The sequence below is a fragment of the Nocardia sp. NPDC004260 genome (assembly GCF_053603155.1).
In genome coordinates, this window is the sequence record NZ_JBSGEZ010000025.1 from 1 (window position 1) to 57,671 (window position 57,671).

A 57,671-nucleotide genomic window follows, 5' to 3' on the forward strand; every position below is an offset into this window, starting at 1 on the left:
ATTCGCCGACCCGGCACCACTGAAACCACCACGAACGAACCCACCGGCAACGCACCGTCAGCGATAGCCGACGAGAGTTCCCGGACGCTCACTTACACAACAATTCGCTGATTTTTGCCTTCCATACGCAATGAATCGTCATCTCTAGCGCAATGCTAGGCGACTTACCGTCATGACAGCTGAAAGTTCACGCTCACTGCCGGGAGTTCCGTTGACGTCTGTAGCCACCCTCCCCCTCGAGTCCACCGCCCGCCGTTCGTCGCCGCGCCGGTTCGTGATGTGCCGTCCCGACCACTTCGACGTCACCTACTCCATCAATCCCTGGATGAATCCCGCCGAGCCCGTCGACCGCTCGCTGGCCATCGCGCAATGGGAAAGGTTGCGTGCCACGTACGCCGAACACGGGCACACCGTGGAGGTGGTGCCCGGTGTCGCGGGCCTGCCCGACATGGTGTTCGCCGCCAACGGCGGGTTGATCGTCGGCGACCGCGCCATGTCGGCTCGCTTCACGCACCCCGAGCGTGCCCCGGAAGGCCCGGCCTACCACGCCTGGTTCGCTCGCTCCGGCGTGGCGAACCTGGTGGCCGCCGCGGAATGCAACGAAGGCGAAGGCGACTTCCTCCTGGTCGGCGACCGGCTCCTCGCGGGAACGGGATTCCGCAGCTCACCTGCCGCGCACGAGGAGGTGTCGCGCCACTTCGGTCTGCCCGTGGTGTCGCTGGAACTGGTCGATCCGCGCTTCTACCACTTGGACACGGTGCTGCTTCCGCTGGACGCCGCGACCATCGCCTACTACCCGCCCGCCTTCAGCCCGGCGGCGTGCGCGGTGCTGGCGGAGCTCTACCCCGACGCGATCGTGGCCACCGACGCAGACGCGGCGGTGCTCGGGTTGAACGGGGTCTGCGACGGCGCGAACGTCTTCCTCAGCAGCGCGGCCACCGACCTGAGTGAAGCCCTGCGTGCCCGTGGCTACCATCCGGTGGGGATCGAGATGTCCGAGCTGCTCAAAGCCGGTGGCTCCGTCAAATGCTGCACCCTCGAGATCCATGGCGGGTGACCTGCCGGGATCTCAGGGAACCCGGGGCGGCCGGTCGACGCGATAACCCTCGCTCGTGGCGACGATGTCGGTGACGACTCCCTGGGGACGGCCGCAGCGGCGATCGCAGCCGGACCAGTGCTGGCGGCCGGCCACCGCGACCTCCGCGGCGGACATCGTCCGCGGGAGGTCGAGCGGATCGGCGGGCCCCGGCAGCACCCGGCCCGCGCCGACGGCGTCCGCCGCGTCGGCTCGGACGTCGGTGTGCGACTTCGCGCAGCCCGGCTGCCCGGCGCAGGCGCTGACCAGCAGCCAGGGTGAGTCGGCGTCGAAGATCAAGCCCATCGGCGCGAGCACGCGCACCACCTGCTCGGCGGTCCACTCCGCAAGGTCGGTGACCACCAGGCTGCGCCACGGCGTGAGGAAGACCGGTCGTTCGACCGCGGCGAGGAATTCGGCGGTGCGGGCGGGCAGGGAGCCGAGGCGCACACCCATGCCGAGGGCGACCGATCCGTCGTCCTGCTCCAGCCAGCCGATCGGACTACTCGGTGCGACGGGGAATTCGAGTTTCGCGGCGCTCGGTGCCGAGCCGAGGCGATCGATGACGCGTTCGGCGCCGTGTGCGATCTCGTGCAGCCGCCACCGGCCTGGGTCCGCGCCGCGCAGATCCAGGAATTCGTGCGCGGCGGCGAGCATGACGTCCACAGTGTCGGCGGCGTACAGCCGCAGGCCGCTGTCACCGCCCGCCAGCAGCAGCGCGAACTCGTCTGCCCCGACCGCGTGCACGCCGATGTCGGGGCCGAGGCCGCTGACGTCGCCGCGTCCGTCGTCGAGGGTGAACAGCACCCGGCCGGGCAGGTCGGCCAGCCGCGGCGCCGCGAGCAGACCGGTGTCCAGCGCGCGAACCAGCGGGTGCACGTCCGCCAGGCCGCCGATCCGGCCGGACAGCGGCGAGGCGATGATGTTGCGCACCCGTTCGTGCGTGGTGCTCGGCAGGAGACCCGCGGCCACGAGCCGGTCGGTCAACGCTCCGGCATCGCTCACCCGGCGCAATTGGACGTTGCCGCGCGAGGTGAGCTCGATGTTGCCGTCCGCCAGGTCGTGCGCGGTCTCCGCCAGTGCCTGTAGCTGTGCGGGCTCCAGGCGACCGCCGGGCACGCGAATCCGGGCCAACGGCCCGTCGGCCGCTTCGTGCAGCCGCAGGACGCCCGGGCAGGAATCAGGAGCACGTCGTGTCATAGCGACTCCAGCCTACGGACGCGGCTGCCGGGCGGAACGGCCGGTCAGTGCCCGATCGAACGCACCCAGTCGACAACGGCGTCCCGGTATTCGGCGGTGTTGCGCGCCAGATTGACCGAATGCCCGCTGCCGGGCAGCACGAACGTGCGCAGTCGCGCCGCCGGGCCGAAGAACGGCGCTTCGGTGGCGCGCAATGTCTCGGCATCCGCGCAGACGGCATACGCAGGGCCGCACGAGAGCCGGTCCCGACTGCCGTTGACGACGAGAACCGGGACATCGATGAAGTTGCTCATCGGCGGAAGGGTGGAGGTCAGGCCGTCGGGATACTCGGTCGGCGAGAAGACCTCCTTGGTAGCTTCGTCCACCGCGAGAACTCCGGGGTCGGCCGTCTCGGGAGCGAAGAAATTGGCCGCGCGGGTGCCGGGTCGCGTCGCCAGATAGCCCGCGTCGTAACCGCGCCCGGCGAATTGCGGATCCTCGGCGGCCTGGTGGTAGGTGGAGATGACGCCGAGAACCTCGGACACGTTGAGCGCGTGGGAGTAACCGGTGAGCAGGACACCGTCGACGTCCTGGTAGGTGGTCGCCTCCAGGACGTCGATGCCCGAGCTGAGGGAATGACCTCCGGTGATGACCTTGCCGAACGGGGGCGCGCCCGCCAGTCCGGCGCGCAGGGACCGCACGATGTCGTGCAGGGCACGGGCGGAGACCGTCGCCGTCACCTGTGTGCTCGGTGGGCGGGTGCTCGCACCGTTGCCGAGCCGGTCGACCGCCAGCGTCGCGATGCCCGCGGCGTTCATCGCCCGCCGGAAGCTGTAGGTCTCCGGAGCGTAGGGGAAATCCCAGTACGTGGCGTTGTAGTTGGAACCCGCGATCAGCACCATGACGGTGTCGGTGGCGCGCGCCGTAGGGGTGCACAAGGATCCGGCCATCTCGCCGAGCGGAACGGGGATGGAGACAGCTGTGCAACGACCCGGCGCGGTGTCCTCGGCGTGGACAGTGCTCGGTGTCAGGCATAGAAGTATGGCCGCCGCGGACACGGCGATCGACCGTAGCGAGGTTCGCACGCGACGCAGGCTATGCGTGAACTTCGCCGCGCGCAATACCCGCGGACGCCGGATCCGGTCACGGGTGGCGTCCGTAAAACGTTTTCCAGCAGGTGATTTCGGTGTGCGACCCACTTGTTGCCGCGGACGCCCACGGGCTCCGGATATTCGTGAACGCCGTCGATCGCGAGTGCTGTCCATGGCCGTAAGCCGCCAGTCCCGGCGGATCGTGCCGCTGGTTGCCCGGCGAACGGCGATACCGCGCACAATGTTCCGTGGCTATCGCATAGTTGATGCCGCACGCGTGTACTCGGCCGCGCCCGATAACGCTTCGGGAGAGCGGATGTCCGGGACGACGTGATGGACAAGGAGCGCGGGAACGTGGGTGCGAAGGGACAAGGGGCGGGTACGCGGACGGTGCACTTCGTCGGAAGTTTTCCGGCCGAAAGCACGGACGTCGCGATGCGGGCCATGCTGGACAGTGCGGGGACGCGATTGCGTACCCTGCCGACGGGGGAGACCCGGCGCTACGAGTTCTACATCCAGCCGATCATCGAAGACCTGGTCGACCAAGGGGTCCTGGCGGTGAAGAAGCAGGGGACGTGGGGCTCGAGCAGGCAGCGGGCGATCCACCGCGTCGCGCGGGGCGCCGAATTGCCCAGCGAAGCCATGGATCTCGGCTATCTCGGCGAGGCCGAGGAGGCGCTGCCGATCTTTCGCGCGCTGCGCGCCGAGCACGACCTGCCCGGTCTCGCACTCCAGATCGGCATGCCGACCGATTTCACGCTGACGTTCATCGCGATGGGGGCCGCCGGTGTGCGGCGGCACCGCCGCGCCTTCCTCGACGCCACCGTGCGGGACATCACGGCCATTCGCGAGCTCGCAGGCGACGACGTCGTCGTGCAGCTGGAAGCCACCGCGGAACTGGTACTCATGGCCAAGTCACAGCCGTTGCACCGGCTGACCGATCGGGCGCTTGGACTGGGGGAGGGGATCGCGGCCCTGGCCGCGGCCGCCCCCGAAGGCACCCGTTTCGGGGTGCACCTGTGCCTCGGCAGCTTGCGCAACAAGGCACGAGGCCGGTTGCGCGATGCCCGGCCGCTGGTCGATCTGGCCAATTCCGTCGTCGGCCATTGGCCGCGGGGGCGCGTCCTGGAATACGTGCACGGTCCGCTCGCGGCGGGCGACGTACCTCCATCGGAGAAGGCGGAATTCTATGCGCCTTTGGCGAAATTGGCCCTCGACGCCGGTACGAATTTCTACGCGGGGTTCGTGCACGACGCTCCTACCGAGGCACAGCAGACGGAGACATTGCGGATCATCGAGAACGCGCTGGGCCGTCCGATCGACGGCCTCGCTTGCGCCTGTGGTCTGGGTCGCCGTCCCCGCCCGGTGGCGGATGAGCTGATGGCGCGAGCGGAGTCGCTAGCGGCGGGCGGGACGAGCGGCGGGTGAGTCCGTGCGCGCGTGCGTGCTCGACAGCGCGTGAAACAACGTTCCCCCCAATGTCATTCGATACGCGGGTGCATCTCCGGGGTCGAGAACCGAGGCGACGGCCCGCGACTGCTTTGTTAGGATCATGATCGGGGCGATCGGGAGGTACGGTGTCCGGCATGGAGCGAGCACCGCGGGGCGTCGATCCGAACCTGCCGAATTCCGCGCGGGTATACGACTATCTCCTGGGCGGCAAAGACAATTACGAGGTGGACCGGGCGGTCGCGCACCGCATGCTGTCCATCGCCCCGGATACCCGAACCTTGGCCTGGTTCAGTCGCCAGTTCCTGGTGCGTGCGGTCCAGTCGGCCGCCGAGGCGGGGATCCGGCAGTACATCGATCTGGGCGCGGGTATCCCGACGTCACCGAACGTGCACGAGGTCGCCCACAAGACCGACCCGTCGGCGCGGGTGGTGTACGTCGATTTCGACCCGGTCGTCCACGCGCACTGCAATGCCCTGCTGGCGCACGCGGAGGGGGTGGCGGCGATGCTGGGTGACGTTCGCCGTCCGGACGACATCATCGACCGGCTGCGCAGCGGTGGTTCGATCGACTTCGACGAGCCGGTCGCGATCACGCTCGTCGGCGTCCTGCATTTCGTGATGGACGACGAAGGCCCGGCCGAGATCGTCGCTCGGCTGCGGGAAATCATGGCCCCGGGAAGCTATCTGGCGTTCACGCACGGCTCCGACGACAGCAATTCGGACTTCATCGACCAGTCGTCGTCGGATACCGCCAAATCCTCGGCCCAGGTGGTCTATCGGTCTGCGGCCGTGGTCGAGTCGTTCTTCGAGGGGTTCGAGATACTCGAGCCCGGTGTGGTTCCCCTGCAGCAGTGGCTCGGCGACGACCTGCCGGAAACCGGGCTGGTGCTGCTGGGCGGGGTGGTCCGCAAGGCATAGGACGCGCCCGACCGACTAGGGTCGGCGTATGTCCGAAATTTCCGCTCTCGCCGACCGGCTCGCCATCGTCGATGTGATCACCAAGATGTTCGTGTACACCGACCAGAAGCGCTGGGAAGACTTGTCGGCGGAGGTGTTCACGCCGACAGTTGATTTCGACGGCGGTTTCGGCGGGCCGGTCGGGGAGCGTGCCACCGCCGATATCATCGCGGATTGGCGCACCGGGCTCGCCGACCTCGACGGGGTACACCACCAGTCGGGCAACCATCTCATCGATCTGGACGGCGACGCGACGCGCGTGCACGCGGACGCCATCGCGGTGCACGTCAAGAATGCCGCGACCGAGGGCAAGACCCGTACCTTCGTCGGCAGCTACTCCCTCGGCGTCGAGCGCACATCGCGGGGGTGGCGGGTCAACCGGTTCCACTACCACCTCAAGGTGATCGACGGGAACGCCGACCTGGTCTAGGTCCGGCGCGAATCCCGCACGGCTGTCGTGTGATCGGTCGTGCAGGTGTCACCGGCGCGCGGTGGTCACGGTGTTGTCGTCGGTTGCGTCTCCGGTCGAGTCGGCGCCGGTCTCACCGTCGCGCGTGAGCGCCCCGGCGCCCACACCCCGATCAGGGCCGCGGCGACGAAGGTGACAATGCCCAGCGCCAGCGCGGACTGCTTGGCGCCGTGCACGAAGGCCGATTCGGCGAAGTCGGCCAGGGGCGCGGCTTGCGGGCCGATCCGCTCGGTGACCTGCAACGCCGCGGCCAGCGAGTCGCCGACCGGTTCGCGAATCTGTTCGGGCAACCGCGGCAGGGCGGGTGCGATCCGGTGGCTGTACCCGGCGGCCAGGATGCTGCCGGCGATGGCGATGCCGACCGCCGCGCCCACTTCGCGCGCCGCGTCGTTCACCGCGGCGGCGACGCTGTGTTTCTCCACCGGCGTGCCCGCGATGATCGCGGCCGTCGCGGGCGCGGTGCACAAGCCGGTGCCGGTGCTCATGATCAGCAACGGCCAGAGCAGGTCGACGTAAGTGGTGTCGACCTCGACGCGGGAGAGCGCGACGAGCGCTATCCCGATGATCACCAGCCCGCCCGCGATCGGAAGCCGCAACCCGACCCGTTCGGCGAGGCGGGGTGCCACCGCCGAGACCGCCATCATCGGCACCATCATCGGCGCCATCGCCAGCGCCGACACGATCGGCCGGTACCCGAGGATCAACTGCAGGAACTGGACCATCAGCAGGAAGGTCCCGAAGCATACGCAGAACTGCAAGGTCACCGACGCGGCGCCGGAGCCGAACCCTCGATCGGCGAACAGACGTAGATCCAGCAGTGGGTGTGCCACCCGTTTCTCGATCAGGCCGAACGCCACGGCCGCCGGCACCGCGACGACGGCGGCGCCGATCACCACCGGGTCCACCCATCCGCGCTCGGGCACCGTGATCGCCGCCACCACAAGTGATCCGACGGCCGCGGCCGAGGTGACCGCCCCCCACACGTCCAGCCCGGGACGATCCCGGTCGACCGACTCCGGCAGCGTGGAACCGGCGATCATCAGCACCAGTCCCGCTATGGCCATGGCGAGAAAGATGGACACCCACGACCACTGCTCCAGCAACAGGCCCGAGCCGAGGATGCCGAGCACCGCGCCCGCACCGGCGACACCCGCCCACAGCCCGACGGCATTGCCCCGGCGTGACTGCGGAAATCCGGCGGTGATCAGGGACAGCGTCGAGGGCATGACGAGAGCGGCGCCCACCCCGGCCGCCGTCCGGCCCGCGATCAACCAGCCGGGCGTGTGCAGCAGCGCCGGGGCCGCCGAGGCCGCCGCGAAGACGAGCAGACCGATGATCAGCACGGCGCGCCGCCCGAAGCGGTCGCCGAGCGCGCCCGCGGGGAGAACCAGGCAGGCCAGCGCCAGGGTGTACCCGTCGACGACCCAGGTGAGCTGCTGCTGACTGGCGCCCGTCGCGGCGGCGATCTCCGGCAACGCGGTATACAGCGCCGCCATCGACGCGATCACCAACGCCACGGTGAGACAGGAGATCGTCAATATCCATCGCTGAGCGGCTGACAAACGTGTCGTGGTGGACTCCACGGCGCCTCCCCGGGCTGAACAAAACTGTCAGTATCGCTACGCTACTATCAGTATCATAAGTGGGTCGGGTGGCGATAGGCGCGGCGGAGAGAGGAATGTTCGACCCATGACCGGTGCCGCCGACCCTCGTGACGACGACGTCGACCCGCGCAAGGCGCGCTCCCGCGCCAGACTGCTCGACGCCGCCACCGCGCTGTTGCGAACCGGTGGGCTGGAAGCGGTTACCGTCGAAGCCGTCACCACCATGTCGAAGGTCGCGCGCACCACGCTGTACCGGCACTTCGACAACGCCATGCAGTTGCGCGCCGCCACGCTCGAGCGCCTGCTCCCGCCGGTGATCGAGGCGCCGCCCGCCGGTCCGCTGCGGCAACGGCTGATCGAATTGCTCAGCAGGCAGGCGGCGGTCGTCAACGAGGCCCCGTTGCAGATATCCACGCTGGCATGGCTGGCCACCGGCGAGCGCGGCGAATCCGGGGCGGGTCCGGACTTCAGCTCGCTGCGCAGGCGGCTCATCGAGCAGTACCGCAAGCCGTTCGACCAGCTCTTCGGCGATCCGGATGTGCGCGCCCAACTCGGTGATCCGGACGTGACGTTCGCGCTGACCCAGCTCGTCGGCCCGATCGTCTTCGCCAGGCTGGTCGGGCTCGAACCGATCGGCACCGCCGACTGCGCACGACTCGTGGACGACTTCTTGGCGGCCAGGGCGAGCGACCGCGACCGTCGCGGCTGATCGAGCGGGGCGCGTGGACGAGGACGATCCGGACGGCAGGTAGCATCGGCGTGCTCGGCGGACGACGAGGAAACCGGTGAAAGTCCGGTGCGGTCGCGCCACTGTGGAAAGCCAGACCCTCCCCGGCGAGCAGCGAACCCCCGATGGGCGCGTCACCCGAGGAAGGCTGCCACCCGTGATTGTGCTGTTGTCCACGTCCGACACCGATCTGCTCAGTGCCCGCGCCAGCGGAGCCGACTATCGGTGGGGAAATCCGGCTCGCCTGCTGGTCGACGACCTGCCCGGCCTGCTCGACGGCGCCGATCTGGTGGTCGTGCGCGTTCTCGGCGGCAAGCGGGCCTGGGAAGACGGGCTGGAGGCGCTGTGCGCCAGCGGGATTCCACTCGTCGCCCTCGGCGGCGAGATCGCCCCGGACGCCGAATTGATGGAATGCTCCACCGTCCCGGGCGGCGTCGCGGCCGACGCGCACAACTACCTGGCCGCCGGTGGCCCGGAGAATCTGCGCCAGTTGCACAATTTCCTGTCCGACACCGTGCTGCTGACCGGCCATGGCTTCGAGCCGCCGATCCAGTTGCCCAGTTGGGGCGAATTGGACCGGGTCGCCGCCGAGCATCCCGATGGGCCGACCGTGGCGGTGATCTACTACCGCGCCCAGCATCTGGCGGGCAACACCGCCTACGTCGACGCCCTGTGTACCGCGATCGAACAGGCGGGCGCGCGGGCGCTGCCGCTGTACTGCGCGTCGCTGCGCACCGCCGAACCCGCGTTGCTCGAAACGTTGCGCCGCGCCGACGCGCTGGTGGTGACGGTCCTGGCCGCGGGCGGCACCAAGCCGGCCACCGCATCCGCGGGTGGCGAGGACGAGGCATGGGATGTCGGCGCGCTCGCCGACCTGGATGTGCCCATCCTGCAAGGGCTGTGCCTGACCACGGGCCGGGCCCAGTGGGAGGCCAACGACGACGGGCTGTCACCGCTGGACGTCGCCACCCAGGTGGCGGTGCCGGAATTCGACGGGCGGATCATCACGGTCCCGTTCTCGTTCAAGGAATTCGACGCCGACGGCCTGTCCACCTACGTCCCCGACGCCGAGCGCGCCGCCCGTGTCGCGGGCATCGCGACGCGCTACGCGCGGCTGCGTCACATCCCCGCCGAACGCAAGCGCGTCGCCGTCATGCTGTCGGCCTACCCGACCAAGCACGCCCGCATCGGTAATGCCGTCGGTCTGGACACCCCGGCAAGCGCGATCCGCCTGCTCACCGAAATGCGCGCCGCGGGTTACGATCTGGGCGCACCCGGCGAGATTCCCGGCCTGGACGAACAGGACGGGGACGCGCTCATCCACGCCCTGATCGCCGCCGGAGGTCAGGATCCCGACTGGCTGACCGCCGAACAGCTGGAGGGGAACCCGATCCGCATCGGCGCGGCGACCTACACCGCCTGGTTCGACACCCTGCCCGGCGACCTGCGCGAGGCCGTCGTCGAAGCGTGGGGCCCGCCGCCGGGCGAACTCTACGTCGACCGCTCCGCCGACCCGGCCGGTGAGATCGTCATCGCCGCACTGCGTTTCGGCAATGTCGTGCTCATGGTGCAGCCGCCCCGCGGTTTCGGCGAGAACCCCGTCGCCATCTACCACGACCCGGATCTGCCACCCAGCCACCACTATCTGGCGGCCTACCGGTGGCTCAGCGCGCCCGAGGGTTTCGGCGCCGACGCGATGGTGCACCTGGGCAAGCACGGGAACCTGGAGTGGCTGCCCGGCAAGACGCTGGGTATGTCGGCTTCCTGCGGCACCGACGCCGCTCTCGGTGATCTGCCGCTGATCTATCCGTTCCTGGTGAACGATCCCGGTGAGGGCACCCAGGCCAAACGACGCGCGCACGCTACCCTGGTGGACCATCTGATCCCGCCGATGGCTCGCGCCGAAACCTACGGCGACATCTCGCGACTGGAGCAGCTGCTCGACGAGCACGCCAACATCTCGGCCCTGGACCCGGCCAAGCTGCCCGCGATCCGTCAGCAGATCTGGACGCTGATGCGCGCCGCGAAAATGGACCACGACCTCGGCCTCACCGAGCGTCCGGACGAGGAATCCTTCGACGACATGCTGCTGCACGTCGACGGCTGGCTGTGTGAGATCAAGGACGTGCAGATCCGCGACGGCCTGCACGTTCTCGGCTCCGCTCCGGCCGGGGAGAGCGAACTCGACCTGGTGCTGGCCATGCTCCGTGCGCGTCAGCTGTGGGGTGGCGAGCGCACCGTGCCCGGCCTGCGCGAAGCCCTCGGCCTCGACGAGTCGGGAGGTGAGGCGCGTGAGCGCGTGGATGCCGTGGAGGCTCGCGCCCGAGCGCTGGTCGCGGCGTTGCAGGCGGCGGACTGGTCGCCGGAGGCGGTCGACGGTATCGCCGACGACCCGCAGGTGCGCCTGGTGCTGCGGTTCGCGGCCACGGAGGTGGTGCCGCGCCTGCGGCAGACCGGCGTGGAGATCGACCGCGTCCTGCACGCGCTCGACGGTGGGTTCATCCCGGCAGGCCCAAGTGGGTCGCCGTTGCGCGGCCTGATCAACGTCCTGCCGACCGGACGCAATTTCTACTCGGTCGATCCCAAGGCCGTGCCGTCCCGGCTGGCCTGGGAGACCGGGCAGGCCATGGCGGAATCCCTGCTGGAGCGTTACCACGCCGACCACGGTGAATTCCCGCGGTCGGTGGGTCTGTCGATCTGGGGTACCTCCGCGATGCGCACCTCCGGCGACGACATCGCCGAAGTGCTCGCGCTGCTGGGCGTGCGGCCGGTCTGGGACGAGGCCAGCCGCCGCGTCCGCACGCTCGAGGTGATCTCGCTCGCGGAACTCGGCCGCCCCCGAATCGATGTCACGGTGCGCATCAGCGGCTTCTTCCGCGACGCCTTCCCGCACGTGCTCGCCCTGCTGGACGACGCGATTCGCCTGGTCGCCGCTCTGGATGAGCCGCACGAGGACAACTACGTCCGCGCGCACGCCCAGGCCGATCTCGCCGAGCACGGCGACCAGCGGCGCGCCACCACCCGCATCTTCGGTTCCAAGCCCGGCACCTACGGGGCGGGCCTGTTGCAGCTGATCGATGCGAAGAGCTGGCGCACCGACGACGACCTCGCCGAGGTCTACACCACCTGGGGTGGCTACGCCTATGGGCGCGATCTCGACGGCGCGCCCGCCGCGGAGGACATGCGCGGCGCGTATCGCCGGATAGCCGTGGCGGCCAAGAACACCGACACCCGCGAGCACGACATCGCCGACTCCGACGACTACTTCCAGTTCCACGGCGGCATGGTGGCCACGGTGCGTGCGCTGACCGGCAAGAACCCGGAGGCCTACATCGGCGACAGCACACGTCCGGACGCGGTGCGCACCCGGACGTTGTCGGAGGAGACGGCACGGGTGTTCCGGGCCCGGGTGGTGAACCCCCGTTGGCTCGAAGCCATGCGCAGGCACGGCTATAAGGGCGCGTTCGAAATGGCCGCGACCGTCGACTATTTGTTCGGCTACGACGCCACGACCAACGTGGTGGCCGATTGGATGTACGAAAAGCTGACGGACAGCTACGTTTTCGACGAGGCGAACCGAAAGTTCATGGAGCAGTCCAATCCATGGGCGCTGCATGGGATCGCCGAGCGGTTGCTGGAGGCGGCCGAGCGGAAACTGTGGGAACGTCCCGAACAGGACACGCTCGATCGGCTGCGGCAGGTATATCTGGAGACCGAAGGGGAGCTGGAGTAGCTACGCCCATCCCATTTTCCGGATTCGTCACGAAATACGCTGTCGTGCAGGGCATCTTGGGTATGCCAACTGTCCGAAGCAGTGATGTGGAACGTCTATAATCGCTGATGTTCCATGGCTGTACCCAGGTAACGACAGATCGAATCTGCTGAGGATGGGAAAGCTCATGAAGTTCAGGAAATTGGTAGCGACCACGCTGCTGACCATTGCCACCACCGGCGTCACGGCAGCTACCGCCTACGGGCAGGCCGAAATCTACGATCCCGCGCTCGCCGACGACGCCGTGGCCTCCTCCGTCGTCGTCGCGCCGGACCGGTCGAGCGCGACGCTGACGCTCGCCTCCGGCACGTTCGCGGTCACACCGGAGGTGATCACCGTGCTCGCGCCGAACGGCGACGTAGTGGCGACGGTGCCGACCACTCTGCGATCCGCGATGGGGCAGCAGGTCGCGGTTGCTCCGGAAATCAACGCGGACGCAACGACTTTGACCCTGACGCCGGTCGGCGCCGCCATTCCGGAGCCGGGTGCGCCGCAGTTCGTCGGTGACGCCGGGAGTGCCCTGGGCGGCGTGCTGATCGGCTGCGCCATCGGCGCCGTGGTCGGTCTGATCTTCCTCATCATCGGCGTGTTCCCCGGCTGCGTGCTCGGCGGCCTCATCGGCGGTGTCGCGGGCGCGCTCCGGTAGTCGCGTCTGCGTGAGTGGTGCGATCGGCCGCTCCCGGTCTCCGTCCGGTGGCGCGGCTGATCGTGCCTAGCCCGCTTGGGTCATGCACGGCTCGACGGTGAAGTCGAGTCCGAAATTGTTCAAAGTCACCGGCAGTGGAGCGTCCGGATTCGGGCGCGGGGTGGACCGCAGCCGGAAATCGGCCGAGCTCAGCAGGTGTGCGAGCAGCGTGCTGGTCACGAACAGCACCAGGTTGCGGCCGGGGCAGTCGGCGGGGCCCGCGCTGAACGGCACGAGTTGGGGGTACTGCTCCGCGCGGCCGTCCAGCCAGATCTCCGGGACGAACTGGTCGGCGAAGGGCAGCAGTTCGGCATCCCGGTGGAACGCAGGGACCGCGATCATCAGCGCGGCGCCCGCGGCGATGGTGAAGCGCTCGTCGCCGTCGCGCCACTCGGTATCGGCGGTGATGTCGCGCAGCAGCATGGGTGTGGTCGGCCACAGCCGCACCGACTCGAGGACGCAGGCGCGCAGATAACCGCGCAGGTCGACGCGTTCCGGATCGACGGCGTCGGCGAGTGCGCGGGCCTGGTGCTCGGGGTGAGTGCTCAGCACCGCCAGTGCCCGGCTCAGCGCGATGCCCGCCGCGTCGAAGGCGAACAACCAGTGCGGTATCTGCCCGACCGGATCGGTGGCGCCGCCCGCGGGCACCGTGGCCAACGCTCCGGCGAGACTGTCCGGCGAAGCGGACTCCACGTGGCGGTACAGCCGATTGGTGAACTGGTCGCGCTGCCTGCGATGCGCAGGCGCGAGGAACGACCAGTTGCCCGCCGAGCGCAGCCGGGAGAGCTCGTCGGTGAGCACGGTGTCGTCGCGTCCTCGCTCGCCGAGCACGATCCGCCGCACCAGCCGCCACCAGCGCGTGGTGAACTGCCGCGCGTCCAGGTGGCCGCGGTGCAGGGCGGACAGGATCAACTCGCGCCCCTCCTCCGCGATCGCCTCGGCGAACGGACCGGACAGGCGATGTAACGGCTCGGCGGAGTCCAGCGCGGCCTCGTTCACGGCGCGGCGCTGGTCGCGGATCGGTCCCTCCGAGAGCAGGACGCCGTGCGGCTGGAACTGGCGCAACGCGGCGCGCTTCTCCCGATTCGCCGGACTGAACGGCGTCGGCGCGTCGGCCAGCACCCGTCCCACGTCATGCGGATCGAGAACGACCACGATCCGGCGACCCGGCACCACCAGCTCGACCGGGCCGTCGCCGAACTCGCGCCGCAACTGCCGCACGCGCTCGATCGCCCTGGCATCGGCTCCGGTGCGTTCCAGTAGGCCCAGCACCGGCCTGCGCCGTGCGATGACACCCGAGGCGACCGAGGCGAATCCGAGATCCGCCAACGCCGCCACCGCGGGCACTCCCACCAATCGGTGTTCGCGGGTTTCTGCCATACGGCCTCCTCCCGGTGCGCTCAGGTCGACACGGTGCCGACGACCGGTCACATACCCGGCGACACGGGGTCGAAACCGTGTCGCGGGCTGAGCGGCACCGATGCGGTGCCGGGAAGCTCAGTTCGGCGCCTGGGTCTCGTTCACCGCGAGCGCGTCCTCGACCGAGTTGAACACCGTGAGCAACCGGTCCAGCGCGGTCACCTCGATCGGCCTGCGCGCGGCGTCGCTGGGGACGACGCGCAAGCCACCGGAGCCGGTGGCTTCCGAGGCCGCCAGCAGGACGCTCAGCCCGGCGGAGCCGAGGAACCCGACGTTGGTCATGTCCACCACGACGGCGGCGGGCGCGTCGCGCAGCGCCTCGTCGAGAGCCGACTGCAAGCGCGGCGCGGATGCCATGTCTATCTCGCCGTGCACGGTGACGACCACCGTGTCCTCCGCCGACCGCACCTCGACCTCCAGCGCCCGGGGCGCGCTTTCGGAACTCACAATCCACCTCCCGTGCCGGCGACGCGTCCTCGGCAGTACGCCACGTCGACCTCCGCTCCGGTTCACGTCTCTTGCGCACGGGTTCTCGGCGCAGAGAGCGACCACTCCGCGGCCAACTTACCCCATCCCGTCGCGCGCTAATCACACTGTGCGCCCGATCGTGCTTCCGACCAGGCGGTATCATGCGGCCGGACGAACTCGTTGCGCCGGTCCGACAGCTCCCCGACGGTCGCTCGGGTGAGCCGTGACGCAAGAGCCGACCGAAGGGGGCCGATCCCCATCAGCGGTGCGACGAAGCATGCCGTCGTGCACGGTCGAGGCGGACGATCGACCTCGGTGACGGGTGCGGCTGCACGATAACGCCCGGGTGCAGACGCACACCGAATTGCCGCCGTGACTCGAGAACCTCGAGTCACGGCGGCAGTCATTTCGAGCTGCGGCGATGCGCCGCGTTATTCCGGCCAAGTGCCGGTGAGCGATTCGTAGCCTTTCGCGCCCGCGCGGTCGATCGCGGCCTTGACCAGGCCGAAAACCGCGCCCTGCAATGCCGCGGCGAAAAGCACCTCGCGCCAGGAATGCTCCCGCGCGGTCGACGTCGGGGCCTGCCGCTCACCGGTGATCTGCTTCCACACCTTGGTGAACACGGCGTTCGCCGCGAGGCCGCCGAGCACGCTGATCAGCATGCCGAGTGGTTTGTAGAGCGTCTTCATCGCCGCCTCCGCACGATCTGCCAGACCAGGGCCGCGGCGAGCACCGCCGCGCCGAGGGCCGCGGGAATCGGATGGGCGCGCAGTGCGCCACCGGCCTGCCTGCCGCGTTCGGCCACCGGCTCCGGTGTGGCCGCCGCCACTCGGTGGGCGAGGTCCGCCGCGCCCGTCCTGGCCTGCTGGGCCTTGTCCGCGACGGTGAGCGCCGCCTCGGACGCCGCGTGCTGAGTCGCCTCGACGGCGTCGTGCGCCTTCTCCTTGCTGCGCGCGGGCACATCGAGTTTGTGGCCGAGCTCTTCCACCGTCCGGCCGAGATCCGCCCTGGCCTGGTCGCGGTCGCGCCGCAGGGCCGCGACGTCGTCGGTGGGCCGGTCGGCCCCGGGTCGGCTGTCACTCATCCCCGCCTCCTGTCCTTGATCACCTCGATGTCCTCGCGAACGCCCTCGACCGCTTCCTGCGGGATCGGCGGATTCGCCTCTTCGACGCTCTTCTTCCCGGCCAGACCGAGCCCCGCCGCGACCACCAGCAGCGCGCCCGCGACGATCAGCGCGGACGCCCAGCCCGGCAGCACCTCGGTGAGGCCGAGCACCGCCGCGGCGACCAACGCCGCCCCGCCGTAGAACGCCAGTAGCGCCGCCACGCCCGCCAGGCCCGCTCCGAGGCCGAACCGCTTGCCCTTCTCCCGCATCTCGACGCGAGCGAGCTGGAGTTCGTCGCGGATGAGCCGGGACACCTGAGTGGTGGCGTCCTCGACCAGTTCGCTGACCGACCGCGCGTTCGCGGGCGGGCGAACCTGTGTCGTCTCGGTCATGAGACCTCCTTCGGCATGTCACACCTCCTGCCCGGCGACTACCCGCGCGTCCGGATTCCAATCGGACGCCACGGCCGGTCCGGCGGGGTTAGTGGTGTGCGACGCGCGGAGCGGCCGACGCGAGACCGTAGCTCGCGATGGAACCGAAGTCGTAGCGGTGCAAGCCGATTCGCTACGAGGTCAGCTGAGCTGCTCGTGGTACGCGACCTCGATGAGCCGGTCCGCGACGAAGAGCAAGGCCGCGACGTTGAGAGCAATCTCCTCGCGTCGGCCGAAGAAGCGCGAACGGGCGGCCGGATCCCAGCCGAGCGCCGCGGTGACGTGTTCGAGCGGGACACCACGCTCGTCGCGGAGCTCGGTGCGCATCGGTGTTCTCCTCCGCGTCGGAAAGCGGGCACGGGCGCGGCGGCCTCCGACGCGTCCGCCGACATTCCGGGCCGAAACCATCGAAACGACTTCGGCGGACGAGGGAGGTACCCGTTTTCGGTTCGAATATGGCGAGAATCCAATCCGCGAGACGGTGCGCCGCGAAGTCAAGGCATGCGGGTTGGCACGAGGCAGGTGCGCCGAGACCGCAGTGCGGGTCCATCCACGCATGGTCGTACGCCTGCGGAGTCCGCGGTCCGTTCGCGCGTCGAGGTCGCGGCGAGACCGCGATCGGCGCACCCGGGCCTGCCGGTCGTGCCGGTGGAAGGTGACCGGCGATGACGGGCGCCGAGCCGTGCCGCGCTGATCTGCTCGATCTGGCGTACCCGTACGCGATGGACGCGGTGGCCGAGATCGAGCGCAGGCGCATCGAAAACCGGGTGGCGACGGCGGAATCCGGCACCGCCGCGGCGTTCGCCGGCGCGGTGCGGCGTATCCGGGAGACGTTGGCGGCACTCAGCGCGACCGCCGCGGTGAATCCGCCACCCACCCTCGAGTCGAAGATCCTGCGGGCGATCGACGATTCGAGTCCGAGCGCGGACCGGCGCGGCCGGCCACGCAGCGCATAGTCACCGTCGTGCTCAGCTGAGCGGCGCTCCGGTCGCCGGTGTCGCGCGGGAACTTCCCGGCTGGTCGCAGCCTTCCAGGGTCGCGCGCGCCACCTCCTCGACGACGTCGTCGATCTCCCCGCGCGCCCGCAGCGCCGCGATCTGTCGGTGCGCGCCGTTGCCGCGCGCGAGCAGGCGGCCGAACGCCTCGTCGACGAATCGGCGGTCGCCCGCGTCCTCCAGCGCGGGCGCGGCGTAGTCGATCAGCCGGCACAGCAGGTCGCGCACGGGCGCCACCGTGCCGTCACGAGGGTCGACGCCGTCTCCGGCCAGCCCCGAACGCGCTGCCTTCCAGTACGCCGCCCGCAACATCTCCGCGGGCACCTGCGGCGCGAGCTGCCCCGCCGCCAGCGATCTCTCCGCCATCACGACGACGGCGCGCACCAGCGCGGCCAAGAGCGCGGTCTCCTCGACGGTGGCCGGAATGTCGCTGACCCGGATCTCGACGGTCGGGAACGAGACCGAGGGACGGACGTCCCAATAGACCATCTGCTTGTCCAGGATGCTGCCGCTGTTGAGCATCATCGCGACCATCGTTTCGTAGTGCCGCGCGGATTCGAAGTACGGAGGTGGTCCGGCGCTGGGCCAGCGCCGCCACAGGATGCTGCGCCAGCTGGCGAAGCCGGTCTCGGTGCCGCGGTAGATGGCGGAGTTGGCGGTCATCGCGAGCAGTTGCGGCAGCCACGGCCGCAGGTGGTTGCTGACCTGGATCGCGGTTTCGACGTCGGGTATGCCGATGTGCACGTGACAGCCCGACAGCCCCTGCTCATGGGCTAGCATGCCGAAGTTCTCTTCGATGCGCTGGTAGCGCGGGGTCTCGGTGACCGGGAACTCGTGCGGGACGGTGGGCGGGATGCCGACCGCGAGCAAGCGGGCGTCGTTGCGCTCGGCGCAGGCGGCGATGCCGCGGCGCAGGTCGCGCAACTGCTTGTGCAGTGCGCCGATATCGGTGTGGACCGCGGTGCTGGTCTCCACCTGACAACGGGTGAGTTCGAGTTGCAGGTCGATGCCGAGTTCCTCGGCGGTACGCGCCACCTCGACATTGCGTGCCAGCGGTTCGCCGGTGCGCGGGTCGACGAGCAGGAACTCCTCTTCCACCCCGATGGTCAGCCGCCCATCGTCCATATGGTGGCAATACCCAGGGCCCGGCGCGCTAGTCAACCGAACGCGTGCGGTTCGCCGAGCGGTCGCCGTCCGCACTCCACGCCGCTCGGAACGGCCGGATGTCAGTACCGCGGCCGCAGCCTGTGCGAGCCGCGGTGGCCGTGACGACCGGCGTCACGTCGCTCGACGATGCCGACGGCTCCGCGCCTCCCATGGGCGGTGCTGCGGGAACAGCGCTGGGCGGGTAGGGCTCGATAATCTCGCTCCCATGCGGATCGTCGTCCTCGGCTCGGGCATCTCGGGTCTGTCCACCGCGGCCGAACTGCTTCGAGCCCGGCACGAGGTCATCGTCGTCAGCGCCGAGCCGATCACGGCGACGACGTCCTTCCTGGCCGCGGCGGTCTGGTTTCCGACCGCCGCCGGCCCCGCTGATCGTGTGCTGGCCTGGAGCGAGACGACTTTCGAGCACTTGGCGGCGCTGGCCGCCGCCGGTGCGCCGGGCGTGCGGATGTGCGCGTCCATGGCGCTGTATGGCGACGAGCCGGCCATGCCCGCGTGGTCGCGGTCGGTGCGCTCGTTCCGGCCGGCCGATCGGGGAGACCTGCCGCCCGGCTACGGATTCGGGTTCCGTTTCGAAGTTCCTTTGGTGGAGATGCCGACCTACTTGCCGTTCTTGAGCGCGCAGGTGGACGCGGCAGGCGCGCGTCGCGTGCTGCGTGCGGTGCGGAGCCTCGATGATCTCGCGGACCTGTCGCCGGACGTCGTGGTGAACTGCGCCGGGCTGCGGGCCGCCGAGTTGGTGGGCGACCCGGAGGCGTATCCGATCCGCGGCCAGATCGTGCGGGTCGCGAACCCCGGGCTGTCGGTGTCGGTCCGCGACGAAGCCCATCCGCTCGGTCGCGCCTACGTCCATCCGCGCGCGAACGATTGCGTCCTGGGCGGTTCGCTGGACACCGGCGAGTGGGACACCGCGCCCGACCCCGACCTCACCCGATCGATCCTGCGGCGTTGCCGCGACCTGGTCCCCGGGCTCGACGGCAGCGAGGTGCTGGACGCCGTGGTGGGACTGCGCCCCGGTCGCCGGGAAGTCCGCGTGGAACTCGACACCGCCGTGCTACCCGGCACGCCCGTCGTCCACAACTACGGCCACGGCGGCTCCGGCATCACCATCGGCCACGGCTGCGCGCTGGAGAGCGCCGCGCTCGTAGCGGCGCTGTGAGCGGCGACCGGTGCGTCGGTCGCGCTCAGTTGGCGTAACTGCGCGCCACCACCGAGTTCAGCGTCTCCAGGAATTCGCTGAGCACGCCGGGCTCGACCCGGTCGCGTGCGGTGCGCCGTCCCGGGGAATCCGTGGCGGGTGCGGCGAGGCCCGCGTCGACGCTGTCGCGCAGGACGGCGTGCACCGCTTCGATCGGGATGCCCGCCTGGGCGCATCGGGTCGCCGCGTGCTCGAACCGGCCCAGCGCGAGACTGCCCGCCGCCTCGGCCGCGTCGACCAGGACGAGGGCCAGTTCCAAGCCCATTCTGATCAGCGCGTCGGGACCGCCGCGATGGGCGCCACGAGTGAATCTCGCGGACACTTCGGTGATGTCCCGATCTTCTTCGTGCGGGCCGATGTTCATGGCCCTCCCTCCGCGCGGCGACCCTGCTGCCACCGACGTTACGACGGGGATCGAAAGAATTCGACCGCGCGATTACGACTTGTGAGGCTTCACAGACGCGCGTCGCCCGGTTCGGGTGGTGTCCCCAACCGAGGGCTCGGACCTCGGCACGCCGACCCGGTCAAGTTACCGTGGAGTACTTTCCGCGATCGGGGAGGGAAGGAGTCACATGTCCATCACCGATTCGGCAGGCCCGGATCTGACCCTGTCGGGCCGCCCGGCCAGTTCTTCACTGCGGGACGTGCGGAATCTGTCGCGCAAGATGGTCGGCCATTTCATCGAGACCGTCGCGCACTGCCGGACGCTCCCCGGTGAGGCGCTCAACGGCGACATCACCAACATCACCCGCCTGTGCCTGGAACTGGCCGTCAGCATGCTCGACGGCAGTGACATCCCGGAGAAGACCCTCCTGCTGCGCAACGCCGCGGCGGGCTGGGCGCGAGAAGGCATTCCGATCGACACCATCCACCACGCCGTGCACGAGGGATTCAAGCTCGGCTTCGACCTGATCGTGGCGAACGCGACCGCCGCGGACTTCGACAGTCTCAAGGAGATCAGCCGCCGCCTGCTGGAGATCCTGGACACCATCACCTCGACGGTCTCGCGGGCCTACGTGACCGAGTTGCGCGCCGTGGTCGGCGAGCACCACACGGCCGCGCACACCCTCGCTTCGGCCCTGCTCGGCGGGCACCCCACCTTCACCATGGCCCGCGAATGCGGAATCCAGATCGCCGACTCCTATTCCGTTGTCGCCCTGGCGATTCCGCCGCACCCGGAGGAACGCAACCCGCATCTCGACGGTGCGGTGGTCGCGCGGCGGAAGCTGCGCCGAGTGCAATCCGAACTCGCCACCCGCTGCGGTGAATCGGTGTTGTCGCTGCTCAGCGTCGACGGCGGCACCATCCTGCTACCGTCCGCGTCGCCGGAGGACAAGGCGCTGGACGAACTGGTGGACAGCCTCGGCCGTGCCGCGCAGGTGCCGATCGTCGCGACGGTGATCGCCGCGACCCCGGTCGAGGTGCCGACGGCCGCCGACCGCGCGCACGAGTTGCTGGACATGGTGCAACGGCTGCGCTGGACCCGCGGGCTGTTCCGCTTCGACGACCTCGCGCTCGAATATCAGCTCACCCGGCCCGGACCCGGACTGGAAACCCTGCGCACACTGCTCGACCCACTCGACGAGCACCCCGAACTACTCGAGACGCTCAAACGTCATATCGGCACGAATCTCAATCGCCAGCGCACGGCGCGCTCGCTGCACATCCACACCAACACCGTGGACTACCGGCTCAAGCGCATCGGTCAGCTCACCGGTTTCGACCCCGCCCAGGCGTCCGGGGTGTGGTACCTGCGTGCGGCGTTGGTCGCCCGGAGCTACCGGGACTCCGAGGACGAATCGCCGATCGGTGCGTGGGCGGGGGCGGCCGCGGTCTCCTCATAAGTTCGGCGCACCACTTCGTCATCGCCGAGCAGGGCATGGACCGTCTCGGGGGTCCAGCGCCGGTCGGCGCCGGGCCGAGTGGCGAGATAACCCGCGGTCGCGCGGGCGGACCAGCCGTGTGCCGCGCGCAGGCCCGCGGCCAGATACCGCAGGTAGGCGGCAGCGGGCGGATTGCCCCGGACGTCGCGACAACGCCAGGGCGCGGTGAAGGTGAGCACCGGGTACCCGGCGTGCGTTCCCGCGCAGACCAACGTTTCGTAGCGTCCCGGGCCGAGAGTCATCGTCCCCTGCGCGATCGCCTCGCTGAGGTCCATGTCCGCCCCCGGGGCGCGATACATCTCTTGCGCCACGATGTCGGAGAACTGTGCGGCGGTGAGCAAGTGGGCGTGCACGGCCATCTCGCCCGGGCAGTCGGGGTCGTAGAAAGCGCGGCCGCCGGTCCAGGTCAACGATTCGGTGGCGAAATACAGCACGCCCCGGAGCGAGAGGGGCGTCGAGCGGATCGGGTCGGCGTTGTCGCGGCAGCCGGGCAGGGTGAGTGTTCCGCCTGCGGGCTTGCCACCGCGAAGATAGGTCCGCAGCCTGGCCAGACTCATATTCGAGCCGTACGCGGCGTACCAGACCGGATCCGTGCGCGGGGGCGGCTCGGACCGACTCACGTCCGGTCGCGCGCTGGGCGCTGTCGCTGTCGCGCCGTCGGGATGGCGGGCCGTCATGGCACCCATTCTCGACTGTTCGCGACGTGGCGCCCACCTGACATTTCCGGCCGAAGGACGCGGTCGGCCGCCGGCGCATCGTCATTCCTTGCCCGCCGGCCGGGTGGGTCCCCGTGTGCGCGGACCGAGTGCTTCACCGGTTGCGCGAGCCCACGCCGCCCGCGGCGCACCGAGCCAGCGCTTCCGCGGGCCCGGACGGAGGAGCTTGCCGACGCCAGATGACACGGAATTCCCGGGTGAGCACGACGGAGTCGGCCGTCGGCACCTCCACTAGGGCCGCGCTGTCCAGATCGGGCGCTGCGATCAACCGGCTCAGCACCGCGGGTGCGACTCCGGCCCGCGCCGACGCGACGATCGCCGCCGCCGAGCCCAGTTCGGCGGCCGGGCGGGCAGGCTGGCACTCCGCGCCCAGGATTTCCCATACCGTGTCGCGGGTGCCGGATCCAGGCTCGCGCCACAGCAGGGGAGTGGTCGCCAGTTCGCGCAATGTCACCGGCCGTCGGCGGTGTGCCCACCGGTGGCCGGGCGCGACCACGACAACCAGATCGTCGGCGCCGAGCACTCGGCTGCCGAGGCCGGGCGGCGGGTGCGGTCCCTCCACGAAACCGATGTCCGCCCTGGCGTCGCGGACCAGTTCCTCGACATGCCGGGTGTTGTCGACTTCGAGGGATACCGCCACCTCCGGATAGGACTGGCGGAAAGCGTCGAGCCACTGCGGAATGCGATGGTCGGCGATGGTCTTCGACGCGGCGATCCGCAGGCGTGGCACCTGAGCGGCGTGCAGCGCGGCCACACCCGCGCCGAAGGCCCGCGCCGCGTCGAGCACGGCTTGCGCGTGCTCCACGACCGAGCGCCCCGCGTCGGTGAGCGTCGACCCGGTCGGCCCGCGATCCAGCAGCCGTAGCCGTAGCCGTCGTTCCAGGGCGCTGATCCGCATGCTCGCGGCGGGCTGGCTGATGCCGTGCCTGCGCGCGGCAGCGCCGAGGCTGCCCGACTCCGCAACGGAGACCAGCAGGTCGAGCACCTCCAGATCAGGTGTTCCTGGCGGCAGCGTCATGGGCAGATTATGAGCCTGCTGCGATGGCGCGGCATTCCCCGCCCCATCAGCGCGGCTTATGAGGTGCTGTCGTCCCGACGGCTACCCGGACAGATCGTTTGCCGCGATCGTTGTCGAAATGAGGCATCTTCGCCGGCACGGGCCCGGCCTCCTGGTGGCAGCGGTGCTCGCCACCGCCGCGACTTTCCTGGGTGCGGTGTGGCCCGTCCTCGGCGTGCCCGTGCTCGCGCTGGCCGGTGGCGCGATATTCGGTGTTTTCGCACGCCGCACCGGGGACGAGCGATTCACTCCCGGGCTGGCCTCGGCGCAGCGACGATTGCTCGGCGCCGCCATCGTCCTGCTCGGTCTCGGGTTGCCCGCCGGCGCGGTGGTCGGCGTGGGCCGCGGCACGATTGTCGTGCTGATCGGCACATTGCTCGTCGGCGCCATGGCCGCCCTGGTCGTCGGCAGGCTGCTGGCCCTGGACCGGGAGTCGGCCATCCTGGTGGCGGTGGGCACCACCATCTGCGGGGCCTCCGCCATCGCCGCCGCCACGGCGGTCATCAAGCCCGACCGCGAGCGGGTCGCCTACGCTCTCGGCACCATCTTCGTCTTCAATGTCGTCGCGGTGCTGGTCTATCCGCCGCTGGGCCACGTGCTCGGCATGTCCGAGCAGGCATTCGGCTTGTGGGCGGGCACCGCCATCAACGACACGTCCTCGGTGCTCGCCGCCGGTGTGGCCTTCGGCTCCGCCGCCGCGCATTTCGCCGTCATCGTCAAGCTGGTGCGCAGCCTGGCGATCATCCCGCTGTGCGTCGGATTGCACTTCGGAGCCCGGCGCGATTCCGGCGTCACGCCACTGTGGCGCACCATTCCGCTGTTCGTGGTGCTGTTCCTCGCCGCGTCGGCTCTCGCCGCCACCGGCGTGATCCGGCCCTCGTGGACAACCGCCCTGAGCCACGTCAGCGCCTGGCTGATCGCCGCCGTCCTGGCCGCCGTCGGCACCACCCTCACGCCGCAGCGCCTACGCACCGCAGGCCATCGCCCCCTGCTCTTCGGCGGCATCCTCTCCATCGTCCTCGGAATCTCCAGCCTCGCGCTGCAATTCGCCACCGGCTGGTGGTGAGCAACAGACGAATTGCGGCGGCGGCTCGGCGGACACGGTTGCCGCCACCTACGCCCATACACGTAATCGCGAACCGTCCTGCGGTCGGATGTCGCCGCCGTCGCGCGGGCCTACCGTTGCCCTATGACGTGGAACGAGATGAGCCAGAGCAAATACGTGCGGCTGACCACCTTCAAGAAGGACGGGACGCCGGTCGGCACCCCCGTGTGGGTGGCTCCGGATGGCGACCGGATCGTCGTGTGGACCAATCCCGAGACCTGGAAGGTCAAGCGGATCCGCCGCAATCCGGACGTCACGCTGCAGGTCTGCGACGGGCGCGGCCGGCCGACGGCGGAGGAGGTCCTGCCGGGCAGCGCGCGCATTCTCGACGCGGACGGCACGCAGCGCGTGCGCGACGTGGTCGCGGACAAGTACGGAATCATCGGCAAACTCGCCATTCGCGGGCACAAGCTGCTGCGCGGCGCGAACGCGTCCGTCGGGATCGCGATCGCTCCGAAGGCGGCAGGCGATCCGTCCTAGGCGGACTCGGCGAGACCGGCTGATCGCCAGATGTCCGCGAGATCGTCGAGCGGGATCGAGAGCGCCTGTGCCAATGCCACCACGGTGCCGAAAGCCGGCGAGGGCAACCGTCCGGTCTCGATCTTGCGCAGCGTCTCCGGTGAGATCCCGGCGGCGTGGGCGACGGCGGTGAGTTCGCGATTCGCGCGGGCCGCGCGCAGGGCGGCGCCCAAGCGGCGACCCGACTCGATCTGCGCGGGGGTCAACGGGAGGCGGACCATGCGCTCAGGCTACGGACGGCAGGGTGAGGTCGCAAGACGGATTGGTATTAAAATACCGGCGCGGCTAGGGTGGTATTAAAATACCGGCGCACTGGAGGAATGATGGTCGAGTTGAAGAGCCCCGCGGAGATCGAGCGGATGCGAGTGGCGGGGCGCTTCGTCGCAGACGTGCTCGCCGAGTTGCGCGACCGGGCGCGGGTAGGGGTGAACCTGCTCGACCTGGAAGCCCACGTCCGGGAACGCATCCGCGCGCGCGGCGCCCAGTCCTGCTATTGGGACTACGCGCCCTCGTTCGGGCGAGGGCCGTTTCGCAATACCGTCTGCCTGTCGGTCAACGACGCTGTGCTGCACGGACTTCCGTTCGACTACGCCTTACGGGACGGCGACGTGCTGACCATGGACCTCGCGGTCGGCATCGAAGGCTGGGTCGCGGACGCGGCGACCACGGTCGTGGTCGGCTCGGCCGCGGACGAGGACGTTCGGCTGGTGCGGGCGACGGAAGAGGCGCTGGCCGCGGCGATCGCGGTCGCGGTGCCGGGCAACCACATCGGCGACATCTCCGCCGCCATCGCCGAGGTGGCGCGGGCGTACGGCTATCCGGTGAACACCGAATTCGGCGGTCACGGCCTCGGCCGCACCATGCACGAGGACCCGCACGTGCCCAACGACGGCCGCCCGGGGCGCGGCTATCGGTTGCGCCCCGGACTCACCATCGCGATCGAACCGTGGTTCGCGCGCACCACCGACCGCATCGTCACCGATCCCGACGGCTGGACCATCCGTTCGGCGGACGGCTCCCGAACCGCGCACTCCGAGCACACCATCGCGATCACGCCGGACGGGCCGCAGGTGCTGACCGCGGCGTGACGGTCTAACTCTCCGACAGCCAGACGGACAGGTCGTCGGACGCGCGTAACTCGTCGGCGATGACCGCCCGTTCTTCGGCCGACAGTTCCATCGCGCGCAACTCCGTCCGGAATCCATCGGCTCCGCCGGGGTCGCCGGCCGCGATGGCGAGTTCGGCGAGTGCCGCCAGTGCCCGTGCCACGTCGAGCCGGGGCGCCGCGCCGCGGAACCGGCCGAGACCGACCTCGAGCACACGGAACGCGGCCTTGTCGTCGGTCTTGAAGTCGCGCAGGATGCGGGCGTTGTCCAGCACTCTGGCCAGCCCGTCCAACTCCTTCGATCCGCCGTACTCCACCTCAGGGGGTTCGTCGCGCTGGATGTAGATCACCTGGTTGCCGGCCGGATCGATGACGGTGAACCGGGATTGCCCAGGCCGGAAGCGGGTGATCCGGGGCAGGCCCTTGGCGGGGATCTTGCCGTAGCGGCTGCGCAGCGCCGCGGAGAAGGCTCGATGCCTGCTCGCGATGTCGTCGACCATCACGAGGCAACCGGCGCGCTCGGCGGGGATGTCGCCGTTCTTCGGCGCGGGCACGAAGTGCAGGGCGCAACCGTGGTCCTCCACCGCGCCGTAGACGTAGGGGCGGGTCTGCTCGTGGGTCACCGTGTAGCCCAGCGTCCGGTAGAAGTCGAGCGTGTCGGTCAGGTCGCCGGTCCACAGTTGCGGTACCGCCGTGTCGGCCATGAAAACTCCCATTTACCTGCGGTAGTCAATTTTGACTAGGCGAGCGTAGCGGTGGTTTTCGCTGGAAGTCAAACTTGACTACCATGCGATCTCGGAGCGGAAGGAGTTCGCGATGTCGGTGGTGCGCCTGCTCGTGCTGGGGGTGATGCGCCTGCGTCAGCCCGTGCACGGCTACGCGGTGCGCCAGGAGCTGCTGTCCTGGCGGGCCGAAACCTGGACGAACGTCAAGCCCGGCTCGATCTATCACGCCCTCAAGCAGCTCACCCGCGAGGGCAAGCTGAGCGCGTTCGGCACCCAGACCAGCGACCAGGGCCCTGGGCGCACGCTGTTCGAGCTGACCGAGGCGGGAGAGGCCGAGTTCCGCGGGCTCATGGACGAGGCGCTGGTCAGCATCGACATGGAGGAACTGGGCGCTGCCATCGCCTTCATGGACGCGCTGCCCAGGGCGCACGTCATCGCGAAATTGCGGGAACAGCGCCGCCGCAGCGAGGAAGTGCGCGCCGACCTGCTCGCCATGATCCCGGACTTCCCCGGGCGGTACGAAGCGCCGCACGCGACCGATCTGCTGGAGCTGTGGAGCGGCGTGTTCGCGAACCTGTCGAAGTGGACCGACGGAATGCTCGCGCGTCTGGAAGCGGGGGAGTACCGACTGCCGGAGTGAATATCCGGCACGAACCCGCGCCTTTCCCGCGTCGCTCACCGCACCGGGATGCGGGATACGCTGCCCGCATGACGAATTCGCTGGACGCCGTCGCCAAGGCCGACTACGTGCTGCTGACCACCTTCCGCAAGGACGGATCGCCCGTCGGCACCGCGGTGTGGGCGGTGTCCGAGAACGGCAAACTGTACGTTTGGACCGTGACCGACAGCTGGAAGGTCAAGCGCTTGCGCCGCAATCCGGCGGTCAGCGTGCAACCGTGCAGCGCGACCGGCAAACCGCACGGCGCGGTGATCGAAGGAACCGGACGGATCCTCGATGCCGACGGCACGGAGCGGGTCCGCAAGCTGCTGCGGCGCAAGTACTGGCTCACCGGTCCCCTCGTCATCCTCGGCAGTAACCTGCGGCGCGGCAAGTCCGGAACCATCGGCATCGAGATCGACCTCGCGGCCTGACCCGCCGCGCTCAGGTCGCCTGGCTGACCGACGACATGTGGAAGTCCGGAATCCGCAAGGGCGGCATCGCGGTCCGGGTGAACCAGTCCTTCCATTCCCGCGGCAGCGTGAGCTCGGTGGCGCCCGCCTCGCTCACCCGCCGGAGCACATCCAGCGGGCTCTCGTTGAACCGGAAGTTGTTCACCGCGGCGGTGACCTCGCCGTTCTCCACGAGATACACCCCGTCCCTGGTGAGACCGGTGAGCAGCAGCGTCGCCGGATCGACCTCACGGATGTACCACAGGGTGGTCAGCAGCAAGCCGCGCTCGGTGCGCGCGATCATGTCATCGATCGTGGCGTCGGAACCGCCGGTGAGCAGCAGGTTGTCGCCGGGAACCGTGGCGGGTGCGTCGAACTCGGCGGCGGTGGCGCGCGGATAGATCAGCGCGGAGATCACGCCGTCGCGCAGCCAGTCGACGCGCTCCGCGGTCAGGCCGTTGTCGAACACCGACATCGATTCCGAGGACGCGGTCGCCGCCACGAACGGCTGGTACTCCAGTCCGGGCGCGTGCGGATCGGAGTAGAGCGTGAGCGGAATATCGCTCAGTCGCTCGCCGACCCGGGTCCCGCCCGCTCGCGCGAACGCCGTGTGTCCTTCCTGCGCGCCCCTGCCCTCCATCGACCAGGCCAGGTAGATCATCAGGTCGGCCACGGTGGAGGGCGGCAGCAGCGTCTCGTAGCGGCCCGCGGGCAGCTCGACCTTGCGTTTGGCCCAGTCCAGGCGGCGGGAAAGGTCCGCGAGCAAACCGGATACGTCGACGTCGGTGAAGTCCGCGGTACCCACCCCGACCCACGCGCTGGCCAGATCCGCGCCCTCGCCGCGTTTGCCGTTGATCTCCACCGAACCGGTGGGTTGCACGAAGCGGCGCCGGATGCCGGTCGAGGTGCCCAGCCAGGTGGTGTGCATCTGGTGATGGGCGAAGCCGTAGAGACGGTCGGCGCTGTCGAATCCGGCGGACAGGCCCTCGGCCAGATCGGTGAACACCTCGATGCCGGTGCCGGTCGCCGGGGCGGCCCAGTCGTGGTCGACGGTGTCGGGCTCCAGCAGCGGCATCGCGTCACGCGCGGGTTCGGCGCCGCGCGCGGCCTCCTCGCTGGCGCGCACGACGGCCTCGATGTCGTCGGGGTCGACGCTGGACGAGGCGATGGTGCCGACGCGGGCCAGCGTGGGCCCCTCGCGGAACACCGAGATGACCGCCCATTTGCGCGACACCGACGACCCGTTGGTGGTCATGGAGTTGCCCGCCCAGCGCAGTGACGCCTCGTGCTCGTCACGGACGATCACCATCGCCTCGTCGGCGCGCGACAGCGCCAGCGCGCGCTCCACGGTCACGCCGGCGGGGAACAGATCGTCGCTCACTGGCCTGCCTCCGTCCGGGTGTTGAGAATGTTGACACCGCGCACCAGGACCGACGGGCAGCCGTGGCTGACCGCGGCGACCTGGCCCGGCTGCGCTTTCCCGCAGTTGAACGCGCCACCGAGCCGCCAGGTCGACGGGCCGCCGACCGCTTCCATCGCGCCCCAGAAGTCGGTGGTGGTGGCCTGGTAGGCCACATCGCGCACCTGGCCGTCGAGCTTGCCGCCGCGGATGCGGAAGAACCGCTGGCCGGTGAACTGGAAGTTGTAGCGCTGCATGTCGATCGACCAGGACCGGTCGCCGACGATGTAGAGGCCGTCGTCCACCCGGGAGATGAGTTCCTCGGTGCTGGTGTCGCGGTCGGGATCCGGTTGCAGTGACACGTTGGCCATGCGCTGGATCGGAACGTGATGCGCCGAATCCGCGTACGAGCAGCCGTTGGACCGCTCCAGGCCGAGGCGCGGCGCGAACACCCGGTCCAGTTGATAGCCGACCAGGATGCCGTCGCGGACCAGATCCCAGCGCTGCCCGGCGACGCCCTCGTCGTCGTAGCCGACCGTGGCCAGCCCGTGCGACTCGGTGCGGTCGCCGGTCACGTGCATGATCGGCGTGCCGTAACGCAGTGACCCGAGCTGGTCCGGAGTGGCGAAAGAGGTTCCCGCGTAAGCGGACTCGTAGCCGATGGCGCGGTCGTACTCGGTGGCGTGGCCGATGGATTCGTGGATGGTCAGCCACAGGTTGGTCGGATCGATGACGAGGTCGGTCGGCCCGGCCTGCACGCTGGGCGCCTTCACCTTCTCGGCCAGCCACTCCGGAATCCGGGCCAGTTCGCCGTCCCAGTCCCACACGCCGTCGGCCCCGGTGACGTACTCCCATCCGCGGCCGACCGGTGCGGCCAGCGTGCGCATCGTCTCGAACACACCTGCCGACGCGTCCACAGTGATCGCTTCGAGGCTCGGGTGCAGCCGCACCCGTTGCTGGACGATCGAGGAGCCCGCGGTGTCGGCGTAGAAGGTCTGCTCCTTGACCTGCAACACGCTCGCGGTGACGTGATCCACCCCGTCGGCGTGCGACAGGCGCTCCGAATAGTCCTGCAGCAGGGCGACCTTCTCGCCGGTCGGGACGGCGAACGGGTCGACGTCGTAGGCCGAAACCCAGCGCGCGTCGGCGTAACGCGGCTCGTCGGCCAGCTCGACGCGTTCGCGGTTGAGTGCCCGCAGCGTGGTCGCGACCGTGACGGCGGTGCGCGCCACTTCGGCGGCGGTACCGGGCGTGAGCGCGGCGTGCGACGCGAAACCCCATGTGCCGTCCACGATCACCCGCACGGCGAAGCCGAGTTCGGTGCTGTCGGTGACGGCCTCCACGCGCCCGTCGCGCAACCGGATCGATTGGGTCACCAGGCGGTGCACCCGCAGGTCGGCGTGCTCGGCGCCGGCCGCCGTTGCCGCGGCCAGTGCGGCGTCGGCGAGCGCGGCCAGTGGCAGGCCGAGGAACTCGGCGTCCACGTCTCTGGAAGTCGCGATGCTCACCCGCACCAACCTAGTCGGTATCGCCACGCGTGCGCGGTGATCACACGCCGTGCGACAGCGCATCGTGTGCCGATTCGCGCGCGATGCGTAGTGGCGCCGGGTGAACGGCGCGCGCGACACTCGGGCTTTGCCGCGTGTTGCTCGCTGGATGCCGTACTGTGCCCGCGTGCCGCCATCCGCCCTCCGTGACCGTAAACGCGAACGTACCCGCCGAGCCATTCTGGAAGCCGCAGCCGAGTTGTTCGAGACGAGCGGCTACGAGGAGACCACGGTGGCCGACATCGCCGCGGCTGCGGACGTCGGCACGCGCACGTTCTTCAACTATTTCGCGAGCAAGGAAGAGCTGCTCTTCCCGGAATCCGACGAGCGGGTGCGCGCCGCGGTGGCGGCGATCGCCAGCAGGCGTCCGGGCGAACGGCCGGTAGAGGTCGTACTGCGCGGGCTGCGCGCGGCGGGTGACAACCCCGGCGAGCACCTCGTCGACGACCTCCATGCCCGGATCGGGGCGCTGCGCGCCCAGGTGTCGCGGACGGTGCCCGCGGTGAGCGGCCGCGCCGCGCACGCCCAGCTGGTCACCCAACGCGAGATCGCCAGGCAGTTGCACAAGGCGTTCCCCGCCGAACTCGACGAGGTCGGCGCCGCCGCGTTGGTCGGCGCGGTCGTCGGTGCGGTGTCGGGTGCGTTGACGGTGCTGTTCCAGCGACCGGTGGCGGGCGTCGAGGACGGCGAGCGCCTGCAGCGCGAGATCCACGAGACCACCTCGCGGGTGCTGCAACCGTGGCTGGCCACCCAGCACCCCCAACCGGTGGGCTGATCAGCCGAACTGCTGCCAGCCCAAGCGGATCACCATCCCGATCACCACCACCAGCAGCACGACGCGGACGAACTCGGCGCCCTTCCGCAGCGCCATGCGCGCGCCGACCACGGCACCGAGGACATTCGCGACGGCCATCCCCGCGCCGAGTGCCCAGAGGATGTGCCCGGTCGCCCCGAAGAAGAGCAGAGCGCCGACGTTGGAGCCGCAGTTGATCACCTTCGCCATGGCGGCGGCCCGCACGAACTCGGTCCCGAGCAGGGTCGCGAAGGTGATGATCAGGAACGTTCCGGTGCCGGGCCCGAGCAAGCCGTCATAGAAGCCGATCAACCCGGCCGCCAATGCCACCGTGAGGACGACCTTCCGCCTGGTGGGTGGATGCGTGGCCAGGGTGACGCCGATAGACGGACGCAGCGTGACGACCACCGCGACGCCGACCAGCACCACCATGACGATCGGAATGAACAGTTCCCGGTCGATCAGCGAGACCGCGGACGCGCCCAGCGCCGCCGCCCCCGCGGCGATCACCGCCGCGGGCAGCAGCACCCGCCAGCGCATCGGCACCTTGCGAGCGAAGGTCAGCACCGAGGCGCTGGTCCCGGCGACCGCGGCGAGCTTGTTGGTGCCCAACGCGGTCTGCGGCGCGATGCCGGGAGCGACGACGAACAATGTCGGCAGCACGATCAACCCGCCGCCACCCACCACCGCGTCCACCCAGCCCGCCGCCGTCGCCGCTGTCAACAAAACCGCCCAGTCTCCGATCTCCACCCGGTCAGACAACCAGACCGGGGATCCGGACCCCGCGGGGTGTCCGCCGGGGCCACCTACCCTGATCCCGTGCGTCGTTTCAGTCTGTGGCTCCGGGGCAAGCCCGTCGTGGCCGACTCGGTGCTGGCGGCGATCTTCGTGCTGCTCGAGATCATCGGGGTGGGGAACGCGCACAACAAGCTCGCCTACCTGGCCATCGGGGTGCTGCTTCCGCTGCCGATCGCCCTGCGGCGGGTGTATCCCCGGGCCATGGCGGCGGCGACCTTGGCGTTGTCGCTGACCGAGTCGCTGGTCGGCTTCCTGGCCCACGACGACGCGGACCACATCGCGCAGCTGTCCCACGGCATCATGCTGTACACGCTGGTCGCATACGTCGGCAGGCGGGACGGACTGTGGTACGGGCTCGGCCTGGTGGTGGATGTCGTGCTCTCGATCGTCGCGATCGGCAAGCCGTCCGGGTCCGACAGCGTGTTCACCGCCATGTTCTACGCCTTGTGCTGGACGCTCGCGGAATTCATCGGCGCGCGGCACGCCTACGACGCCGAGGTGGCGGCCCGGCTCGCGGTCGCCGACTACGACAAGGAGCGTCGCGCGCACGACGCCGTCGCGGCCGAACGCACCCGCATCGCGCGGGAATTGCACGATGTGGTCGCCCACGCGGTGAGTGTGATCATCGTGCAGGCCGACGGGGCGAAGTACGCGCTGCGCCGCCACCCGGACGCGGCCGAGCAGGCGCTCGCCACTATCGCGAGCACCGGCCGGGAGGCGCTGCGCGAACTACGCAGAACCGTGGCGCTGCTGCGCACGGAGCACGCGCCCGACCAGTTGCCCCAGCACGGCACCGCGGGCATCGCCAAGGTCGTGGAGATGATGCGCGGCACGGGTCTGGCCGTCGAGCTGGAATTGACCGGCGAACTCGACGACATCGCGCCGGAGGTCAGTCTCGGCGTGCACCGCATCGTGCAGGAATCGCTGACCAACACGCTGCGGCATGCCGGGCCGCATCCGAAGGCGTGGGTGCGGGTGCGCCGCACCGATGCCGACGTGCTGATCGATGTCACGGACACCGGTGGGGCGTCGCCGCCGGAACCGGGCGCGCGCATCCAGGGCAGCGGTCTCGGCCTGGTGGGGATGCGTGAACGCGTCGCCGTGCTCGGCGGCAGCCTGGACGCGGGCCGCCACGCGGACGGAGCCTGGCGGGTGCACGCCAGCATCCCGCTGCGTTCCGACCCGGCGGACTGAACGATGCCATCCGCTCGTCGCGTGAAAAATTTTGGGCGGCAGTCGAATTCGGCACATATCGACCAGTGGTCGAGACCGGCGCCGCAGCTGCCGCCCGGCGCGGCGAAGCGGCCACGTTACATTGGGGAACGTGCCGATCACCGTGCTCGTCGTCGATGACCAGGAACTCATGCGGATGGGATTGAAGATGGTGCTCGGCGCGCACCCGGACATCGAAGTGATCGGCGAGGCGGCCAACGGCGCGGCCGCGGTCACCACAGCGGCGGAACTGCGTCCCGACGTGGTGCTGATGGACGTGCGGATGCCCGTGGTGGACGGTGTCGTCGCCACGACCCGCATCGTCGAGGCCGGGCACGGCAGCCGGGTGCTCGTCATGACGACCTTCGATCTCGACGAGCACGCGCTCGGCGCGCTGCGGGCGGGGGCGAGCGGATTCCTGTTGAAGGACACCCCGCCGGAGGATCTCGTCTCGGCCATCCGCAGCGTCGCCGCCGGTGACGCCGTGGTGTCGCCGAAGGTCACCAAACGTCTGCTGGACCGGCTCATCGCGGAGAACCCGGCGCGCACCCGCGACCCGGGCGTGCTCGACGTGCTCACCCCCCGCGAACGTGAAGTGCTCGAGCAGATCGCGGCCGGCCGCTCCAACGCGGAGATCGCCGAGCAGTTGTACCTCTCGGAGGCCACGGTCAAGACACACGTGGGCCGGGTGCTGACCAAACTCGGTCTGCGCGACCGGGTTCAGGCGGTCGTGCTCGCCTACGAGACCGGGCTGGTGCGGCCGGGTGGATGACGGCCGGGCTCTCAGCGACCTATCAGGCGAATCAGGGAGAAAAAACCGGGCGCGAGACGTTGACCGGGTAGATCGTCCGAAAGGATCGCCATGCCCGCCTTGTTGTTCGTGCTGTACGTCGTCGTGGAAATCGCCGCGCTGGTCACGGTCGGTCAGCTGATCGGCGCGTTGCCGACCATTCTGCTGCTGATCGCCGGATCGGGGGCGGGCATGCTGCTGGTCGGTTCGCAGGGGCGGCGGGTGTTCGAGCAGTTCCGCCGGGCTGCGCGCGGGGAAGTGGCGCCGGGGACCGCCGTGGCGGACGGCGCCCTGGTCGCGGCGGGCGGTGTGCTGATGTTCGTACCCGGCCTGGTCACCTCGCTGTTCGGTCTGCTCCTGCTGCTGCCGCCCACGCGGTTGCTGGCGCGTCCGGTGCTGGCGGCCTTCGCCGCACGGCGCTTCGGCAAGCTGGTCGCGACCGCGCCTTACCGTGGGGTGGTCGTCGACGGTGGTGACGTGGTGGACGGCGCCGTCGTGGGGCAGTGGTACGACGACGGTCAGGGCAACGCGCGCCGCGCGATCCCCTCGTCCTGAGTGAACTCGCCGCACCCGGTTCCGTGTCGCGCCGCGAAGGGCTATCGTGACGCGATGACCACCGAGCAACTCACCGTGACGGTGAGCGAAGAGCTGGCCGCCGCGGTGAAACGTGCGGCCGCCGCTGCGGGACAGTCGATTTCCGGATTCACGGCCGCGGCGCTGCGGCTGGAGCTGATCGCCGTGGAGGCGGGCTGCCTGCCCGCGGCGGCCGGGAGAACCGGCGGTACGCCGCCGGAATACGCGGAGGTGATGGCGTTGCTCGCGCAACCGGAGGATCTGGACCGCCACTCCGTGCTGAACGCCTGACCGAAACCGTCGCATCGGGCATGGGGCAGACTGGTGCCTCGTGAGTACCCAGTTGCTGATCGGCGGCCGTTTCTACAGCGCCAGTTCACCCGACGCCACGGCGATGGCGGTGACCGACGGAACTGTCGTCTGGCTGGGCGCCGAGCAACCCGGACGGGCGCTGCATCCGGATGCCGAGATCGTCGACCTCCACGGCGCCTTCGTCGCGCCCGCGTTCGTCGATCCGCATGTGCACGTCACCGCGCTGGGCCTGAAGCTGACCGGGCTCGACCTGTCGGCCGCCCGGTCGCTCGAGCACTGCCTGCGGCTGCTGCGGGAGTTCGCCGCGGCGCACCCCGACGGCGCGGTACTGGGTGACGGCTGGGACGAGACCACTTGGCCGGAGGGACGGCCGCCCACCGTCGAGGAGATCGACGCGGCGGCGGGTGCGGGCAGGCAGGTCTATCTCTCCCGCGTGGACGCGCACTCCGCGGTGGCGTCCTCGGCGCTGCTGAACGCGCTGCCCGGGCTGGCGGCGACCGACGGATTCACCCGAGGCGAGCCCGTGCGTGCCGCCGCCCACCACTTGGTGCGCGCCGCCGCGCTCGCCGGATTGACTCGGGCACAACGGGATCGAGCGCGCGCCGCGGCACTGGACCACGCCGCCGCGCGCGGTGTCGTCGCGGTCCACGAATGCGCCGGGCCGGAGATCGCGGGTCGCGATGACGTTCGCGAACTGCTCGAATTCGAGCACGGCGTCCAGGTGCGGGCCTACTGGGGCGAGGCGGTGCGCAGCGCCGAGCAGGCTCGCGCCCTGATCGACGAACTCGGCGTGCACGCCCTCGGCGGCGACCTGTTCGTCGACGGCTCCTTCGGCTCGCGGACCGCGTGGCTGCGCGCACCCTACGCCGACGAATCCGGGTGCGGCCGAAGCTATCTCGATGCCGACGCGATCGCGAATCACGTCCGCGCCTGCACCGTCGCCGGCATCCAGGCCGGATTCCACGTGATCGGCGACGCCGCCATGGATGCCGTGATCGCTGGTGTCGAACGGGTGGTCGCCGAACTCGGCGGTCCCGCTGTCGCGGCGCTGGGGCATCGCGTGGAACACGCCGAGTTCGTCGATGCCGAGCACATCTCCCGCCTGGCTCGCTGGGGCGTGATCGCCAGTGTGCAACCGGGATTCGACGCCGCGTGGGGCGGAACCGACGGCATGTACGCGGCGCGGCTCGGCGCGGAGCGCGCCGCGGCGCTGAACCCGTTCGCCGCCATGGCCTCCGCGGGCGTGGCCCTGGCGATCGGTTCCGACGCCCCGGTCACCGCGCTCGATCCGTGGGCGGCGGTGCGTGCCGCCGCCGCGCACCGCACGCCCGGCCACGCCCTGTCCCCGCGGGCCGCCTTCGCCGCGGCAACGCGCGGCGCGTGGCGCGCGGGCGGAGTTCGCGACGGGGTGGCGGGCACGCTGGTCCCGGGGGCGCCCGCCTCCTATGCGATCTGGGACGCCGGCGAACTGGTCGTCAGCGCGGCCGCCGACTCGGTGCAGCGCTGGTCCACCGACCCGCGGTCGCGCGTCCCCGGGTTGCCCGCGCTGGAGTCGGGCGCACCGCTGCCCACGTGCCTGCGCACCGTGCACCGGGGAGTGACGATCTATGCGAAGTGAGCGCGCGATGGTGGAGTCCGCGGCGGCTCCCGGCCGTCTCGTGCCCGGCGTTCGGGTGCACGGGGCGGCTCGTGAGCGGCTCGGCCCCGGCCGGGCGAACAACACCCCCTGCCGGGCGCACTCTGTTCGTCCACGGCGGTCCGATGTGGCACTGCGTGCCAGTGCTCCCTCTTCGCCGTTCGCCGGACGATCTCCGGTGCACCGTGGCGCCACCGCGGATCGGTGCGTGAATCGGCCGCATAACCCAGCGTGGCGGCTCGCGATTTCGCCTGCAGCGGCTGGAAGGCGTCGGTCTGCTCGAAGGAGCGCGAGCGGAGAACTGAAATCGCGTGAACGGCGGCTAACGATTCAGTGGGGCCCGGCGATGAAAAGGTGGACACCCGAGGACTCGTATGTCCGCCGTTTTCCAGGCCTCGCCTTCGCTCGGTCGGCAGTGGGGCGTGAAAACGCCACCGGGCAGGTCGACTGGTGCGGCGAGTCGCGTGCGCGCGCTCGGAGCATGGCGGACTTGATATTCCATGTGATAAACATCACGTCCATTGCTGGATCGAGGTTTGCCGAGCGGCGTGGGACGGACTCGGACCGATGGACGGCTCGGTTGTCGGCCGCCGACTGGCGAGGGCCGGCGCTACGGCGGATGGTGGCCGAGTGATGGTGCGAGAGCGAATGCTCGCGTCGATGCGGCAGACGTCCGCGGTGGTGCGCAATCATCCGGTGGCCGCGCGGTCGGTGGCGGCGGTCGTCGCGGGCCTGTTGCTGTTCGGCAGCTTTCCGCCCAGGCCGTGGTGGTTCCTCGCCCCTTTGGGCGTGGCGGTGCTCACGCTCACCGTACGCGGCGACGGCCGCCTGCGAGCGGGCTTCGGCTACGGATTTCTGGCCGGGCTGGCGTTTTTCGTCCCGCTGCTGCCGTGGACCGGTATCTACGTCGGACCGCTGCCGTGGCTGGCGCTGTCCACCGCCTGCGCGGTCTACCTCGGCGTCTTCGGGGTGCTCGGGCGGTTGGTCGGCGCGTTGCCCGGCTGGCCGCTGTGGGTGGCACTGGCCTGGGCCGCGGCCGAGTGGGGCAGGGCCAGCTTCCCGTTCGGTGGTTTTCCCTGGGGCCGTTTGGCCTTCGGTCAGGCCGACGGCTGGTTCCTGTCACTGGCGGCGATCGGTGGCGCCCCGCTGGTCGGGTTCGCCGTCGCGCTCACCGGAACCGGGCTGGCCGCGTTGGTCTCGGTGTTGTGGTCGGTGTGTACCACGGATGACGGGCGCGAAACCACGGTTCCCGAGAACGGCGCGCCCGAGTCGAACGCCGTGAGCGGCCCCATCCCGGCGACCCGACTGGGATACGCCGCTGTGGCTTTCGCCGTCTTGATCATGCCGCTCAGCGGTCTGCTGCTCCGGTCGGCTCTGCCAGATCCGGACGCGGGCGACCGAACGGTCACGGTCGCGGCGATCCAGGGCAGCGTGCCCCGCCTCGGCCTGGACTTCAACGAACAGCGGCGGGCCGTGCTGGACAATCACGTCCGGCGCACCGAAGAACTGGCCGACGAGGTGGCGGCGGGCCGCGCGCCGCGCCCGGATGTGGTGATCTGGCCGGAGAACTCCTCCGACATCGACCCTTTGCGCAACGCCGACGCCGCCGCCCTGATCACCGCCGCCTCCGAGCGCATCGGCGCACCCATCCTGGTCGGCGCCGTGCTGATCAACCCGGACCGGACGACGACCAACTCGGTGATGGTGTGGAACGGCGCGGCGGGTCCCGGCGACCGGCACGACAAGAAGATCATCCAGCCTTTCGGCGAGTATCTGCCGATGCGGAGTTTCTTCCGGCATTTCTCCGAATACGCCGATCGGGCGGGGTATTTCGTACCGGGAAATGGTGACGGAGTTGTGCACGCGGCGGGTATCGACATCGGCGTGGCGACGTGCTATGAAGTCGCTTTCGATCGCTCGTTCGAGGACGCGATGCGCGCGGGCGCCCAACTGCTCACCGTGCCGACCAACAACGCGACCTTCGGCGACAGCGAGATGACCTATCAGCAGCTGGCCATGTCCCGCGTTCGCGCCGTCGAACACGGTAGAGCGCTGGTCGTCGCGGCCACGTCGGGTGTCAGCGCCATCATCGCCGCCGACGGCAGTGTGCGGCAGGAATCGGCGTTGTTCGCGCCCGCGGCTCTGGTCTCCGAGCTTCCGTTGCGCAACGACACCACTCTCGCAACACGAATCGGCCCCGCGCCGGAGCGAGTTTTCGTTATCCTGACGGCTGCCGCCGCGCTGGCCGCGGCCCTCAGGCGGCGATCTGCTACCCGCGTGGACGAGCGAACCGGTCGTCGAGCCGTCGGCGACCGATAGATCCTGTCGAACCAGCTTTTACCGAACAATCGGTTTGTTCTCGCCCCTACCGCCCCGAAAACGAAGGTGCGTAGTCAAGTTGCGCGCCGTTCGCCAGACAACTGAAGCGATCTGCGGAGTAGCATCGAATAGTCTGGTCAGGGCCCGTTTTGCTTCGGTTCGACCTAGTTGAGTCGCAATGTTTGCGGAAATGTAACCAACCAAAGTGGCCTTCTGCCAAGGACGTTGGATGTGAAACAAATCCAAAACGTCGGCAATCCGGCTGATGCGACGCTCCGAATCATAGGGCGTGGATTACGTCCTACGGCTGGCGCGCGTGCGCTTGCTGGGACGGTGCTCGGGGAGTTGCGTCAACAGCGGCAGAACGGAGTGATTGATGAGTTCATTGGCCACGGATCGCGTCGACCAATGTTCATCCGGCGAATTCTCGGCCCAACCGTTTGCTCTGTCACCCGCGCAGACAGCTCTCTGGTACGCGCAGCGGATTCGCCCCGACGTACCGCTCACGATCTCTCAGTACGTCGAGATCCACGGCGACTTGGACGAGGGGCGGCTGCTGTACGCGATCGAGCGTTTCGGCGCCGAGACCCAGGTGGGTCAAGTCCGCCTGGTGGAAGTGGATGGCACTCCGTATCAGATCGTCGACCCGGTGACACGGCCCGGCTGGCGCCGTATCGATCTGCGCGGCGAGGCCGACCCGCGCGCCGCGGCGCTGCGCTGGATGCACGAACACACGAGCTCGCCGATCGATCTGGAACGCGATCCGCTGACCTCCAACGCGGTTCTGCGGATCGGGGACTCCCATTACATCTGGTACTCGTTCGCCCACCACATCGTCATCGACGGCTACGGTGCGATGAACGCGCTCACCCGTACCGCGGAGATCTACACCGCGCTGGAGAACCGGACCGAGCCGGTCGCGTCGCGGGCGACGCCGCTGGCCGAGATCTACGCCGACGAGGCGCGCTACCACGATTCCAGCCGTTTCCACAGTGACCGCGAGTACTGGGCCGGGCAGCTGTCGGGCGTGGGCGAGCCGGTGAGCCTCGGCGGCGCCCGGCTCGGCGCCGCCACCCACGACGCGGGCCGCAGGCTGGCCACCGCCGTGCTCGACGACGAGCAGCATGCCGCGATCGACGCGGCGACCAGCGCGTGGAACACCACCGACTCGGCGATGTTGGTCGCGGCGTTGGCCACCTACGTGCGTTCGGTGACGGGCAACGCGGACGTGGTGCTGAGCCTGCCCGTCTCGGCGCGCACCACGGTGTCGCTGCGCCGCTCGGCGGGCGTGATCTCCAACGTCGTGCCGATCCGCCTGCGTTTCGACGAGGCGACCACGATCGGCGACCTGGTGAAGGCGGCCGAGCTGCAGATCACCGGCGCCTTGCGGCATCAGCGCTACCGGCACGACGACATCCGGCGCGACAGCGGCTACTCCCGCGACGCGCGCGGATTCTTCGGCCCGATGGTCAATCTGATGCTGTTCCACGACGAGCTGCGTTTCGGTAGTCTGGTCGGCTCCATGCACGTGCTGGCCACCGGCCCGGTGGAAGACCTCTCGGTCAACGTCTACAACGGCGCGGGTGGCCGCCTGCACATCGACTTCGAAGCCAATCCCCGCCTCTACGGCGAGGCCGAAGTCGGCGTGCACCACGCACGCTATCTGGACTTCCTCGGCCGCTTCCTGGCCGCCGATCCCACGGTGCCTGCCGAGTCGCTCGGCGCGATCACCCACGCCGAGCGCGAACAGGTTCTGCACGAGTGGAACGCCACCGCCGCGCCCCGGCAGGAGGGCACCCTCGCGAGCCTCTTCGCCGAACGCGTCGGGTCCGATCCGGACGCCACCGCACTCGAGTTCGGCGACGAGTCGCTGACCTACGCCGAACTCGACTGCCGCGCCAACCGCCTGGCCAGGCTCCTGATCGCGCGCGGCGCCGGGCCCGATACGACGGTCGCCCTGTGCCTGCGCCGCAGCCTCGACCTGGTGGTCGGCATGTACGCGATCACGAAAGCGGGAGCGGCGTACCTGCCGCTGGACACCGAGCACCCGGCCGAGCGGATCGCGCAGATCGTGCGTCAGGCCGAGCCGTTGTGCGTGCTCACCGCCAGCCGGGACGACGTGGAGCTGCCCGCGACGGTCACCCGGCTGGACATCGACACCGCGCGGCTCTCCGGATTCGACGACGCGCCGGTCACCGACGCCGACCGCACGGCCGCGCTGCGCCCCGGCCACCTCGCCTACGTCATCTTCACCTCCGGATCGACCGGAAAGCCCAAAGGCGTCGGCGTGACCCATGCCGCCATCGTCAACCGGCTGCGCTGGATGCAGCACGAGTATCCGCTCGGCCGCGACGACGCGGTGCTGCAGAAGACCCCGGCCACCTTCGACGTCTCGGTGTGGGAATTCTTCTGGCCCTTGCAGGTCGGCGCGCGCTTGGTGATCGCCGCCCCCGACGGGCACCGCGACCCGGCGTACCTCGCCCGGGTCATCGCCGAAAAACAGATCACCACAGCGCATTTCGTGCCGTCCATGCTATCGGTGTTCGTCACCGAGGCGGATCTACGCGGCTGCGCCTGCCTGCACCGGGTGTTCTGCAGTGGTGAGGCGCTGCCCGCCGCCGCCGTGCGGGAGTTCTACGCGGCGCTACCCGCCGCCGAACTGCACAACCTGTACGGTCCGACCGAGGCCGCCGTGGACGTCACCTACTGGGCGTGCCCACCCGATGCCGCCGTCGTGCCGATCGGCTCGCCGGTGTGGAACACCCAGACCTACGTGCTGGACGACCGCTTGCAGCCCGTTCCGCCCGGCGTGGTCGGCGAACTGTATCTCGCCGGAGTCCAGCTGGCCCGCGGCTACCTGAGACAGCCGCGGCTTACCGCCGACCGATTCGTCGCCGACCCCTTCACCCCCGGCGCGCGGATGTACCGCACCGGCGACCTGGCACGCTGGCAGATCGGCCGCTCCGGCGCCGAGCCGGGCGTGCTGGAATATCTGGGCCGCAGCGACTTCCAGGTCAAGATCCGTGGCCTGCGCATCGAACTCGGTGAGATCGAGGCCGCACTGCTCGAGGACCCGAAGGTGGCTCGCGCGGTATGCGTGGCGCACACCGGACGCGCCGGCGACGAGCTGGTCGCCTACGTGGTCGCGGCGAAGCAGGACGACGACGATGCCCCGCTGGACACGGCCGCGCTGTTGACCGCACTGCGGCGCACGCTGCCCAGCTACATGGTGCCCTCCGCGCTGATGGAACTCGACGAGCTGCCGCTGAGCGCCAACGGCAAGATCGATCGCAAGGCGCTGCCCGTCCCCACGCCGGGCACGCGGTCGATCCGGCCGATCACCGAACCCCGCACCGAGGTCGAGCGGGTGCTCGCGGCCATCTTCACCGAGGTGCTCGACACCGAGGTCGGCATCGAGCACAACTTCTTCGATCTCGGCGGCAACTCGCTCATCGCCGCGCGGGCGGTATCCAGGATCAACGCCGCCCTCGGCACCGCGCTGACCATCCGTGACCTGTTCGAGTCCGCGACGATCGAGGCGCTCACCCGGCGATTCGCCATGCAGACCACCGACGTCGCCTCGCCGCGGCTGACGCCCGCCGAACGACCGGAGCGGATTCCGCTGTCGCAGGCGCAGCAGCGGCTGTGGATCCTGAACCGGTTCTCCGAACACGCCGCCGCGTACAACATGCCGCTCGCGGTGGAGGTGGAAGGCCCACTGGACGTGGCCGCGTTGCGTGCGGGCCTGGTCGACGTCATCGAACGGCACGAGAGCCTGCGCACCACCTTCCCGGAGTCGCCGGAGGGGCCCTACCAGCTGATCCACTCGGCCGAAGCGATCCCGCTGACGCTCGACCCGATCGATGTCACAGCGGCCGACGTGGCGGACCTGGCGACCGAATATGCCGGCTACGGCTTCGATCTGCGCAGCCAAGCTCCGATCCGGGTGGCGCTCTACCGCACCGGCCCGCAGCGCCACGTCTTCCTCGTCGTGCTGCATCACATCTGCGGTGACGGTTGGTCCATCGCACCGCTGGCCAAGGACCTGATGACGGCGGTGGCCGCGCGCGCGAACGGCGTGGAACCGGAGTGGACGCAATTGCCGGTGCAGTACGCCGACTTCGCCCTCTGGCAGCGCGAACTGCTGGGCGACGAGTCCGATCCGGCCAGCGCGCTCAGCCGTCAGCTCACCCACTGGCGCACGGCGCTGGCCGGGCTCCCCGAGCAACTCGATCTACCGCTGGACCGCCCGCGCCCACTGCACAGGTCGACCGTGGGCGGCCGGGTCGAGTTCACTATTCCGGCCGAGATCCGCCGCGCGGCGGTCGAACTCGCGGCCGGCCGGGGCGTGAGCATGTTCATGGTGCTGCACGCGGCGCTGGCGACCTTGCTGTCGCGGCTGTGCGCGAGCGGTGACATCGCGATCGGCACCCCGATCGCGGGTCGTTCCGATCCGGCGCTCGACGACCTGGTCGGCATGTTCGTCAACACCCTCGTCCTGCGCACCGCGGTCGACCCGGCGGCCGGGTTCGACCGGATGCTCGACGTGGTGCGCGAGACCGACCTCAACGCCTTCGCCAACGCCGACGTACCGTTCGAGCGGCTGGTCGAGGTGGTCAACCCGGAGCGTTCTCCGTCGCGGCATCCGTTGTTCCAGGTGATGCTGTCCTACGACCACGCGCCGGATCTGCGGATCGAGCTGCCCGGGGTCCGCGCCGCGGTGCTGCCGATCGCCTCGGACGTCGCCAAGTTCGACTTGCAGTTGGTCGTTCACGACGACTCCGGCGACGGACCGCTGTCGGCCGAATTCGGCTACACGATCGACGTTTTCGACCACTCCACCGTGCAGTCGTTCGCCCGCAGGTTCATCGCCGTGCTGGCGGGCGGCGTGGCCGCTCCCGAGCTGCCGGTCGGCGACCTGCCGATCCTCGACCGCAGGGAGTCCGAGAATCTGGTGCCCATCGGGGGCGCGCCCGCCGAGCCGTCGATCACTCTGGCCACCTTGCTGTCCGGCACCGCGCGCAGGCTGCCGGACGCGGTGGCGGTTCGCTATCTCGGCGTCGACACCAGCTACCGCGAACTCGACGAGCGATCGAACACGCTGGCGCGCGTGCTCATCGAGCACGGGGCCGGTCCCGAGACGGTCGTCGCGATCGCGCTGCCGCGCGGGCTCGACGCGATCACCGCGGTGTGGTCCGTCGCCAAAACCGGTGCGGCCTATGTGCCGATCGATCCGAGCTACCCCGGCGAGCGGATCGCGCACATGATCGGTGACTCCGGGGCGACGCTCGGCATCACCGACCCCGAATGCCTCGCCGCCATGCCCGCCCTGCCCGCGACGCGGGGCAGGCACCGCAAGGCCCAGGTCGACTGGCTGGTCCTCGGCTCGGGTGAACTGAACGCCGAGTTGGCGGGTCACTCGGCGGATCCGGTCACCGACGACGAGCGGCAACACCCGATGCGGGTGAGCCATCCGGCCTATCTCATCTACACCTCCGGGTCCACCGGCACGCCGAAGGCGGTCGTCGTGACCCACGCCGGTATCGCCTCCCTGGCCGGCGAGCAGAACTACCTGTTCGGCGTCTCGGACGCGGCGCGCACGCTGCACTTCTCCTCGCCCAGCTTCGACGCCTCGGTGCTGGAGCTGCTGCTCGGCTTCGCCGCGGGCGCCACGATGGTGATCGCCCCGCCGGGCATGTACGGCGGCGCCGAGCTGGCCGCGCTGCTGCGCGAGGAGCGGGTCACCCACGCCTTCGTCACACCGGCGGCGCTGGCCACCGTGCCGAGCGAGGGGCTCGACGACCTGGAGACGGTCATCGTCGGCGGTGACGCCTGCTCGGAGGAACTCGTCGAGACCTGGACCGCCGGGCATCGCATGCACAACATGTACGGTCCGTCGGAGGCCACCGTCGCGGCGACCGCGAGCGGGCCCATGCGGCCGGGTCGGCCGGTGCCGCTCGGTGCGCCGGTGCGTGGCATGCGTCTGTTCGTGCTGGACAGTCGCCTGCATCCGGTGCCGCCGGGCACGCCGGGCGAGCTGTACGTGTCGGGTCCCGGCGTCGCCCGCGGCTACCACGGCCGTTTCGGCCTGACCGCGCAGCGGTTCGTGCCCAACCCGCACGGCAGGCGTGGGGAGCGGATGTACCGCACCGGCGACTTGGTCGTCATGGAGCGGTCCGGACAGCTGCGGTTCCTCGGGCGCGCCGACGATCAGGTCAAGATCCGCGGCTTCCGTATCGAACTGCGCGAGATCGACAACGTGCTGCGCCTGCATCCCGGCATCCGGTTCGCGCTCACCGTGGTGCACGCCGACGAGCAGGGCCAGGTCCGGCTGGCGTCGTATGTGACGGCCGATCGGCCGGTCCAGGCGCGGGCCGTGCTGGAGACCGCGCGGCAGCGGCTGCCCGGCTACATGGTGCCCGCGTCGGTGGCGGTGCTGGACGAGATCCCGGTGACGCCGGCGGGCAAGCTGAACCGAAAGGCGTTGCCGCAGCCCGTGTTCGAGGCCGCGGCGATGTCCCGTCCGCCGAGCACCGCACTGGAGCTGGGCGTGGCGGGCGTGTTCGGCGGGGTGCTCGGACGTCCGGTGACCGGAGCCGAGGACAGCTTCTTCGATCTGGGCGGCAACTCGCTGCTGGCCACCCGGCTCGCCGCCGCGCTGCACGCGGAGTTCGGTGTGGAGCTGCCGGTGCGGTCGATCTTCGAGGCGCCGACGGTCGCGGGAGTCGCCGAGCAACTGGACCGAGCGCCCCGGACGCAGCGGCAGGCGCTGGCGGTGCAGACGCCGCGTCCGGGACGCATTCCATTGTCGCTGCCGCAGCAGCGTTTGTGGTTCATCAACCGATTCGCGCCCGAATCGAGTGCGTACAACATCGCTTTCGTGATCCGCGTGGCCGGCGATCTGGACGTGCCCGCGCTACGCGAAGCGATCACCGACGTGGTGGGGCGGCACGAAGTACTGCGCACCGTCTTCCCCGAGGACGCCGACGGCGCGCAGCAGGTGGTGCTGCCGGTCGAGCGGGCGGTGCCCGAGGTGGTGGTCACCGACATCGATGACTCCGGCGCGAAGGCCGCGCTGGAAGCTCTGGCGCACAGCGGTTTCGATCTCACCAGGCAGCCGCCGCTGCGTCTGTCGCTGTTGCGCACCTCCCCGCAGCGTTACCTGCTCGGCGTCGTGCTGCACCATATCGCCGCCGACGGCTGGTCGCTCGGTCCGCTGACCAAGGACTTGGCCGCCGCCTACGCGGCGCGGCACGAGGGTGCGGCGCCGTCGTGGACGCCGCTTCCGGTGCAGTACGCCGACTTCGGGCTCTGGCAGCGTGCCTGCCTCGGCTCGGAAGGCGATCCGGACAGCGTCGCGGCGACCCAACTGGAGTACTGGCGCACCGCGCTGGCCGATATTCCCGACCAGTTGCCGCTGCCTTATGACCGGCCGCGGCCCGAGGAGCCGACGCAGCAGGCCGGAACGGTGCGTTTCACGGTGCCGGAGCAGGTGCGGCGCGGGCTCGCCGCGCTGGCTCGCGATCGAGGCGTCAGCAAGTTCATGGTGCTGCGTTCGGCGTTCGCGGTGCTGTTGCGCTGTGTCACCGGCGGTCGGGACATCGTGATCGGCACCCCGGTGGCGGGGCGTACCGACACCAAGCTCGACGAACTGGTCGGCATGTTCGTGAACACGTTGGTGCTGCGCTCCGACGTCGATCCGGACCGCAGCTTCACCGATCTGCTGCGCGTCGACCGGGATACCGAGCTGGCCGCGCTGGCGCACGCCGACATCCCGTTCGAGCGCATCGTGGACGAACTCGGCGCCGAGGCCCGCGCCACGGGCCGTCATCCGCTGTTCCAGGTGGCGCTGAGCGTGCAGGACGGTCTGGTGCCCGCCCTGGAACTGCCCGGCCTCGTGTTGCGCGCGGAGCCGTTGGACATCGCGCTGGCGAAGTTCGACCTGGAGCTGCGGGTCGCGAACGACACCGGCGCACCGGGATCCGCCGCGGACGAGACCGACAGCGTCTACGAGTTCGTCTACGCCGCAGAACTTTTCGACGCGACGACGATCGAGACGTTGGCGGACCGATTCCTGCGCGTGCTCACCGCCGTCACCGCCGACCCGCGCGTGCCGATCCGCGACGTCGACGCGCGGACCGATCACGAGCGCCGCACACTCGCCCCGGCGCGGGGCGGGCAGGCGGCCGAGCCGTGCACGCTGGCCGCGTACTTCACCGCCACCGCGCAGCGGTTCCCGCACAACACGGCGCTCTGCGCGGGGACGACATCACTGACCTATGCCGAACTCGACCGGCGCTCCAACCGCTTGGCGCGGGCACTCATCGCGCGCGGACTCGGCCCGGGAACTCGGGTGGCGCTCGGGCTGGTCCGATCGATCGATTCGGTGGTGGCGCTGCTGGCGGCGACGAAGGCAGGCGCGACCTTCGTCCCGGTCGACCCCAAGTACCCCGCCGAGCGCATCCGGCACATGCTCGCCGACTCCGGTTGCGCGACCGGCGTCACGATCACCGCGCACGCGGAGCAGCTGCGCGCGGCCGCCCCGGCCGGGCGGGACATCGAGTGGTTGCTACTGGATCGTCCCGAATTCGCCGCCGAACTCGAGGGCCACGACGCCGCGCCGATCCACGACCACGAACGCTCGCGCGCCAACCAGGTGGCGGATCTGGCCTACCTGGTCTACACCTCCGGATCGACCGGAACGCCCAAGGGCGTCGCGGTGACCCACGGCGGTCTGTCCAACCTGGCCGACGAGATCCGCGACCGCATCGGCGTCGACGAGCGTTCCCGCACACTGCACTTCGCGACGCCGAGTTTCGACGCGGCGATCCTGGATCTGCTCATCGCGCTGGGCGCGGGCGCGGCGATGGTGATCTGCCCGACCGACATCTACGGCGGCGACGAGCTGGCCGCGTTGCTGGAACGCGAGCGCGTCTCCCACGGCTTCATGACCCCGGCCGCGCTCGCCACCATCGACCACGAACGCTGGCCGCTGCCACATCTGCGTGCGCTCATGGTCGGCGGCGAGGCGGTTGCGCCGGATCTGGTGGCGCGCTGGGCGCCGGGACGTGTGCTGTGCGATGTGTACGGGCCGACCGAGACCACCGTGGTCATCACGATCTCCCGCCCGATCCGCGTCGGCGATCCGATCACGATCGGCAGCCTGGTGCGCGGAGCCAGGGCCTTGGTGCTCGATGAGCGACTGCGCCCGGTGCCCGTCGGCGTTCCCGGCGAGCTGTACCTCGCGGGGCACGGCCTCGCGCGCGGGTACTTCGACCGGTTCGGGCTCACCGCAGCGCGTTTCGTGGCCGATCCGTGCGGGCCCGCGGGCGCCAGGATGTACCGGACCGGTGACGTGGTGCGCTGGAACGCCGCAGGCGAGCTGGTCTACCTCGGGCGCAGCGACCACCAGGTGAAGCTGCGCGGTTTCCGGGTCGAACTCGGCGAGGTCACCGCCGCGCTCGGCGAACACCCCTCGGTGCGGTTCGCGTACACCGAGGTGCGCCGCATCGCCGGCGCCGACCGGATCGTCGCGTTCGTACAGCCCGCCGACCGGGCGGCCGGGTTGGATACCGAGGAGGTGCGCGCCTTCGTCGCGGGCAGGCTGCCCACGCACATGGTGCCCTCCTCGCTCACCGTGCTGGACGCCATCCCGCTGACTCCGGTCGGCAAGCTGGACGTCAGCGCACTGCCCGAACCGCAGTTGCTCGGGGATTCGTCCGGCCGTGCGCCGCGGACCGACGCGGAGCGCTTGGTGGCCGCGGTGATGGGTGAGTTGATCGGGGCCGACGGCGTGCGCGCCGAGGACAGCTTCTTCGACATCGGCGGCAACTCCTTGCTGGCGACCCAGCTCGTCGCGCGGCTGGCCGCGGCGACGAACGTACGGCTCGCCGTGCGCACCGTGTTCGCCACGCCGACGGTCGCCGGGCTCGCCGAGCTGCTGGAGGCGGGCGCGGCGTCCGATGCCGACCGCCCGGCGCTGGTGCGCCGGGAGCGCCCCGAGCGCATCCCGCTGTCGGCCGCTCAGCGGCGGCTGTGGTTCCTCAACCGGTTCAACGCCGGGTCGGGCGCCGGGCAGTCGTCGGGCGCCTACAACGTCCCGCTCGTGCTTCGTATGACCGGTGCCCTCGATGTCGCCGCGCTGGTCTCCGCACTGCACGCGGTGCAAGCAAGACACGAAACCCTGCGCACGGTGTTCCCGGAGACCGACGGCGAACCCGCGCAGGTCGTACTCGACCCGGCCGAGGCGACCATCTCGCTGTCGCGGATGACGGTGCGCCCGGACGAGGTCGAGACCGCCGCGCGTCGTTTCGCCGCACCGGGATTCGATCTGGCCACCACCGTTCCGATCCGCGCGGCGTTGATCTCGGTGCAGAGCGGCGAGCCCGCGGAGCACGTGCTCGTCGTCGTGGTGCATCACATCGCGATGGACGGCTGGTCGCTCGAGCCGATGGCCGCCGACGTCGCCGTCGCCTACCGCGCCGCCTGCGCGGGCGGCGCGGCGGAGTGGGCGGAGCCCGAGGTCCAATACGCCGACTACACCCTGTGGCAGCAGGAGGTGCTCGGCAGCGAGGACGACCCGGACTCGGCGGTGACCAGGCAGCTGGAGTACTGGCGGCACACACTGGACGGCATCCCGGAGTTGCTGACCGTGCCCGCCGACCGGCCGCGTCCACCCGCCCCGTCCTACCGGGGCGGCACCGTGGAGTGCGCGGTGGACCCGGTCACGCACCGCGAGTTGCAGATGATCGCGGGCAGCAACAATGTCAGCATCTTCATGGTCCTGCACGCCGCGCTCGCGGTGCTGCTGCACCGGATGACCGCCACCGACGACATCACCGTCGGCACCCCGATCGCGGGTCGCGGCCATCCCGCGCTGGACCGGCTGGTCGGCATGTTCGTCAACACGCTGGTGCTGCGCACGCGGATCGACCCGGGCGCCCGGTTCACCGACCTGCTGCACGCCGTGCGCGAAACCGACCTGGACGCCTTCGCCCACGCGGACCTGCCGTTCGAACGTCTGGTGGAGGTGCTCAACCCGGCCAGGTCCCAGGCGCACCATCCGATGTTCCAGGTGATGCTCTCGGTCCGCAACGAGCCGGTCGGCGGCTTGGACCTGCCGGGGCTGCGCATCGAGGCGGCCGACATCGACACCGGGGTAGCGAAGTTCGATCTCCAATTCACCCTGACCGAAACGCAGACCGCGCAACGTGATCCGGCCGGCATCACGGTGGCGGTGAACTACGCGAGTGACCTGTTCGACGAGCCGACCGCGCAGCGGCTCGGCAAGCGCCTGGCCCGCTTGCTGGCCGCGATCGCCGCGAACCCGACCACCGCGGTGGGCGATCTGGAGGTGCTCGATCCCGCCGAGTGGTCGGGGCTGGCTCCGGTGCGCGGGGCCAAACCGGACCGGCCGATCACCTTCCCCGAAGTGTTCGAGCTGGCGGCGAGCGTCGACCGGGCCGGCATCGCCCTGGTGGCCGACGGCACCGAGGTGACCTACGACGCCCTGGATCGCTGGACCAACCGGCTGGCGCGCGTACTCATCACCCGTGGCGTCGGCCCGGAAACGCTGGTGGCACTCGGCATCCCGCGGTCGATCGAGTCGGTGGCGACGGTGCTCGCGGTGGCCAAGGCCGGAGCGGCGTTCGTGCCGGTCGACCCGCTGTACCCGCGGCAGCGCATCGCGCACATGCTGTCGGATTCCGGTGCGTCACTGGGCATCACGCTGGCGGGCTATCGCGGCGAGCTGCCCGAGGGCGCGGAGTGGATCGTGCTCGACGACCCGGCGTTCCGCCGCCTGGTGCTCGCCGCGCCGGACGTGCCGATCGCCGACGCGGAGCGCCTCGCCCCGCTGCGAATCGACAATCCCGCGTACGTGATCTACACGTCCGGCTCTACCGGTACGCCGAAGGGCGTGATGGTCACCCACGGTGGATTGTCGAATTTCGCCGCCGAGACCGCCCACCGGTTCGACGTCCAGCCGGGGTGCCGGGTGCTGCATTTCGCCACGCCGAGCTTCGACGCCGCGATGCTCGACCTGCTGCTGTCCCTCGGCGGCGCGGCGACCCTGGTGATCACGCCCAGCGGCGTGGTCGGCGGCGACGAACTGCGGCAGGTCTTCGCCGCGGAGGGAATCACGCACGCGTTCATCACCACCTCGGCGCTCGGCACGGTCGACCCGCATGGTCTCGCGGAGTTGCAGCACGTGCTGGTCGGCGGTGAGGCATTGCCGCCGGACCTGGTAACCCGGTGGGCGCCGGGCCGCAATCTGTACAACGTCTACGGCCCGACCGAGACCACCATCGTCACGGTGATGTCGCAGCCGATGACGCCCGGCGAGCCGATCACCATCGGCGGACCCATTCGTGGTGTCAACGCGGCGGTCTTGGACGCGCGGCTGCATCCGGCTCCGCTGGGGGTGACCGGCGAGCTGCACCTGTCCGGTGACGCGCTGGCCCGCGGTTACCTGAACCGTCCTGGTCTGACCGCGCAGCGGTTCGTCGCCAACCCGTTCGGCAAACCGGGGGAGCGGATGTACCGCACCGGCGACTTGGTGCGCTGGTGGGCCGGGTCACGCGAGCACGGGTCGACGGCGGACGCCGCGCCGGAGATCCAGTACGTCGGCCGTACCGACCATCAGGTCAAGATCCGCGGCTTTCGTATCGAACTCGGCGAGATCGACGCCGCCCTCGCGCGCCACGGCGGGGTGGCGTTCTCCACCACCATCGGGCATCGCACCCCGGCAGGCGCGACAGCGCTGGTGTCGTACGTGAAGGCGCGCGACGGAGTGTCGCTCACGGCGGCCGAGCTGACCGGGCATGTGGCCCGACTGGTGCCGAATTACATGGTGCCGCAATCGATCATGCTGCTCGACGAGGTTCCGCTGAGCCCCGTGGGCAAGCTGGATCGGGCGAAGCTGCCGGAGCCGGTGTTCACCGCGGGTGAGGGCTATCGGGCCCCGTCCACCCCGACGGAGGAGGCGCTGTGCGCGGCGTTCGCCGAGGTGCTCGGTGTGGAGTCGGTGGGCGCGGACGACGGTTTCTTCGAACTCGGCGGCAACTCGCTGCTGGCTACGAAAGTCGTCGCGCACGTGCGGGAGACGGGCATCGACCTGCCGGTGCAGTTGATGTTCGGCGACGCGACGCCCGCCGCCATCGCGGCGCGGCTGGACGACGCGGGCGCGACCTCGGGCGCCGCGGTGGCGGCGATGCTGGCGCCGGTCCTGCCGATCCGGCCGGGCACCGTGGCCGGCCGGGCGCCGCTGTTCTGTGTGCATCCGGCGATCGGTCTGGCTTGGTGTTACTCGGGATTGCTCGCGCACCTGCCGGGGGACCGGCCGGTGTACGGGTTGCAGGCGCCGCACGCCGCCGGGCGGGACGGTTACGCGTCGATCGACGAGGCCGCGAGCCACTACGTGGCCGCGATCAAGGAGATCCAGCCCGAGGGGCCCTACCACTTGCTCGGCTGGTCGCTCGGCGGATTGATCGCACAGGAGATGGCCGTGCAGTTGCAAGAGGCGGGCGACGAAGTCGCGCTGCTGTCGATGATGGACAGCTACCGCCTGTCCGACGAACTGCTCGACCAGGCGACGCCGAGCGTCGCCGAGATCGTCGGGGAGTTCGGCAGCGACGAACTCGGCGCGGAGATCGATCCCGGCATGAGTCTGCGGGAGGCGGCCGAACTGCTGCGCGCCCGGTCCGGACCGTTCGCGGCGCTGACCGTCGAGCATCTGGAGCGGCTCTACGCGGGCTACGCCAACGGCACCGTGCTCGCACACAGCTTCCGGCCCCGCCCGTTCGACGGCGACCTCCTGTTCTTCAGTGCGGGCGACGACCCGATCAACCGGGCCGATCCCGACCGGCGCGCCGACGCCTGGGAGCCGTACGTCACCGGCGCCGTCCACGACCACGAGCTGCGCTGCGCGCACTCCGCGATGACCACCCCGGAGGCACTGGCGGTGATCGGGCCGGTGCTGCGGAGGTGGCTGGAGACGAAGGAGACGCACAGGTGAGTTTCGCGGTGGAAGTGACCGGCCTGGTGAAGAACTACGGCCGGGTCCGGGTGCTGGACGAGATCGACCTACGAATTCCCACGGGCACCGTGATGGGCCTGCTCGGCCCCAACGGCGCGGGCAAGACGACGACCGTGCGGATCGTCACCACGCTGCTGAAGCCGTCCGCCGGGTCGGTGCGCGTGGCGGGCGTCGACGTACTGCGCGATCCCGCGGCGGCGCGCAAACGGATCGGCCTGTCCGGCCAGTACGCCGCCGTCGACGCCAATCTGTCCGGTTACGAGAACCTGCGCATGGTGGCCAGGCTGTACGGAATGTCGCCGCGGCAGGCGACCGCCAGGGCCACCGAACTGCTCGGCGCTCTCGGGCTCGACTACGCCGCGCACCGCAGGGCGGGAACCTACTCCGGCGGCATGGCTCGGCGGCTGGACCTCGCGGGCGCGCTGGTCGCCCGCCCCGCCGTGGTGGTGCTGGACGAGCCGACCACCGGCCTGGACCCGCGCGGCAGGCTGGACATGTGGCGGGTGATCGGCGACCTGGTCGACGACGGGACCACGGTGCTGCTCACGACGCAGTATCTGGAAGAGGCCGACCTGCTGGCCGACCGCATCACCGTCATCGATCACGGGCAGGTCATCGCGCGCGGCTCGGCCGACGAACTGAAGACCTCGATCGGCGGTGACCGGCTCACCGTCACCTTGGCCGCCGGACAGGCCGCCGCGCCCGCGCTGGCCGTGCTGGCGCAGGTCGGCGTCGGCGAGCCCGGCCACGAGGCGGGCACCGACGAGGTATCGGTGGTGGTCGGTGACGGTTCGCGCACGATGGTGGAGGCGCTGCGCAGGCTCGATGACGCGGGCGTCTGCGTGGTCGACGCGAACGTGCACCGGCCGAGCCTCGATGACGTATTCCTTTCCCTCACCGGCAAACCGAGCGGAGCGACCGTCACGGAACCGGAGACCGACGACGTACAAGAGGAGATCATGTCGTGAGCACGGCAATCGTTGGGGAGGCCGCCCCGAAGGCGGAACAGGAGCCGAAAAAGGCCGCGACGCAACCGAATTCCGCCCCGCGGCTGCGGTTGTTCCGGGACAGCGCGATCGTCGCGCACCGCAATCTGCTCACTATTCTGCGCGTGCCGACGCTGCTGGTGACGGCCACGATCCAACCGCTGATGTTCGTGTTCTTGTTCGCCTACATCTTCGGCGCCTCGCTGGGCGGCGGCCAATACCGCGAATTCCTGCTCGCGGGCATCTTCACCCAGACGGTGGCGTTCAACGCCGCGTTCACCACGGTCGGCCTGGCCGGGGACCTGCAGAAGGGCATCATCGACCGGATGCGCGCGCTGCCGATGTCGCGGCTGGCCGTGCTGATGGGCCGCACGCTGTCGGACCTGGTGGTCAATATCCTCAGCCTGGCGGTGATGGTCGGGTGCGGGTACATCGTGGGTTGGCGCATCCACGGCAGCGTCTCCGACGCCGTGCTGGCGTTCGCGGTGATCCTGCTGTTCGCCTTCGCGATGTCCTGGGTCGGCGCGCTGACGGGCCTGATGTCGCCGACCGTCGAAGTGGCACAGAGCGCCGGGCTGATCTGGCTGTTCCCGTTGACGTTCATCTCCTCGGCATTCATCTCGGCCGAGACGCTGCCGGGTCCGCTGCGCACGATCGCCGAGTGGAATCCGATCACCGCGGTCTCGGCGGCGGGACGAAAGCTGTTCGACAACGAGTCGCCGCCCACCTTCGTCCCGCCCAGCGGCTGGGCCGCCGACCACAGCGTCGAATACGCGGCGGCCTGCTCGGTGGCGATCCTCGTGGTGGCCGTGCCGCTGGCGCTGCTGCGCTACCGCAAGGTGGCCAGTCACTGACCCGCACGACCACGCGCACAGCGAACGGCCGCCGCATCCGGACGATGCGGCGGCCGTTTCCGTATTCGCGAACCGTCAGGCGCGGCGGCGGGTCTTGAGCAGCTCCAAGCGCTCCTTGAGCAACTCCTCGAGCTCCTCCTTGCTGCGGCGTTCCAGCAGCATGTCCCAGTGCGTGCGCGGCGGCTTGACCTTCTTGGTCTCCTGGCTGGTGCCTTCGACCAGCACGCCCTCCTGGCCGTTGCGGCACAGCCAGGTCGGCGGGATCTCGGCGTCGTCGGCGAAGGGAACGTCGAATTCCTCGCCGTTGTCGGTCCGGTACCGGGCGATCCGACGCGGAGCCAGGTCGTGGTCGCGATCGGTCTCGTAGCTCACCGCTCCGAGCCGACTGCCTCGGAGTACGCGATCTGCCATGGTGTGCCTCTCCCTGTGTGCTCGAGTCTTCGTGCGCTGCGACCGTGTCCGCGCGAGTGCGCGGGGCACCCGCCGGACCTGATGTACAACGATCGGGCCTGCGCCGATAGTTCCCGACGCGGCCGCGGTGAACCGTTCCATTGTAGTGCCCGCGTCGCACAGGACTCGTCGCGCCCGATGGCGGGTGATTCGCCGGGGGTCGCTGAGCGGACCGCGGATGGCGAGCTATTAGTGTTCTGCGTCATGTCGCGCCGCTTGTCCTGCCAGTGGTGTGGGCGGGAGATCGTGGAATCGGAGGCCGGCCGCCGTCGCCGGTACTGCCGCCAGTCCTGTCGCCAACGCGCCTACGAACACCGCAACAGTCTGAAGGGAACGGGGATTCCCGACGACGCGGTGGTACTCAGTGCCCAGGAGGCCGCCGACTTGGCCGATCGCTGGTTCGCTGCCCGCTGCGCCGCCGAGGACGTCGCCACCGCCATCGCGGAGGGGGCGACGCCCGATGAGCTGGCCGTGCTCGGCAAGACGCTGGTCGCGCTCACCCGTGACGCGGAACGTCTGCGCTGACCGGTTCCGCCGGGTTCGGGTGTGCGGCGCGGTCGCGGTGGCGCAGATACACCGCGGCGAGCAGCACGAGGACGGTCGCGGCGAGTCCGCAGCCCGCCGACCAGGTGGCGGTGTCCGGGTGGACCAGCGACTGGCCGCGCATCGCCTGCCAGAAGACCAGCGCCAGCAGGCCGGCGTAGCCCGCCGCGAGCACACCCACGACGGCCGCGCGGGCGCGTTCGGAGCGCAGCCAGCGGTACCGGGGAGCGAGCCAGGCGAGCGCGACGGCCACCAGCAGCAGCACCTGGATGCCGTGCAGCCCGACGAAGTGCGGAACGCGCAGGTCACCGCCGACCGTGCTCCAGTGCGTGATCGGCATGCCGCGCACGGCGTCGCGTGCGGCGAGATCGCCCGCGCCGGACAGCACCGTGTGCCCCGCGGCCAATTCGACGATTCGTCCGTCACTGTCGCGGACGAGTTGCTTGCCGGTGAAGCCCATCAGGTAGCCCAGGGCCATGCCCGCCACGGCCAGTGCCAGTCCGGCGTGGACGGCGCGTGCGGTCGGGCGGTCCACCAAACGCTGCCAGGACAAGATCAGCACGATGAGCAGGTTGGCCAGGAACAGGCCGGGCACGCCGGAGGCGAAGACCATCTGCCCGATCGAGTTCACCGGGTCGTCCTCGGTATTGAAGTGGCTGAACGTGCCGCGTGCGGCCTGCAGCACGATGAATCCCACATCGATGAATCCGGTGACCGCGAACACCGAGCCCAGCCACCAGGTGACCCGGCTGCCCTTGTGCGGCAACGACAGCAGCCACGCCAGGGTGAGGCTGTAGAGCGCGAACGCCAGGCCGAATTTCATCGGCTTGAGCCAGACCGATTCGCCGAGCAGCGTGCGGTCGTCGATCGGCATCGCCGCGAGGGAGAACAGGACGAGCGCGGTCATCGCGGCGACCGTGCCCAGCAGTGGCCGATGCAGTCGCCCGCGCGTCGCCGTCTTCGCGCTCGCCCGCGACCCGTCTTCGGGCGCGGTGGCGAAATATGTTGTGGACATGGACCGAACGTAGAAATCACGGACGCCGGAGGGCGTCCCGCCGCGGCGCTATTCGCGCCTAGTACCCGGGTATCGGGCGACACGATCGGTCGGTACCGCAGACGCACATGCCGCCGCATAGGTCGTGCCCCGGCTCGCTGGTCACAGCTCGTCCCGTCGGCTCACACGACGTGATCCCGCGGCGAGATCGCGGGCCGTCGCGCCCGGCCCGCCTGGAGAAAGAAGCGGGCCGCGAACGCGTCGTTGCGTTCGCGGCCCCTCGCGGGCGACGGCGCTGTCGCCGGGTCCGTTCGCGAGATCAGTCCTCCTGCGCATACCCGACGTCGATACCGCGCCCGGCCAGCCAGGGCCGCGGATCGATGGGCGTGCTGTCGGGCAGACGGACCTCGTAATGCAGAT

Annotated in this window: 47 protein-coding genes (1 of these 47 running past the window's edge); 26 read left to right on the plus strand and 21 right to left on the minus strand. The window is 70.0% G+C overall.

Translation table 11 applies throughout. The features are described 5' to 3' along the window. The first annotated feature begins 172 nt into the window (after positions 1-172). A complete protein-coding gene (ddaH, locus tag ACWEO7_RS16420; protein WP_452424136.1) occupies positions 173-1,057 on the plus strand; it encodes a dimethylargininase in 885 nt (294 codons plus the stop codon). 12 nt (positions 1,058-1,069) lie between these two features. Here ddaH and cobG read toward each other — a convergent pair whose 3' ends face one another. Then, positions 1,070-2,275, minus strand: coding sequence for a precorrin-3B synthase (gene cobG, locus ACWEO7_RS16425; RefSeq protein WP_452424137.1), 1,206 nt, complete (start codon positions 2,273-2,275; stop codon positions 1,070-1,072). 44 nt (positions 2,276-2,319) lie between these two features. Continuing rightward, positions 2,320-3,339 carry an alpha/beta hydrolase gene (locus ACWEO7_RS16430; RefSeq protein ID WP_452424139.1) on the minus strand — a complete coding sequence of 340 codons (1,020 nt, stop codon included), beginning with the start codon at positions 3,337-3,339 and terminating at the stop codon, positions 2,320-2,322. A 360-nt stretch (positions 3,340-3,699) separates the two neighbouring features. On the opposite strand from ACWEO7_RS16430, the gene ACWEO7_RS16435 reads away from it, so the two are divergent. The 3 genes from ACWEO7_RS16435 (at position 3,700) to ACWEO7_RS16445 (ending at position 6,183) form a co-directional block, all read left to right on the plus strand. Further along, positions 3,700-4,773 (plus strand): hypothetical protein, encoded by a 1,074-nt coding sequence (locus ACWEO7_RS16435; protein WP_452424141.1) that lies wholly within the window; start codon positions 3,700-3,702, stop codon positions 4,771-4,773. 158 nt (positions 4,774-4,931) lie between these two features. Next, positions 4,932-5,714, plus strand: coding sequence for an SAM-dependent methyltransferase (locus ACWEO7_RS16440; protein WP_452424142.1), 783 nt, complete (start codon positions 4,932-4,934; stop codon positions 5,712-5,714). Positions 5,715-5,742: 28 nt separating this feature from the next. After that, positions 5,743-6,183, plus strand: a complete 441-nt coding sequence (locus ACWEO7_RS16445) for a nuclear transport factor 2 family protein (RefSeq protein WP_452424144.1) — start codon at positions 5,743-5,745, stop codon at positions 6,181-6,183. Between the two features lie 65 nt (positions 6,184-6,248). Here ACWEO7_RS16445 and ACWEO7_RS16450 read toward each other — a convergent pair whose 3' ends face one another. After that, the gene (locus tag ACWEO7_RS16450) at positions 6,249-7,763 is read right to left on the minus strand and encodes an MFS transporter (protein WP_452424256.1); all 1,515 of its coding nucleotides are present in this window, start codon (positions 7,761-7,763) and stop codon (positions 6,249-6,251) included. A gap of 148 nt (positions 7,764-7,911) precedes the next feature. Between ACWEO7_RS16450 and ACWEO7_RS16455 the strand changes: the two genes are divergently transcribed. The 3 genes from ACWEO7_RS16455 to ACWEO7_RS16465 all read left to right on the plus strand — a co-directional run bounded on the left by ACWEO7_RS16455 (position 7,912) and on the right by ACWEO7_RS16465 (position 12,971). After that, on the plus strand, positions 7,912-8,535 hold the full coding sequence (locus ACWEO7_RS16455; RefSeq protein ID WP_452424146.1) for a TetR/AcrR family transcriptional regulator: 624 nt from the start codon (positions 7,912-7,914) through the stop codon (positions 8,533-8,535). A 175-nt stretch (positions 8,536-8,710) separates the two neighbouring features. After that, positions 8,711-12,286 (plus strand): cobaltochelatase subunit CobN, encoded by a 3,576-nt coding sequence (gene cobN / locus ACWEO7_RS16460; protein WP_452424147.1) that lies wholly within the window; start codon positions 8,711-8,713, stop codon positions 12,284-12,286. Between the two features lie 166 nt (positions 12,287-12,452). Beyond that, positions 12,453-12,971: a hypothetical protein gene (locus ACWEO7_RS16465; protein ID WP_452424149.1), complete on the plus strand. Its 519-nt coding sequence runs from the start codon at positions 12,453-12,455 to the stop codon at positions 12,969-12,971. Between the two features lie 66 nt (positions 12,972-13,037). Here ACWEO7_RS16465 and ACWEO7_RS16470 read toward each other — a convergent pair whose 3' ends face one another. From ACWEO7_RS16470 to ACWEO7_RS16495, 6 genes are all read right to left on the minus strand, one after another. Then, positions 13,038-14,390: a cytochrome P450 gene (locus ACWEO7_RS16470; RefSeq protein WP_452424151.1), complete on the minus strand. Its 1,353-nt coding sequence runs from the start codon at positions 14,388-14,390 to the stop codon at positions 13,038-13,040. 117 nt (positions 14,391-14,507) lie between these two features. Beyond that, complete coding sequence (locus tag ACWEO7_RS16475; protein WP_452424153.1) at positions 14,508-14,876, minus strand: STAS domain-containing protein; 369 nt, start codon at positions 14,874-14,876, stop codon at positions 14,508-14,510. A gap of 452 nt (positions 14,877-15,328) precedes the next feature. Next, positions 15,329-15,586: a DUF4235 domain-containing protein gene (locus ACWEO7_RS16480; protein WP_452424155.1), complete on the minus strand. Its 258-nt coding sequence runs from the start codon at positions 15,584-15,586 to the stop codon at positions 15,329-15,331. Further along, positions 15,583-15,981, minus strand: coding sequence for a DUF3618 domain-containing protein (locus tag ACWEO7_RS16485; RefSeq protein WP_452424157.1), 399 nt, complete (start codon positions 15,979-15,981; stop codon positions 15,583-15,585). The genes ACWEO7_RS16480 and ACWEO7_RS16485 overlap by 4 nt, the downstream gene beginning before the upstream one ends. Next, a complete protein-coding gene (locus ACWEO7_RS16490) occupies positions 15,978-16,394 on the minus strand; it encodes a phage holin family protein (RefSeq protein ID WP_450020543.1) in 417 nt (138 codons plus the stop codon). Before ACWEO7_RS16490 ends, ACWEO7_RS16485 begins: the two co-directional genes overlap by 4 nt. 180 nt (positions 16,395-16,574) lie before the next feature. After that, entirely contained in the window at positions 16,575-16,760 is a 186-nt protein-coding gene (locus ACWEO7_RS16495; protein WP_452424159.1) for a hypothetical protein, read from the minus strand. A gap of 338 nt (positions 16,761-17,098) precedes the next feature. Between ACWEO7_RS16495 and ACWEO7_RS16500 the strand changes: the two genes are divergently transcribed. After that, positions 17,099-17,389: an RskA family anti-sigma factor gene (locus ACWEO7_RS16500; RefSeq protein ID WP_452424160.1), complete on the plus strand. Its 291-nt coding sequence runs from the start codon at positions 17,099-17,101 to the stop codon at positions 17,387-17,389. A gap of 12 nt (positions 17,390-17,401) precedes the next feature. Here the strand turns inward: ACWEO7_RS16500 and ACWEO7_RS16505 are convergent, their stop codons facing one another. After that, entirely contained in the window at positions 17,402-18,553 is a 1,152-nt protein-coding gene (locus ACWEO7_RS16505) for a carboxylate-amine ligase (RefSeq protein WP_452424162.1), read from the minus strand. 247 nt (positions 18,554-18,800) lie between these two features. Between ACWEO7_RS16505 and ACWEO7_RS16510 the strand changes: the two genes are divergently transcribed. Then, positions 18,801-19,751, plus strand: coding sequence for an FAD-dependent oxidoreductase (locus ACWEO7_RS16510; protein WP_452424164.1), 951 nt, complete (start codon positions 18,801-18,803; stop codon positions 19,749-19,751). A 25-nt stretch (positions 19,752-19,776) separates the two neighbouring features. On the opposite strand, the gene ACWEO7_RS16515 is transcribed toward ACWEO7_RS16510, so the two are convergent. Then, positions 19,777-20,154: a hypothetical protein gene (locus tag ACWEO7_RS16515; RefSeq protein WP_355077627.1), complete on the minus strand. Its 378-nt coding sequence runs from the start codon at positions 20,152-20,154 to the stop codon at positions 19,777-19,779. Between the two features lie 208 nt (positions 20,155-20,362). On the opposite strand from ACWEO7_RS16515, the gene ACWEO7_RS16520 reads away from it, so the two are divergent. Continuing rightward, positions 20,363-21,634: a PucR family transcriptional regulator gene (locus ACWEO7_RS16520; protein WP_452424166.1), complete on the plus strand. Its 1,272-nt coding sequence runs from the start codon at positions 20,363-20,365 to the stop codon at positions 21,632-21,634. On the opposite strand, the gene ACWEO7_RS16525 is transcribed toward ACWEO7_RS16520, so the two are convergent. Both ACWEO7_RS16525 and ACWEO7_RS16530 read right to left on the minus strand, forming a co-directional pair. Further along, entirely contained in the window at positions 21,568-22,350 is a 783-nt protein-coding gene (locus ACWEO7_RS16525; protein ID WP_452424168.1) for a histone deacetylase, read from the minus strand. The genes ACWEO7_RS16520 and ACWEO7_RS16525 overlap by 67 nt on opposite strands. Before the next feature lie 133 nt (positions 22,351-22,483). Continuing rightward, a complete protein-coding gene (locus tag ACWEO7_RS16530; RefSeq protein WP_452424169.1) occupies positions 22,484-23,407 on the minus strand; it encodes a LysR substrate-binding domain-containing protein in 924 nt (307 codons plus the stop codon). A gap of 118 nt (positions 23,408-23,525) precedes the next feature. On the opposite strand from ACWEO7_RS16530, the gene ACWEO7_RS16535 reads away from it, so the two are divergent. Both ACWEO7_RS16535 and ACWEO7_RS16540 read left to right on the plus strand, forming a co-directional pair. Next, positions 23,526-24,512, plus strand: a complete 987-nt coding sequence (locus ACWEO7_RS16535; RefSeq protein ID WP_452424170.1) for a YeiH family protein — start codon at positions 23,526-23,528, stop codon at positions 24,510-24,512. 123 nt (positions 24,513-24,635) lie between these two features. Further along, the gene (locus ACWEO7_RS16540) at positions 24,636-25,031 is read left to right on the plus strand and encodes a PPOX class F420-dependent oxidoreductase (RefSeq protein ID WP_450025970.1); all 396 of its coding nucleotides are present in this window, start codon (positions 24,636-24,638) and stop codon (positions 25,029-25,031) included. Here the strand turns inward: ACWEO7_RS16540 and ACWEO7_RS16545 are convergent. Beyond that, positions 25,028-25,291 (minus strand): helix-turn-helix domain-containing protein, encoded by a 264-nt coding sequence (locus ACWEO7_RS16545; protein WP_450025968.1) that lies wholly within the window; start codon positions 25,289-25,291, stop codon positions 25,028-25,030. The genes ACWEO7_RS16540 and ACWEO7_RS16545 overlap by 4 nt on opposite strands. Positions 25,292-25,393: 102 nt before the next feature. On the opposite strand from ACWEO7_RS16545, the gene map reads away from it, so the two are divergent. Beyond that, on the plus strand, positions 25,394-26,158 hold the full coding sequence (gene map, locus ACWEO7_RS16550; RefSeq protein ID WP_452424257.1) for a type I methionyl aminopeptidase: 765 nt from the start codon (positions 25,394-25,396) through the stop codon (positions 26,156-26,158). 4 nt (positions 26,159-26,162) lie between these two features. Here the strand turns inward: map and ACWEO7_RS16555 are convergent, their stop codons facing one another. Further along, the gene (locus ACWEO7_RS16555; RefSeq protein WP_452424172.1) at positions 26,163-26,879 is read right to left on the minus strand and encodes a glyoxalase; all 717 of its coding nucleotides are present in this window, start codon (positions 26,877-26,879) and stop codon (positions 26,163-26,165) included. A gap of 112 nt (positions 26,880-26,991) precedes the next feature. On the opposite strand from ACWEO7_RS16555, the gene ACWEO7_RS16560 reads away from it, so the two are divergent. Both ACWEO7_RS16560 and ACWEO7_RS16565 read left to right on the plus strand, forming a co-directional pair. Further along, a complete protein-coding gene (locus tag ACWEO7_RS16560; protein ID WP_452424173.1) occupies positions 26,992-27,540 on the plus strand; it encodes a PadR family transcriptional regulator in 549 nt (182 codons plus the stop codon). A gap of 68 nt (positions 27,541-27,608) precedes the next feature. Further along, positions 27,609-27,992: a PPOX class F420-dependent oxidoreductase gene (locus ACWEO7_RS16565; protein ID WP_452424175.1), complete on the plus strand. Its 384-nt coding sequence runs from the start codon at positions 27,609-27,611 to the stop codon at positions 27,990-27,992. A gap of 10 nt (positions 27,993-28,002) precedes the next feature. Here ACWEO7_RS16565 and ACWEO7_RS16570 read toward each other — a convergent pair whose 3' ends face one another. Both ACWEO7_RS16570 and ACWEO7_RS16575 read right to left on the minus strand, forming a co-directional pair. Further along, positions 28,003-29,319 (minus strand): metallopeptidase TldD-related protein, encoded by a 1,317-nt coding sequence (locus ACWEO7_RS16570; protein WP_356962484.1) that lies wholly within the window; start codon positions 29,317-29,319, stop codon positions 28,003-28,005. Positions 29,320-29,387: 68 nt separating this feature from the next. Beyond that, positions 29,388-30,917: a TldD/PmbA family protein gene (locus ACWEO7_RS16575; RefSeq protein ID WP_450025958.1), complete on the minus strand. Its 1,530-nt coding sequence runs from the start codon at positions 30,915-30,917 to the stop codon at positions 29,388-29,390. 166 nt (positions 30,918-31,083) lie between these two features. Between ACWEO7_RS16575 and ACWEO7_RS16580 the strand changes: the two genes are divergently transcribed. Further along, on the plus strand, positions 31,084-31,731 hold the full coding sequence (locus ACWEO7_RS16580) for a TetR/AcrR family transcriptional regulator (protein ID WP_356962114.1): 648 nt from the start codon (positions 31,084-31,086) through the stop codon (positions 31,729-31,731). Here the strand turns inward: ACWEO7_RS16580 and ACWEO7_RS16585 are convergent, their stop codons facing one another. After that, on the minus strand, positions 31,732-32,499 hold the full coding sequence (locus ACWEO7_RS16585; protein ID WP_450025956.1) for a TSUP family transporter: 768 nt from the start codon (positions 32,497-32,499) through the stop codon (positions 31,732-31,734). Positions 32,500-32,568: 69 nt separating this feature from the next. Here ACWEO7_RS16585 and ACWEO7_RS16590 point away from each other — a divergent pair, with 69 nt between their 5' ends. The 9 genes from ACWEO7_RS16590 to ACWEO7_RS16630 all read left to right on the plus strand — a co-directional run bounded on the left by ACWEO7_RS16590 (position 32,569) and on the right by ACWEO7_RS16630 (position 55,264). After that, complete coding sequence (locus tag ACWEO7_RS16590) at positions 32,569-33,741, plus strand: sensor histidine kinase (protein WP_452424177.1); 1,173 nt, start codon at positions 32,569-32,571, stop codon at positions 33,739-33,741. 130 nt (positions 33,742-33,871) lie between these two features. Beyond that, on the plus strand, positions 33,872-34,531 hold the full coding sequence (locus tag ACWEO7_RS16595; protein WP_452424179.1) for a response regulator: 660 nt from the start codon (positions 33,872-33,874) through the stop codon (positions 34,529-34,531). Positions 34,532-34,621: 90 nt separating this feature from the next. Beyond that, positions 34,622-35,104 carry an FxsA family protein gene (locus tag ACWEO7_RS16600; protein WP_452424181.1) on the plus strand — a complete coding sequence of 161 codons (483 nt, stop codon included), beginning with the start codon at positions 34,622-34,624 and terminating at the stop codon, positions 35,102-35,104. A gap of 54 nt (positions 35,105-35,158) precedes the next feature. Then, the gene (locus tag ACWEO7_RS16605) at positions 35,159-35,413 is read left to right on the plus strand and encodes a hypothetical protein (RefSeq protein ID WP_452424182.1); all 255 of its coding nucleotides are present in this window, start codon (positions 35,159-35,161) and stop codon (positions 35,411-35,413) included. Between the two features lie 40 nt (positions 35,414-35,453). Then, entirely contained in the window at positions 35,454-37,052 is a 1,599-nt protein-coding gene (locus ACWEO7_RS16610; protein WP_452424184.1) for an amidohydrolase, read from the plus strand. A 678-nt stretch (positions 37,053-37,730) separates the two neighbouring features. Further along, the gene (gene lnt, locus ACWEO7_RS16615; protein ID WP_452424186.1) at positions 37,731-39,389 is read left to right on the plus strand and encodes an apolipoprotein N-acyltransferase; all 1,659 of its coding nucleotides are present in this window, start codon (positions 37,731-37,733) and stop codon (positions 39,387-39,389) included. Between the two features lie 376 nt (positions 39,390-39,765). Next, positions 39,766-53,403, plus strand: a complete 13,638-nt coding sequence (locus ACWEO7_RS16620) for an amino acid adenylation domain-containing protein (protein ID WP_452424188.1) — start codon at positions 39,766-39,768, stop codon at positions 53,401-53,403. After that, positions 53,400-54,392, plus strand: coding sequence for an ATP-binding cassette domain-containing protein (locus ACWEO7_RS16625; protein WP_452424189.1), 993 nt, complete (start codon positions 53,400-53,402; stop codon positions 54,390-54,392). The genes ACWEO7_RS16620 and ACWEO7_RS16625 overlap by 4 nt, the downstream gene beginning before the upstream one ends. A gap of 89 nt (positions 54,393-54,481) precedes the next feature. Then, on the plus strand, positions 54,482-55,264 hold the full coding sequence (locus ACWEO7_RS16630; protein ID WP_452424259.1) for an ABC transporter permease: 783 nt from the start codon (positions 54,482-54,484) through the stop codon (positions 55,262-55,264). 75 nt (positions 55,265-55,339) lie between these two features. Here ACWEO7_RS16630 and ACWEO7_RS16635 read toward each other — a convergent pair whose 3' ends face one another. After that, positions 55,340-55,675 carry an RNA polymerase-binding protein RbpA gene (locus ACWEO7_RS16635; protein WP_355077661.1) on the minus strand — a complete coding sequence of 112 codons (336 nt, stop codon included), beginning with the start codon at positions 55,673-55,675 and terminating at the stop codon, positions 55,340-55,342. Positions 55,676-55,918: 243 nt separating this feature from the next. Between ACWEO7_RS16635 and ACWEO7_RS16640 the strand changes: the two genes are divergently transcribed. Continuing rightward, positions 55,919-56,239: a hypothetical protein gene (locus ACWEO7_RS16640; protein WP_355077663.1), complete on the plus strand. Its 321-nt coding sequence runs from the start codon at positions 55,919-55,921 to the stop codon at positions 56,237-56,239. On the opposite strand, the gene ACWEO7_RS16645 is transcribed toward ACWEO7_RS16640, so the two are convergent. Together ACWEO7_RS16645 and ACWEO7_RS16650 are read right to left on the minus strand one after the other, a co-directional pair. Beyond that, positions 56,211-57,272, minus strand: coding sequence for a hypothetical protein (locus tag ACWEO7_RS16645; RefSeq protein WP_452424191.1), 1,062 nt, complete (start codon positions 57,270-57,272; stop codon positions 56,211-56,213). The two genes, ACWEO7_RS16640 and ACWEO7_RS16645, sit on opposite strands and share 29 nt — an antisense overlap. A 298-nt stretch (positions 57,273-57,570) precedes the next feature. Continuing rightward, positions 57,571-57,671 carry the end of a M23 family metallopeptidase gene (locus ACWEO7_RS16650; protein ID WP_452424193.1) on the minus strand. 616 nt of this gene lie beyond the right edge of the window, so the window shows 101 of its 717 coding nt (coding positions 617-717); the start codon falls outside the window, past its right edge — the gene reads right to left on this strand; the stop codon is at positions 57,571-57,573.

What these genes read in the sequence shown, in the direction of transcription:
- ACWEO7_RS16535 (WP_452424170.1), top strand. Translation starts at nt 23,526, where the DNA reads ATGAGGCATCTTCGCCGGCACGGGCCCGGCCTCCTGGTGGCAGCGGTG.
- ACWEO7_RS16600 (WP_452424181.1), top strand. Translation starts at nt 34,622, where the DNA reads ATGCCCGCCTTGTTGTTCGTGCTGTACGTCGTCGTGGAAATCGCCGCG.
- ACWEO7_RS16635 (WP_355077661.1), bottom strand. Translation starts at nt 55,675, where the DNA reads ATGGCAGATCGCGTACTCCGAGGCAGTCGGCTCGGAGCGGTGAGCTAC.
- ACWEO7_RS16495 (WP_452424159.1), bottom strand. Translation starts at nt 16,760, where the DNA reads ATGCGCACCGAGCTCCGCGACGAGCGTGGTGTCCCGCTCGAACACGTC.
- ACWEO7_RS16455 (WP_452424146.1), top strand. Translation starts at nt 7,912, where the DNA reads ATGACCGGTGCCGCCGACCCTCGTGACGACGACGTCGACCCGCGCAAG.
- ACWEO7_RS16500 (WP_452424160.1), top strand. Translation starts at nt 17,099, where the DNA reads ATGACGGGCGCCGAGCCGTGCCGCGCTGATCTGCTCGATCTGGCGTAC.
- ACWEO7_RS16605 (WP_452424182.1), top strand. Translation starts at nt 35,159, where the DNA reads ATGACCACCGAGCAACTCACCGTGACGGTGAGCGAAGAGCTGGCCGCC.
- ACWEO7_RS16510 (WP_452424164.1), top strand. Translation starts at nt 18,801, where the DNA reads ATGCGGATCGTCGTCCTCGGCTCGGGCATCTCGGGTCTGTCCACCGCG.
- ACWEO7_RS16640 (WP_355077663.1), top strand. Translation starts at nt 55,919, where the DNA reads ATGTCGCGCCGCTTGTCCTGCCAGTGGTGTGGGCGGGAGATCGTGGAA.
- ACWEO7_RS16555 (WP_452424172.1), bottom strand. Translation starts at nt 26,879, where the DNA reads ATGGCCGACACGGCGGTACCGCAACTGTGGACCGGCGACCTGACCGAC.
- ACWEO7_RS16540 (WP_450025970.1), top strand. Translation starts at nt 24,636, where the DNA reads ATGACGTGGAACGAGATGAGCCAGAGCAAATACGTGCGGCTGACCACC.
- ddaH (WP_452424136.1), top strand. Translation starts at nt 173, where the DNA reads ATGACAGCTGAAAGTTCACGCTCACTGCCGGGAGTTCCGTTGACGTCT.
- ACWEO7_RS16440 (WP_452424142.1), top strand. Translation starts at nt 4,932, where the DNA reads ATGGAGCGAGCACCGCGGGGCGTCGATCCGAACCTGCCGAATTCCGCG.
- lnt (WP_452424186.1), top strand. Translation starts at nt 37,731, where the DNA reads ATGCGGCAGACGTCCGCGGTGGTGCGCAATCATCCGGTGGCCGCGCGG.
- ACWEO7_RS16490 (WP_450020543.1), bottom strand. Translation starts at nt 16,394, where the DNA reads ATGACCGAGACGACACAGGTTCGCCCGCCCGCGAACGCGCGGTCGGTC.
- ACWEO7_RS16565 (WP_452424175.1), top strand. Translation starts at nt 27,609, where the DNA reads ATGACGAATTCGCTGGACGCCGTCGCCAAGGCCGACTACGTGCTGCTG.
- ACWEO7_RS16470 (WP_452424151.1), bottom strand. Translation starts at nt 14,390, where the DNA reads ATGGCAGAAACCCGCGAACACCGATTGGTGGGAGTGCCCGCGGTGGCG.
- ACWEO7_RS16620 (WP_452424188.1), top strand. Translation starts at nt 39,766, where the DNA reads ATGAGTTCATTGGCCACGGATCGCGTCGACCAATGTTCATCCGGCGAA.
- ACWEO7_RS16465 (WP_452424149.1), top strand. Translation starts at nt 12,453, where the DNA reads ATGAAGTTCAGGAAATTGGTAGCGACCACGCTGCTGACCATTGCCACC.
- ACWEO7_RS16445 (WP_452424144.1), top strand. Translation starts at nt 5,743, where the DNA reads ATGTCCGAAATTTCCGCTCTCGCCGACCGGCTCGCCATCGTCGATGTG.
- ACWEO7_RS16515 (WP_355077627.1), bottom strand. Translation starts at nt 20,154, where the DNA reads ATGAACATCGGCCCGCACGAAGAAGATCGGGACATCACCGAAGTGTCC.
- map (WP_452424257.1), top strand. Translation starts at nt 25,394, where the DNA reads ATGGTCGAGTTGAAGAGCCCCGCGGAGATCGAGCGGATGCGAGTGGCG.
- ACWEO7_RS16645 (WP_452424191.1), bottom strand. Translation starts at nt 57,272, where the DNA reads ATGTCCACAACATATTTCGCCACCGCGCCCGAAGACGGGTCGCGGGCG.
- ACWEO7_RS16520 (WP_452424166.1), top strand. Translation starts at nt 20,363, where the DNA reads ATGTCCATCACCGATTCGGCAGGCCCGGATCTGACCCTGTCGGGCCGC.
- ACWEO7_RS16505 (WP_452424162.1), bottom strand. Translation starts at nt 18,553, where the DNA reads ATGGACGATGGGCGGCTGACCATCGGGGTGGAAGAGGAGTTCCTGCTC.
- ACWEO7_RS16485 (WP_452424157.1), bottom strand. Translation starts at nt 15,981, where the DNA reads ATGAGTGACAGCCGACCCGGGGCCGACCGGCCCACCGACGACGTCGCG.
- ACWEO7_RS16525 (WP_452424168.1), bottom strand. Translation starts at nt 22,350, where the DNA reads ATGACGGCCCGCCATCCCGACGGCGCGACAGCGACAGCGCCCAGCGCG.
- ACWEO7_RS16545 (WP_450025968.1), bottom strand. Translation starts at nt 25,291, where the DNA reads ATGGTCCGCCTCCCGTTGACCCCCGCGCAGATCGAGTCGGGTCGCCGC.
- cobG (WP_452424137.1), bottom strand. Translation starts at nt 2,275, where the DNA reads ATGACACGACGTGCTCCTGATTCCTGCCCGGGCGTCCTGCGGCTGCAC.
- ACWEO7_RS16530 (WP_452424169.1), bottom strand. Translation starts at nt 23,407, where the DNA reads ATGACGCTGCCGCCAGGAACACCTGATCTGGAGGTGCTCGACCTGCTG.
- ACWEO7_RS16560 (WP_452424173.1), top strand. Translation starts at nt 26,992, where the DNA reads ATGTCGGTGGTGCGCCTGCTCGTGCTGGGGGTGATGCGCCTGCGTCAG.
- ACWEO7_RS16480 (WP_452424155.1), bottom strand. Translation starts at nt 15,586, where the DNA reads ATGAAGACGCTCTACAAACCACTCGGCATGCTGATCAGCGTGCTCGGC.
- ACWEO7_RS16570 (WP_356962484.1), bottom strand. Translation starts at nt 29,319, where the DNA reads ATGGTGATCGTCCGTGACGAGCACGAGGCGTCACTGCGCTGGGCGGGC.